50 protein-coding genes (2 of these 50 cut by a window edge) are annotated in these 57671 nt (G+C 29.0%); 32 read left to right on the top strand and 18 right to left on the bottom strand.

Features of this window, described 5'->3' with window-relative positions; genetic code table 11:
- The 13 genes from QZ306_RS02100 to QZ306_RS02040 form a co-directional block, all read left to right on the top strand.
- Positions 1–545: the end of a phage tail protein gene (locus tag QZ306_RS02100; protein WP_295160400.1), read on the top strand. It extends 859 nt beyond the left edge of the window; only the last 545 of its 1404 coding nucleotides appear in the window; its start codon lies beyond the left edge, outside the window; its stop codon occupies positions 543–545.
- 169 nt (positions 546–714) lie between these two features.
- Positions 715–1251 carry a hypothetical protein gene (locus tag QZ306_RS02095; protein ID WP_295160397.1) on the top strand — a complete coding sequence of 179 codons (537 nt, stop codon included), beginning with the start codon at positions 715–717 and terminating at the stop codon, positions 1249–1251.
- A gap of 24 nt (positions 1252–1275) precedes the next feature.
- Positions 1276–1539, top strand: coding sequence for a hypothetical protein (locus tag QZ306_RS02090; RefSeq protein ID WP_295160394.1), 264 nt, complete (start codon positions 1276–1278; stop codon positions 1537–1539).
- A gap of 74 nt (positions 1540–1613) precedes the next feature.
- Positions 1614–1973 (top strand): hypothetical protein, encoded by a 360-nt coding sequence (locus QZ306_RS02085; RefSeq protein ID WP_295160391.1) that lies wholly within the window; start codon positions 1614–1616, stop codon positions 1971–1973.
- 328 nt (positions 1974–2301) lie between these two features.
- On the top strand, positions 2302–3177 hold the full coding sequence (locus QZ306_RS02080; protein ID WP_295160388.1) for a phage tail protein: 876 nt from the start codon (positions 2302–2304) through the stop codon (positions 3175–3177).
- Between the two features lie 83 nt (positions 3178–3260).
- The gene (locus QZ306_RS02075; protein ID WP_295160386.1) at positions 3261–5774 is read left to right on the top strand and encodes a phage tail protein; all 2514 of its coding nucleotides are present in this window, start codon (positions 3261–3263) and stop codon (positions 5772–5774) included.
- Positions 5775–5793: 19 nt separating this feature from the next.
- Positions 5794–6342: a DUF5675 family protein gene (locus tag QZ306_RS02070; RefSeq protein ID WP_295160384.1), complete on the top strand. Its 549-nt coding sequence runs from the start codon at positions 5794–5796 to the stop codon at positions 6340–6342.
- A 221-nt stretch (positions 6343–6563) separates the two neighbouring features.
- Positions 6564–6968: a hypothetical protein gene (locus tag QZ306_RS02065; protein ID WP_295160382.1), complete on the top strand. Its 405-nt coding sequence runs from the start codon at positions 6564–6566 to the stop codon at positions 6966–6968.
- A gap of 5 nt (positions 6969–6973) precedes the next feature.
- On the top strand, positions 6974–7216 hold the full coding sequence (locus tag QZ306_RS02060; protein ID WP_295160380.1) for an endonuclease: 243 nt from the start codon (positions 6974–6976) through the stop codon (positions 7214–7216).
- 95 nt (positions 7217–7311) lie between these two features.
- Positions 7312–7548, top strand: coding sequence for a hypothetical protein (locus tag QZ306_RS02055; RefSeq protein ID WP_295160378.1), 237 nt, complete (start codon positions 7312–7314; stop codon positions 7546–7548).
- 62 nt (positions 7549–7610) lie between these two features.
- Positions 7611–7985, top strand: coding sequence for a hypothetical protein (locus tag QZ306_RS02050; RefSeq protein WP_295160376.1), 375 nt, complete (start codon positions 7611–7613; stop codon positions 7983–7985).
- 27 nt (positions 7986–8012) lie between these two features.
- Entirely contained in the window at positions 8013–8249 is a 237-nt protein-coding gene (locus QZ306_RS02045) for a hypothetical protein (protein WP_295160374.1), read from the top strand.
- Positions 8250–8624: 375 nt separating this feature from the next.
- Complete coding sequence (locus QZ306_RS02040; protein ID WP_295160372.1) at positions 8625–10472, top strand: methyl-accepting chemotaxis protein; 1848 nt, start codon at positions 8625–8627, stop codon at positions 10470–10472.
- A gap of 121 nt (positions 10473–10593) precedes the next feature.
- Here the strand turns inward: QZ306_RS02040 and QZ306_RS02035 are convergent, their stop codons facing one another.
- From QZ306_RS02035 to QZ306_RS02015, 5 genes are all read right to left on the bottom strand, one after another.
- Positions 10594–10950: a DUF4234 domain-containing protein gene (locus tag QZ306_RS02035; RefSeq protein ID WP_295160370.1), complete on the bottom strand. Its 357-nt coding sequence runs from the start codon at positions 10948–10950 to the stop codon at positions 10594–10596.
- 83 nt (positions 10951–11033) lie between these two features.
- Positions 11034–12482, bottom strand: a complete 1449-nt coding sequence (locus tag QZ306_RS02030) for a nucleoside-diphosphate sugar epimerase/dehydratase (RefSeq protein ID WP_295160367.1) — start codon at positions 12480–12482, stop codon at positions 11034–11036.
- A gap of 87 nt (positions 12483–12569) precedes the next feature.
- Positions 12570–13082, bottom strand: coding sequence for a hypothetical protein (locus QZ306_RS02025; protein WP_295160364.1), 513 nt, complete (start codon positions 13080–13082; stop codon positions 12570–12572).
- Positions 13083–13106: 24 nt separating this feature from the next.
- Positions 13107–13628: a hypothetical protein gene (locus QZ306_RS02020; RefSeq protein ID WP_295160361.1), complete on the bottom strand. Its 522-nt coding sequence runs from the start codon at positions 13626–13628 to the stop codon at positions 13107–13109.
- Positions 13629–13653: 25 nt separating this feature from the next.
- Positions 13654–13842, bottom strand: coding sequence for a hypothetical protein (locus QZ306_RS02015; RefSeq protein ID WP_295160359.1), 189 nt, complete (start codon positions 13840–13842; stop codon positions 13654–13656).
- 298 nt (positions 13843–14140) lie between these two features.
- Here QZ306_RS02015 and murA point away from each other — a divergent pair, with 298 nt between their 5' ends.
- The 7 genes from murA to tmk all read left to right on the top strand — a co-directional run bounded on the left by murA (position 14141) and on the right by tmk (position 25543).
- Positions 14141–15418 (top strand): UDP-N-acetylglucosamine 1-carboxyvinyltransferase, encoded by a 1278-nt coding sequence (gene murA, locus QZ306_RS02010; RefSeq protein WP_295160356.1) that lies wholly within the window; start codon positions 14141–14143, stop codon positions 15416–15418.
- 26 nt (positions 15419–15444) lie between these two features.
- Positions 15445–16293 (top strand): flagellar basal-body rod protein FlgF, encoded by an 849-nt coding sequence (gene flgF, locus QZ306_RS02005; RefSeq protein ID WP_295160353.1) that lies wholly within the window; start codon positions 15445–15447, stop codon positions 16291–16293.
- Between the two features lie 101 nt (positions 16294–16394).
- Positions 16395–19265: a methyl-accepting chemotaxis protein gene (locus QZ306_RS02000; RefSeq protein ID WP_295160351.1), complete on the top strand. Its 2871-nt coding sequence runs from the start codon at positions 16395–16397 to the stop codon at positions 19263–19265.
- A 76-nt stretch (positions 19266–19341) separates the two neighbouring features.
- On the top strand, positions 19342–20448 hold the full coding sequence (gene alr, locus QZ306_RS01995) for an alanine racemase (protein WP_295160348.1): 1107 nt from the start codon (positions 19342–19344) through the stop codon (positions 20446–20448).
- Positions 20449–20737: 289 nt separating this feature from the next.
- Positions 20738–23596: an AAA family ATPase gene (locus QZ306_RS01990; protein ID WP_295160345.1), complete on the top strand. Its 2859-nt coding sequence runs from the start codon at positions 20738–20740 to the stop codon at positions 23594–23596.
- 130 nt (positions 23597–23726) lie between these two features.
- A complete protein-coding gene (mraY, locus tag QZ306_RS01985; RefSeq protein WP_295160343.1) occupies positions 23727–24875 on the top strand; it encodes a phospho-N-acetylmuramoyl-pentapeptide-transferase in 1149 nt (382 codons plus the stop codon).
- 56 nt (positions 24876–24931) lie between these two features.
- Positions 24932–25543, top strand: coding sequence for a dTMP kinase (gene tmk / locus QZ306_RS01980; protein WP_295160340.1), 612 nt, complete (start codon positions 24932–24934; stop codon positions 25541–25543).
- Here tmk and QZ306_RS01975 read toward each other — a convergent pair.
- Together QZ306_RS01975 and QZ306_RS01970 are read right to left on the bottom strand one after the other, a co-directional pair.
- Positions 25512–25928 (bottom strand): single-stranded DNA-binding protein, encoded by a 417-nt coding sequence (locus tag QZ306_RS01975; RefSeq protein WP_295160337.1) that lies wholly within the window; start codon positions 25926–25928, stop codon positions 25512–25514. The genes tmk and QZ306_RS01975 overlap by 32 nt on opposite strands.
- 78 nt (positions 25929–26006) lie before the next feature.
- Positions 26007–27041, bottom strand: coding sequence for a DUF3298 domain-containing protein (locus QZ306_RS01970; RefSeq protein ID WP_295160333.1), 1035 nt, complete (start codon positions 27039–27041; stop codon positions 26007–26009).
- A 160-nt stretch (positions 27042–27201) separates the two neighbouring features.
- On the opposite strand from QZ306_RS01970, the gene QZ306_RS01965 reads away from it, so the two are divergent.
- Positions 27202–28062, top strand: a complete 861-nt coding sequence (locus tag QZ306_RS01965; protein WP_295160330.1) for an AAA family ATPase — start codon at positions 27202–27204, stop codon at positions 28060–28062.
- Between the two features lie 45 nt (positions 28063–28107).
- Here the strand turns inward: QZ306_RS01965 and QZ306_RS01960 are convergent, their stop codons facing one another.
- From QZ306_RS01960 to QZ306_RS01950, 3 genes are all read right to left on the bottom strand, one after another.
- Positions 28108–29112 carry an Ldh family oxidoreductase gene (locus QZ306_RS01960; protein ID WP_295160328.1) on the bottom strand — a complete coding sequence of 335 codons (1005 nt, stop codon included), beginning with the start codon at positions 29110–29112 and terminating at the stop codon, positions 28108–28110.
- 141 nt (positions 29113–29253) lie between these two features.
- Entirely contained in the window at positions 29254–29505 is a 252-nt protein-coding gene (locus tag QZ306_RS01955; RefSeq protein WP_295160325.1) for a PepSY-like domain-containing protein, read from the bottom strand.
- Between the two features lie 22 nt (positions 29506–29527).
- Positions 29528–30106 (bottom strand): PepSY-like domain-containing protein, encoded by a 579-nt coding sequence (locus QZ306_RS01950; RefSeq protein WP_295160323.1) that lies wholly within the window; start codon positions 30104–30106, stop codon positions 29528–29530.
- Between the two features lie 245 nt (positions 30107–30351).
- Between QZ306_RS01950 and QZ306_RS01945 the strand changes: the two genes are divergently transcribed.
- Positions 30352–31419 carry an aspartate-semialdehyde dehydrogenase gene (locus QZ306_RS01945; protein ID WP_295160321.1) on the top strand — a complete coding sequence of 356 codons (1068 nt, stop codon included), beginning with the start codon at positions 30352–30354 and terminating at the stop codon, positions 31417–31419.
- A 90-nt stretch (positions 31420–31509) separates the two neighbouring features.
- Here the strand turns inward: QZ306_RS01945 and QZ306_RS01940 are convergent, their stop codons facing one another.
- The 5 genes from QZ306_RS01940 to QZ306_RS01920 all read right to left on the bottom strand — a co-directional run bounded on the left by QZ306_RS01940 (position 31510) and on the right by QZ306_RS01920 (position 41252).
- Positions 31510–32820 (bottom strand): NCS2 family permease, encoded by a 1311-nt coding sequence (locus tag QZ306_RS01940; protein ID WP_295160318.1) that lies wholly within the window; start codon positions 32818–32820, stop codon positions 31510–31512.
- A 103-nt stretch (positions 32821–32923) separates the two neighbouring features.
- On the bottom strand, positions 32924–34267 hold the full coding sequence (creD, locus tag QZ306_RS01935) for a cell envelope integrity protein CreD (RefSeq protein ID WP_295160315.1): 1344 nt from the start codon (positions 34265–34267) through the stop codon (positions 32924–32926).
- A 69-nt stretch (positions 34268–34336) separates the two neighbouring features.
- On the bottom strand, positions 34337–37171 hold the full coding sequence (locus QZ306_RS01930) for a methyl-accepting chemotaxis protein (protein WP_295160312.1): 2835 nt from the start codon (positions 37169–37171) through the stop codon (positions 34337–34339).
- A gap of 177 nt (positions 37172–37348) precedes the next feature.
- Positions 37349–39262, bottom strand: coding sequence for a flagellar hook-associated protein FlgK (gene flgK / locus QZ306_RS01925; RefSeq protein WP_295160309.1), 1914 nt, complete (start codon positions 39260–39262; stop codon positions 37349–37351).
- Between the two features lie 145 nt (positions 39263–39407).
- Entirely contained in the window at positions 39408–41252 is a 1845-nt protein-coding gene (locus QZ306_RS01920) for a methyl-accepting chemotaxis protein (RefSeq protein ID WP_295160306.1), read from the bottom strand.
- Between the two features lie 190 nt (positions 41253–41442).
- Between QZ306_RS01920 and hisC the strand changes: the two genes are divergently transcribed.
- The 7 genes from hisC (at position 41443) to kdsB (ending at position 50553) form a co-directional block, all read left to right on the top strand.
- The gene (gene hisC / locus QZ306_RS01915; RefSeq protein WP_295160303.1) at positions 41443–42510 is read left to right on the top strand and encodes a histidinol-phosphate transaminase; all 1068 of its coding nucleotides are present in this window, start codon (positions 41443–41445) and stop codon (positions 42508–42510) included.
- Between the two features lie 65 nt (positions 42511–42575).
- A complete protein-coding gene (locus QZ306_RS01910) occupies positions 42576–44258 on the top strand; it encodes a restriction endonuclease (protein ID WP_295160301.1) in 1683 nt (560 codons plus the stop codon).
- A gap of 38 nt (positions 44259–44296) precedes the next feature.
- Positions 44297–45235 carry a UDP-glucuronic acid decarboxylase family protein gene (locus QZ306_RS01905; protein WP_295160298.1) on the top strand — a complete coding sequence of 313 codons (939 nt, stop codon included), beginning with the start codon at positions 44297–44299 and terminating at the stop codon, positions 45233–45235.
- 107 nt (positions 45236–45342) lie between these two features.
- On the top strand, positions 45343–48444 hold the full coding sequence (locus QZ306_RS01900; protein ID WP_295160295.1) for a PD-(D/E)XK nuclease family protein: 3102 nt from the start codon (positions 45343–45345) through the stop codon (positions 48442–48444).
- A 403-nt stretch (positions 48445–48847) separates the two neighbouring features.
- The gene (locus tag QZ306_RS01895; RefSeq protein WP_295160293.1) at positions 48848–49240 is read left to right on the top strand and encodes a hypothetical protein; all 393 of its coding nucleotides are present in this window, start codon (positions 48848–48850) and stop codon (positions 49238–49240) included.
- A 41-nt stretch (positions 49241–49281) separates the two neighbouring features.
- Entirely contained in the window at positions 49282–49767 is a 486-nt protein-coding gene (locus QZ306_RS01890; RefSeq protein ID WP_295160290.1) for a PTS sugar transporter subunit IIA, read from the top strand.
- A gap of 30 nt (positions 49768–49797) precedes the next feature.
- The gene (kdsB, locus tag QZ306_RS01885; protein WP_295160287.1) at positions 49798–50553 is read left to right on the top strand and encodes a 3-deoxy-manno-octulosonate cytidylyltransferase; all 756 of its coding nucleotides are present in this window, start codon (positions 49798–49800) and stop codon (positions 50551–50553) included.
- A gap of 100 nt (positions 50554–50653) precedes the next feature.
- Here kdsB and gpmA read toward each other — a convergent pair whose 3' ends face one another.
- Positions 50654–51400, bottom strand: a complete 747-nt coding sequence (gene gpmA / locus QZ306_RS01880; protein ID WP_295160284.1) for a 2,3-diphosphoglycerate-dependent phosphoglycerate mutase — start codon at positions 51398–51400, stop codon at positions 50654–50656.
- A 138-nt stretch (positions 51401–51538) separates the two neighbouring features.
- On the opposite strand from gpmA, the gene QZ306_RS01875 reads away from it, so the two are divergent.
- Positions 51539–53110, top strand: a complete 1572-nt coding sequence (locus QZ306_RS01875; RefSeq protein WP_295160282.1) for a DUF6348 family protein — start codon at positions 51539–51541, stop codon at positions 53108–53110.
- A gap of 15 nt (positions 53111–53125) precedes the next feature.
- Here the strand turns inward: QZ306_RS01875 and QZ306_RS01870 are convergent, their stop codons facing one another.
- Positions 53126–54511, bottom strand: coding sequence for an MATE family efflux transporter (locus QZ306_RS01870; RefSeq protein WP_295160280.1), 1386 nt, complete (start codon positions 54509–54511; stop codon positions 53126–53128).
- Between the two features lie 137 nt (positions 54512–54648).
- Here QZ306_RS01870 and QZ306_RS01865 point away from each other — a divergent pair, with 137 nt between their 5' ends.
- Positions 54649–55377: a hypothetical protein gene (locus QZ306_RS01865; RefSeq protein WP_295160277.1), complete on the top strand. Its 729-nt coding sequence runs from the start codon at positions 54649–54651 to the stop codon at positions 55375–55377.
- Here QZ306_RS01865 and QZ306_RS01860 read toward each other — a convergent pair.
- The gene (locus QZ306_RS01860; protein WP_295160274.1) at positions 55374–56378 is read right to left on the bottom strand and encodes a site-specific DNA-methyltransferase; all 1005 of its coding nucleotides are present in this window, start codon (positions 56376–56378) and stop codon (positions 55374–55376) included. The two genes, QZ306_RS01865 and QZ306_RS01860, sit on opposite strands and share 4 nt — an antisense overlap.
- A gap of 211 nt (positions 56379–56589) precedes the next feature.
- Here QZ306_RS01860 and QZ306_RS01855 point away from each other — a divergent pair, with 211 nt between their 5' ends.
- Positions 56590–57671, top strand: partial view of an ankyrin repeat domain-containing protein gene (locus QZ306_RS01855; RefSeq protein WP_295160271.1) — the 5' portion only. Its footprint extends 25 nt past the window's final position; only the first 1082 of its 1107 coding nucleotides appear in the window; the start codon lies at positions 56590–56592; its stop codon lies off the right edge, out of view.

Here is a 57671-nt window from a genome sequence, read left to right as displayed (position 1 = left end):
CTATGACCGAAATAACTTCCTCTATTTGGGCTTTAGACAGTATAAATATAGATAAAGATTTAGTATTAATTGAAGAGCGTGCGGAAGAGAGAGATGTTGTTATGGCTCAGACCTCAAAATATCCTACTAAGCTTTTTATTAACGGTACTGAAGCCTCTTCCGTAAACGATATTGCTTTGGCTTTTGAATGGACTAAAGAGGAGAAGTTTAATATATCTTCAAAGAGATACGGTTTTCCAAATTCAAAGTTTACATTAAATTTTACAGGCAATGCTGTTTTTAATATTCAATCAAAAGAAATTTTTTATGACAGAATTTTGAATGGAAACAGACAGTCTTTTATAATATCTTCAAAAACAAGATTCAAAAATAGGGATTATCCTTTTATATTCGTAAGCTGCGATGTGGGAGGAAGTCCTTCATTTCCTGCAATAGAGCCAAAAGAGCTTTCAATATCATTAAATAATTTTAAAGCTATTGAGCAGTCAAACGATATGAACGGAAATTATCTTATAGCCTTTACAGACAGAGAGGATTTATTTTAATAAAAAAGCTAATTTTTATTGACTAATATGATGGTGGGAAAAACTTCAAATAGGCTTTATATCTGCAGTATCCGAGTTCATAAAATCTAATTTCGTCATGTATTTAAATTGACATATTAAATATTTTCTGATATATTATATTTATAAGTTTTTATAAGGAGATTTAGGAATGTCTAAATATGAAAATATTAAAGTTCTTTCTGTTTCTCATTTGGATTTTAAAGCTATAGGTAAACTTGTTTTAAAAAACTCTGAGGATTGGAATATACCTCATTTGCATTTTATAGTGAATAAAGCTGATGACGGTATATTCGAAGCCGTTTGTTTAGAATTAATGTTTTTTAACAGCGGAGAAAATATAAAATCGTCAATAACAAATTTAGTTACAAATATTTTAGAATATTTTGATAATAATATAAATTCTGCTCAGGATTTAGATAAATATATAATTTCTGTAGATACTAATGCTATGGATAATTATTGGAAATATTATAGGAAAATAGACGGAGAATTAGCGAAATACGGCGAAGATATAAATAATGCTTTAGAACAGCAGATAATACATGAAGTTGAAGAAAAATATAAAAATACTTTTAATAATTTTTTAAAGCAATATGTAGATATAAAAGATAAGCTTAATAAAGTAAATGCTACAATAGAGCCTAAATATAAAATTGATGAAATAGATTTAAAAGAAGTTCAGTAAATATTTATCGGGAATTTTAATAATATGTCTTTATTTTATTATGCAGATAAAGTTATTAATTTTATGTCAGAATATGAATATATTGTTTATAAAGATTGGAAAGATAATAATAAACAAAAATATAATATTTCATTTGAAAGAGCAAACGGACTTAAAGGATTAACATCATTTGAGATTAATGTTGATAATAATTGTCATTTAATAAGAGAACAAAATTTATATTTAGCATTAATGCGTTTAAATGTTTCTGATGCAGATATTAAATTTATAGAACAATTTAGAAAATAATAAATTAAATTATATTTATAAGCCTTATACAAAAGTATAAGGCTTTTTTATTTTAAAATATCAGGAGTTAAAAAATGGAAAAGCTTAATTTTAAATGCATGGATTTTTTCAGCAGGTATATAATTGAAGAGATAGTTTATAAAGAAGACGGAGAAAGCATTATACCCGTTAAAATATTCAGCCGTTCTACGCTTGGAGATAGGTTTAAAAGCGGCGATACAATAAGCATAAACCGTCCAAGCTTTAATGAGAATATTAAATATGTGAGAGAAAAAGAAGAAAAAATTATTGACGATGATATTTTTAAATGGCTTGATGTTAGGATAAACGATAATTCAGCATCAAGTCTTCTTGATGAATGGAGCACCAAAGATATTAATGAGTTTGCACAGGTGATAAAAAGTTTTTTGCTCGAGAGAAGAATTATGCTTTAAATAATTTTTCTGTTATAGAGCAGACCGAAATTGATAATCTTGTAAATTATGCTTTTCAAAACAGACAAGTTAAATATGACGATTTTTGCTTTTTTAAATACGGACTTATAAGTTTATATACAGCTTCTTTATTTTGGAATAAAATAATACTTGAAGCTTGGTATCAGATAATAAGCGGAAGATTTGTATATTGTCATTATGATAAAGATGATTATTTAAGAACGGGACTTAATTACAGCGTTTTCAGATTTAAAGTTTTAATAGACAAATCAATATGCAGTAATTAATATTTTATTATTATAATTTTATAAACTTCGGAGAAAATATTATGATTTCATCTGCTAAAGGAACTATATTAAATTATTTCGGACTTTCAAATACCTATAACCCTTTTAAAGATGAAAATGCATTGCAGATAGCGGAGAATTTATATTTTGAAATACCGCTTGAGCCTTTTGAAAATTCCAATTATATTGCAGTATCTACAGGACTTTTAACTAATTCGCTTTCTTTTCTTAATGACTGCATATTTGAAATTTATGATAATAATATTAAAATAGCCGATTTGAAGAATATAATAGGCGAAATAGGAAATGATAAATATATGCCTAAAGAAGGAGAAATATTTTGGTTTAATAAAGACGGACTTAGAGGCACATATTTTTTAAATAGCATATATGCAGGTAAAAAATTAAAAATAGTAATAGGACGATTTCTTACTACTGCTATTACAAGCGGTGTATTAAATGATATGTTTGAAAGAACTTCAGGCGTTCCCTCATATATAGAGGAGATTAATAATATGATTAATGAATTGCAGAATAATTCTGCTTTTATACTAAAAGAAACTATTATAAAATCTGGTTCGGGTACTAATCAATGGGAATTAAACTGGCACGACAATTTAGAATATCTGCAGGTATCAGCCTATGTAAGCGGAAATACAAATGCTTTATTAAGTCTTTCTTCTTTCGGACTTTATCAGACAATAAATGATAAAGCTCCTTTTATAGGCTGGTTCGGAAGCAGAACTTCTTACCATTATTACGGAGGAGAATTTGAAATAATCTATACAAATGCTAATGCGGGTATTCCTAATATAAAATGGTTTCCTATACTTGGAAGCAAGCCTATTCTGGGCATGAAAAATAATTCTGAAAATACCATAACAGCAGTATTATATTTTTTAGTAAAATACAAATAATTTATTTCTAAATAAAAAATCTTTTAATTATTAAATATTTATTTATATCAGATTAATAAAAATTATATAAGGAATATTATATAATGAAACTTAATGAAAATAATATACAGTCTCCTTTTCAATATAATATAAGCGGCAATACTTTTGAACTTCTTGAAAGGATAGGCGAATTAGAGCTTAATACTGATAATGTGCAGGTAAAAGTTTTTGAAAATCAGAGATTATTCTGTGCCGATATAGGATATGCCGTTGACGGAGCTTTAGAATACATGGAGTTTTTAATTGATGATATTAAAGTATATCCTAATCTTTTGGAAGAGTTAAAAGATTTACAGACTAAAGAAATTAAAGACAATGAAATATATTTAATAAAAAATGATATTAATTTCAAAAGCATAATATTTTTTCCTCTGAGAGATTTAAATAAAAATTTTAAATATAAAATAACAACCTGCAGTTCTGTATTTTCTGCATTTATGTTTGACAGTATTGCAGAAAAATTAAATTCATTAGATACTAATTATCCTATTAAAAATTATTATGAAGATGCATATTATAAAATCAATGATATTATAAAATATAAAGGCTGTCTTTACAGAGTTTTTAAAGATTTCACAGGAGATAAAACTGATTATTATTTAAAAGCAAACTGCAGTTTAATAACTCCATTTAGAAAATTAGAATTGAATGCTCAATATAAAGCCTTTGATTTAATAGAATATAATAATAATTTTTTTATGGCTCAGAGGGATTTTACTTATGAAAATATAATTAATTTAAGCGGTTTATTAAAGCCTTTAGATAATATTATTTTTTGGTTTGATTCTATAGATAAAATATATAAAAATCAGATAATAATAAAAGATGATATATTATATATAGTTCTTGAAGATATTGAAAATCCAGTTTGGAATAATATTCAAAGCAAAATAGACAATCTTATAAAAGCGGATAATACTTTTTATGATGATAATAATTCAGGCTTCGGCTGCAATACAAATACGGTTCAAAAAGCAGTAGAAAAATTAAAGAATGATAAGCAGAATAATTTAATATCTGGAAATAATATTAATTTATCGGGCAATACTATTTCTGTTAATGGCGGTACTAATAAAGAATATATACAAAATGCCTATTACTATACTGATGATTTAATTATCTATAATAATAAATTATATAAAGTGAATGAAGATTTTACATCTTCAGATTGGAATACTGACAGAAATAAATGCACTTTATTAAGCACAGGTGATGGAGACTCTTCAAAAGCTTTTAATATAATTTTTGACAGCAGCAAAAGTAATTTAGAATATATTACAGGCTATGATTTTCCAAGATTTAAATCATGTATTCATTCGTACAGTCTTGTTTTATCTGATGGAACCTGTGATTATAATGCATCTATTTTTAAACAGGAAGACGGAAGCTATTTGTTAAGCGGAGTTTTAGAAAATTTTAATATTATAAAATCTTCGGAAGCTGATATTATCATAAAAAGCATAAATAATTTAAACTCCTCAAATTTTTTCGGTATGATTTCTCTGTTATCTCAGTTTTTTAATTTTACAGATGAATATTCATCTTATGAAAATGAAATAAATATACATAAAAACAATAATTTTGAGTTTTGCTTTATTTTTATAAACGGCTTTATACATCTTAAAATAAGAAGTTATAATGAACTTAATATTCAAGTCTCAGATATTAAATTGAATATCAGAAACAGAGTATTGCATACTTCAGATATTTATATAAATTATATAACAGAAAATGATCCTTTTTTAAAAAGTATAAAACTTGTTCAGTATAATAATACTGCTAAATATACGGGTGTTTACAGCGCTTATGATGGACTTATCAATCAATTAATATTTTATTCTGATTTGGATATGAATAATTATTTTGATTTAATTGATAATGAAAAAACAGATTTAAAAAATACTTTAGAAATTACTTCAAGCTGCAAAAAAGCAGTTAAATTCGCAGTAAAACTATTTACAGATAATATATATATTTTATATTTGGCATATCAGGACGGAAGCATCATACAAGCGGGCGATGTATTTACCTTCAATCTTACGCCTGATAAAAATGCATATTTAGAACCTATAAAAAAGCCTGCTGATAATGTTCAGGATGCAATAGACTCCATAATCTTAAATAAAATAATGCCTATAGGCTCTCAGTATATACAATTTGCTGAAGATGACGGCAGTTTTGAGAATTCTAAAAGTCCGGAGAATCTATACGGCGGCACTTGGAAATTAAAATATAATAATGAAAGCGTATATTTCAGAACAGAAGGCTCATTATCTGAAGAAGAAAGAGAAAACGGTATTCAAGATTATGCTATGAAAAGAGTACAAGGCAATGTATGGGGACTCGCAGGTCAGGGAAATGATTCATTTATCCCTACTGACGGAGTATTTGCTTACCCTTATAAAGATGTGAATGATATTTTTGCAGCACCGTCCAGCACAATTAGAATGTCAGACAGAGACGGATTTAATTTTGATAATAAAAGAAGCGGAAAAACTTCTGATAAAGAAACCAGAGTAAAAAACAGATTAATAAGAGTATGGGAAAGAATAGCATAAAAAGGAGCTTGATAATATTATGCTTAAAATAATACTAACCAGAGAAAAAGAATATAAAAATATAAGGAAACCTAATAAATCCAAGATAGAAGGCTCTACTATAGGCGGATTAAAGATATTTGATGAGAAGGGAGAGAATATTTTTAACTGCTATACATTAGAAAATGAAGGAGAGAGTACATCTGAAAGCGGAAAAGATAAAAGAATATCAGCAGGAGATTATTATTTAAGATGGACATCTTCAAGAACAAACGGGTCATTATCAGATATTTATCATTATTGGAATAAAAACAGGCATCCTGATAAAATTAAAGATGGAACTCAAGGAAAAAATATAGCCGTATGGGTTATGTCGGATAAAATCAAAAATCATAACAAAAGAAGAATATTAATGCATATAGGCAATTACCCTCAGGACACTGAAGGCTGCATATTATTAGGCTATTCTAATGGAGGTACAGGCACTATAGGGGACAGCATAAGATGTGTTAATGATTTGTTTTTACTTTTTGAAAAATACGGCATAGAAAACTTTATATTGACTATTAAAGAGATAGAGACTGCATAATAAAAAGCGGGTACGAGGCAAACAGTAAATTTATTTACTGTTTATTAAAAGCCGAGTACGGATATATCAATAAAGGAGGAGCGAGCCGAAGCATTTTACAAACTTGTTTGTAAAATAATTATAAGCGAAGGCGAGCATAGCAATAAAGGAGGAGCGAGTACGAGCTAAACAGTAAACAAGTTTACTGTTTACTATTAGGCGAGTACGAGCATAGCAATAGTATGAACTTTGAAGAAGAATTATTGCTTATTACAGCACAGAAAGTAGGACTTAATAAATCGGGCAGCCGTACAGGAAACGGATTATTAACGGAGGTAGAAAAGATAAGCTCTTATGTAGCTGATGATAAAGTACATCGGAAGGAAACAGACATGCGGCTTGACAGAATAGAAAATGATATAAAAGAAATGAAGGCGGATATAAAAGAAATTAAAGATATGGTAAATAAAGGACTGCCTCAAAACTTTTTATACACTGCCGCTAAAAAAGAAGAAGTAAAAAATAAGGATATTTCCTCTCGGACTGATATTCTGAAAAATAAGCCTATGATTATTGCCCTTGCAGTAGGACTTGCAGAAGGAGGATATATTGTATTTGAAAAAATTATTGAGTTTATAGGGAAGTAAAAATTATGAGCTTTATAGATAAACATCATGCCAATAAAAAATTATCTATTTATACAAGCATTGTAACTTTTATTATAGGCTGCGTATGGATTGTAATTAATTTGATTATAAAAGACAGAATTATAACTAAAGATGAGGCTGTAGCCGTTGTAATTGTTTTACTCGGACTTAATTCTGTAAGTATAGGAAGCGATTTAATGGCTTTCCTTAAAATAATAAAAGGCAGAAAAGAGGAAGAGCAAAAGTGACCGCTTCAATTATAATAAAAATATTAAAATCAAAATACTTTTATTTATGTTTAGTTTTAATTGCCTTAGCATTGTATATATTAAGCATAAACATAATGATTAAGAGTAAAAACAGAGAAATAAAAAAATTGAATAATGAAATAAAAATGCTGGAGGCAGCCAATACTTTACTCTATAAAGATTTGTCTTTTAAGTCTGATCAGATAATAATAAAAGAAATATATACAGGCAGCGGTAAGGCAATAGAAACATTGGAGGACAGAAAATTAAACTCTGATGAGATAAAAGTATTAAACAATATTATAAGAGATTATAATACGGCTTCACAATAGCCTTATCTGATTAATACAGGCTTTATATGAGGACTTTTTTAAATGTATAAGAAAAAAAAAGAATGAAAAAAATCAGCGTTAATAAAAAAGGTTTTCCAAGTAAAAAAACTTTAGAGAAATTAAAAAATATTTACTCAAGACTTGAGGAATTATTTTATGTTAAAGACTATTTAATAAAAGATTTTAGGGCTCTTAGCAGAAAAGGACTGCAGGAAAAATATCATAAAGATTTTAAATTTCTTAAGCATAGAAGTAAAAAGAAACTTAAAAAAATATCCTGTTTATTTAGAAGCTGCGGTAAAAAAGGCTCTGGAATACAGAGACTGTTAAAAAGCAAATGTGTTATATGCAAAGTAAACGATGCAGATTTTATCCTTGACTATGGAATGTGTGAGAAATGCGGTCTGCTTGATAATGTACCAAAAAGAATTAATTGATTTTATAAGCGGTTAGGATATTAAAGAATGAAAAAAATACTGCTCTTATTATTCCTTATTTTCTCTCTTATTTCCTGTGCTTCAGTTAAATATATAACTATTCCTTTAACCGCTCCGCCCGAACCTTATACTATTAAAGAAGGAAGTATTAATACTCAAAAGGAATTATTCAAAGAGTATCAGAAAACTTTAATAAAGCTTAATGAATGGCAGAAATGGTATAATATTCAGGCGGCAAGCAATTATTTTAAGTTTGATGATTAAGCTAAAATACTATGATGAATTTTATTCAAGATGCATAAATAAATATAATAGAGTAGTATATAAAATAGATGATATAAAAAAGTCCGTAATAATAATTTCTTTATATGGACATTATAATAATTAATTAAAAAAACTCTAATAAACCAATCAAAACATATAAAATTTTTCAAAAAAATAATAAAAATATAGTAAATAATCATTTAATTTTATTCTATAGTTCTAAAAAGCATAAATTAAATAAATATTTCAGCAAAAATATTTATTATTTATAAATAATTTATAGTTATTAGCAATAATTATCATTTAAGGGATTGATTTTTTTATATTTTAATTTTATATTATTTAATAATATTTTATATAATACAGGAGTTTTTTATGAAAAGGGTTAGCAGTATAGTTGTCAAAATTCCGCTGATAGTGAATATGGTTATTATTGTTATGTCATTTGCTATAATATCAGTTTTTATAAATATATCAAGTAAAGCCATAAATAATGCGGTTTATTCAGGTTTTGCAACATCGGTTAATGGATATTCAAGCCTGCTTGATACAATAATAAATGATCAATTAGTAATTATGGATGCTTATTCAAGAATACCTCGGATAATAGAGTATGTTCAGACTAGAAGCGATGCTGTAAAAGATGAGGCTGTAAAAGCTATGACTCATCTATTTGACAATAATGATTATATAGTTTCATTAGATTTAATTGATATAAACGGAATAATTATAGGATCATATAATGGCGATATAAAGAATGCAGGTACTGATATTAAAGCTGTATATCCTAAGTTATGGAAAAAATTTATAGATTCTGGATATGATCATGCGGCAGGCGACACAATATATAAATCAGAATTAAATAACGGATATGTTCTTCCTATCATTCACTCGATTTATAACTTGGATAGCGAATTAGTAGGCTGTTTTATAGCTTTTGTAAATTGGTCCCAAATAATAAATCAAACTCTGCAGGATTCTGATAATTCTTTATCAGAATTAAAATCAATATTTGCATTAAATGATGATTTGCAAGTGGTTTATCATAATGTTGATGAAATTGTTGGTATTACGGCAAATGAATCTTTAGCCAGACATTCGGGACAGGATTCGGGATTGTTCACATATGCGCATGAAGGAATAACAAGAACAGCATTTTTTAAAAGAATGAAAGATCATCCTTGGTATATGATGGCTGGAATTACTCATGATCTGCTGTATGCTGAAAGCAAAAAAATGATTATTATAGGTGTAATATTGGGAATAGCTGGAATTGTAATATCATTTATTGTTATCAGGTTCCTTATAGGAAGAACTATAAAGCCTATAAAATATATAGTGCAGGAAGCTTCTCAAATGGCTGACGGAAACTTTGTTTTTTCTTCACAGTTTAAAAATAGAAATGATGAAATAGGAAAGCTTTCGCATTCATTTGATATTATGAGATACAGATTTGTTGAAGTAATTTCAGATGTAATTAATGCTTCAAAGGAAATAGCAAATGCAGCTTCGGAGCTTAATAAAGGAAGTTTGGATTTGGCGCAGAGAACGGAATATCAGGCTTCAAGTTTGGAAGAGACTGCAAGCTCTATGGAAGAGATGGCATCTACTATAAAGTCTTCAGCTCAGAACTCTATTAACGGAAATAATGTAATGATAGAATCCAGAAATGCAGTAGTTGAAGGCGGAAGCGTTATAGCCGATACTGCTAAAATGATATCAGAGGTTTATGAGGCAAGCGCTAAAATAAGAGATATTACTAAAGTCATAGAAAATATAGCTTTTCAGACTAATATACTTGCTTTAAATGCTTCGGTGGAGGCGGCGCGTGCTGGAGAACAGGGCAGAGGTTTTGCTGTTGTTGCAAGCGAGGTAAGAAATCTTGCGCAGAACTCTCAGGCTTCGGCTAAGGATATTACTTTATTAATAGAAAATATTTATGAAAAAATTAATAAATCTGCAGAAATGGCAAGACATTCTCAGGAAATTTTTTCTGATATAGAAACAAAAATATTGGAAACTTCAAAAATAATGAGCGATATAAGTCATACCGCAGTAGAACAGGAATCTGGAGTTGATCAGGTTAATATTGCCGTTTCAAAAATGGATAGTATAACTCAGCAGAATGCTGCTTTAGTGGAGCAGGCAACTGCAGCTTCCAAATCTCTTTTGGATCAGGCTAATCATTTGGAAGAACTTATGACTTTTTTCAAAGTTAGTTAAACTTATAAAAATATATTTAAGTTTGTACCATAAAAATAAATAAATGTAATATAAAGAATTTTTATCATAAAAAAGTCTTAAGATATAATCTTAAGACTTTTTAAGTATTATAATAATTTATTTAAGCTTTTTCCCAAATTTCATTTAATTTAGTCTGCATAAGATAGCATGAAACTACCTGAATGAATATAGACAGTATGAATACAGTCTTTATTTTATCTTCTTCTACTTTAGCTCCTACTTTTTCAGGTAGTTCTTTAAAAACTACAGGCGACATTTTATAATACCAGTAAATACCGAATATACCGCAGGTTACTATTGTAAAAAGCACAGTTTTTAAAGGGTCCAAAGCTTCATTTTCAGTAAACTCTTTAATTTCTTTAGTGGTTAAATAAAGCCAATAATAATAGTATATGCCGCAGGTTACTATGCTGAGCAAAACTACTTGAATAGGATTTTTAATTGTTCCTTTTTTCATAAAAATTTTCCTTTTGCTATATATTTTGCCTAGAATAATAATATATAGTAAAAAAAAGTCAAGTATATTTATTATAATTTTATTTATCCTGAATATTCTTCTATGTATTTGCGCATAAGCATTTTAATTGCATCTTTATCTGCATCAAGAGAAGCTATATCAAAAGCTTCTATCATAATTTTTCTTTCCTTAGGGGTCAGAGATTTTACGGTATCTTTTGCTATAAATAATTTTTTATACTGCGAAGGTATCAGAGTTTCATCATCTGTCAAAATTTCTTCATATAGTTTTTCGCCTTCTCTTATTCCTGTAAAAACTATTGTAATATCTTTTTCGGTAAGTCCGTATATTTTAAGCATATTCCTTGCCAAGTCTAAAATTTTAACAGGCTTTCCCATATCCAAAGTAAATATTATTCCGTCATTTAAAGTGCATGCCTTTATAACAAGTCTTGCAGCTTCTCTTATGGACATAAAAAATCTTACCATTTCAGGATGCGTAACAGTTAATGCTTTTCCTTCTCTTATCTGTTTTTCAAATACCTGTATAACACTTCCGCTGCTTCCAAGTACATTTCCGAATCTTGTTATTTTGAATGAAGTATTATTTTGTTCATGCGATAAAGACATTATCATTCTTTCACATATTCTTTTGCTCGCTCCCATTAAAGATGTTGGACGCACAGCCTTATCAGTTGATATAAATACAAAGTTTTTTATATTATTTTTTACGGCAAGCGCAGTTATATTTTCTGTTGCAAGTATATTGTTTTTAATAGCCTCTTCAGGATATAATTCCATAAAAGGAAGATGCTTATGCGCTGCGGCATGAAATATAATATCTGGTTTTTCTTCTTTTAGAATTCTATCAATTTTTACATAATCTCTGACATTTGAAATTATATATGCGAATTTATGCTTATTTTTTTCATTATTTCTGTCATTTAAAGACATTATAAGATTATGAACTGCGCTTTCCGAATTATCTAAAGCCATAACTTTTTTTACAGGCAGTGTAATTAATTGTCTTACAAGCTCGCTTCCTATAGATCCGCCTCCGCCTGTAACAAGTATTGTTTTATCTTTATAGTATGAATAAATTTCTTTTTCATCAAAACCAATCTCCTCTCTTCCCAAGAGATCCGAAGGTTCTATATTTCTTATATCTTTTATGGAGGCATTACCTTTTATTATCTCAAAAAAACCCGGCAGTATTTTATATTTTATTCCTGTAGCATATATTATATTTAATATTTCAAGAAGTTCTTTCTGCTTAAGCGTAGGTATTGCAATAATAATTTCTTCTATATCGGTATTATTATTTTTATATTCTTCTATTATTTTTCCTATATCTTTAATTTTTCCCTTTACATCTATGGAATTTTCATTAATTTTTACTTGTTTTTTATTTTCATCGTCATCTAAAAAGCAGAGAATATTATATTCTTTATTATTATCGGAAGTTAATATTTCAAATGCAAGAGTTTCTCCTGCATTACCCGCTCCGATTATTAATATATTTTTTTTGTTCATCTGTACCTATCCGAAATATAAAATAAGTACCATATTATATATTTTTTTGCTTATTATACAAGAATTTTATTGCTTTTATTAAAGTCTTTATAATTTTTCTATAAGTTTTTTAGCAAACACTATGCAGAGTACTATTAAAACGGCTGCCGTAACTAATTTAAGAATATCCTCTGCAATATCATCTAAATTATAAAGTATATAATGCATTCCTGAAAATCTTAATAAAAATATAATTAAAGCAGTTATAGAAACCGCTGAAATTGCTGCAATTACAGGCATATTTATTTTTGATTTATTTAAAGAATGCTTTATTTCTTCTTTGCCGTTATTTTTATAATTATCAGAGTTTTCTGTATCCGATTTTAAATTTATTTTTTTAAAAATAATAAAAGCAGATAATATTATAAGAGAAGATACTGATATTTTTAATAATCCTTCAATTATATCGTCCATATCATCAATATTATGCATTATATAAAAAATATAATACTGAAGACCTAAAACTTTTACAGCAATTATAAATAAAGATATTAAAGCAATTACAGCTGAAATAATCATAAACTTTTTTGATTTAACTGATGATATTATATTATTTTTCATAATCCTCCCCCTTTATAAAAAATATTATCTTATTTTTCTTTTGCCGTCTTTTAATTTATATTCAGGCTTAAGTTCATAAACTTTTTCATATCTTGAGTCATTTTCTTTTTTTTCTATACTTTCTGGTATTCTTCTCTCTCTTCTTTCATAATCTCTCATGTCATATTCATATTGTTTTTTATTTATTTTATTATTTCTGTCATCTCTGTAATCATCTTCATAATAATATCCGTCTTCATCTGATATTCTGTTATGGTATTCGTCATCATCGTAACAGTCTTTTCTTCTTCTCTCTCTTCTTCTTTCTCTTATATAGTCTTCTTCATAATCTCTTCTGTAATCTTCATCATAATATTTTTTTATTTTTCCCGAATTAGATACATCTTTAAGCATTTTTTTTACAAAGTATATAATAGCCAGTATAACCACAGCCATAATGGCCAGCTTTACAGTATCCTCAATAAAATCATCAACATCATCTATTAAATCAAAGCAATGCAGTTTATTAAATATGATTAAAGCGGTTAATATTAATTTTTTTATCATTCGCTTTCTCCCATTGTTTTTATTATTACTTACTGTCTTTTTTCATATATTTTTTAACTGCAAATACTACAGCTGCTATTATTACAAAAATGCCTATAATTTTAGCAATATCTTCAAAAATAAACTCAAATGTGTCTTCTATTAAATCAAAAGCATGCAGATTTACAGCAGCAGTAAATACTGATATTAAAGTAATTAATCCTAATTTTTTCATATTATGCCTCCTTAAATTATGAAATTTTACTATTAACTATATTTAAAGTATAGCATATTAAAGGCTTTTTGTAAAGTTTATTTAAACAAATTTTACAAAAAAATATAATATTGTAAATTAAATGTAAAGTATATTATAAAACATATTATACATTTATTACTGTTTTATATAATTCATAAGTTTTATATCTGTATCTATTAATTATTTATATAATTGAGCTGTAAAATTCATTAAGCAATTTTTTATTATACCGAATATAATAAGAGTATAATTTTTATTGTTCAGAGGCGTAAACTATATGTATAAATATGTAATAGAAGGTTCTAATAATATAGGCGGAGTATTAAAAGTGTCAGGTTCAAAGAATGCATCATTGCCACTGCTTGTTGCCTCTATTCTTACAGACGAGCCTATTATAATTCATAATGTTCCTGATTTGGCTGATGTGCATGTTCTTATAGATATATTGGAGCCTTTAGGCAAGAAGGTAGATTTTAAAAATAATACTACAGTGATAATATCTCATAACGGCAAAAGCGAGGAAGCTCCCTACAAGCTTGTCAAAAAAATGAGGGGTTCTATTATAGTATTGGGTCCTCTTTTGGCTAAGCGTAAGCATTGCAGAGTATCTTATCCAGGAGGGTGCGCTTTCGGACCTAGACCTATAGACCTGCATTTAAAAGGAATGGAGGCATTGGGAGCCAAAATAGATATAACAGCAGGATATATTGACGCTAAAGTTGAAAAAAATCTTATCGGGGCTGATATGGATTTATCGGGTAAATTCGGACCTACCGTACTTGGAACGGATAATGTTATGATGGCTGCAGTCTTGGCAAAGGGAACTACTGTTATAAGAAATGCCGCAAAAGAGCCCGAATGCGTTAATTTGTCTGATTTGCTTAAAGCTATGGGTGCTAAGATAGAGGGAAGCGGTACGGATACGCTTACCATAGAAGGAGTTGATTATCTTCATGGTGCTGAGTTTACGGTGATACCAGACAGAATAGAAGCAGGTACTTTTCTTGCAATAGCCGCCGCAGGAAGAGGGAAATTAAAATTAGAAAATGCCGAGCCTAAACATTTAACTTATGTATTGGATTTGCTTTCCGATATAGGCTGCGGTATAAAAACTTCAGATACATCTATAGAGCTTGATGCTTTTGAAAGAGAGTTAAAGCCTTTTAAATCTGAGACTCTGCCATATCCTGGATTTCCTACTGATTTGCAGGCTATTTATACTGCTCTTGCATGTACTATTAAAGGCAAAAGTGAGTTTATAGAAAAGATTTATCCAGACAGATTCAGTCATGTGCCCGAACTTATTCGTATGGGGGCGGATATTGAGCTTAATTCGTCCTATATATCTGTTAATGGCGGAAAGAAACTTTCAGGGGCAGATGTGCAGGCAAGTGATTTGAGGGCGGGAGCTGCTTTGGTAGCCGCAGGTGCCGTTGCTGAAGGCGTTACAAATATTCATAGAATATATCATATAGAAAGAGGATATGAAAATTTAGAAAATAAATTAAAAGCTATCAATATATATACAAAAAAAGAGAAAGATGATATTTTATAATAGCATATAATAAGGGGGAATAATAAATGGTAAGGGGAATATATACAGGCGCAAGCGGTATGATGGCTGAACAGGCAAGACTTGATATTGTTGCAAATAATTTGGCGAATGCCGATAAGCCTGGATTTAAAAGAGATACTGTAAGTTTTAAATCCTTTCCTGAGATGACGGCTGCAAGAACTGAAGATGACGGAGTTGTGATATTTCCTCTCGGCTCTTCAGATATAAGACCTTATATAGGAAGACTAGGAACAGGTGTAGAAGTTAATGAAGTTTTTACCGAATGGGAGCAGGGTTCTTTAAGAGAAACGGGCAATCAGCTTGATATAGCTTTGAGCGATAAAGGTTTTTTTGCTGTAGAAACACCTCATGGTGAGAAATATACAAGAAACGGAAGTTTTTTGATAGATAAAGATCATTATCTTGTAACTAAGCATGGCTATAAGGTTATGGGAGAAAACGGATATATACAGATAAAAACCAATAATTTTAATATAGATGAGGAAGGAAGAATAAGCATAAACAGAAGATATCAGGACGGCAATGCATTTGTTCAATTTAATGATAATGAATGGGAAGATGAAGAGATACTTGATATATTAAAAATAGTAAGATTTGATAATGAGAGATATTTAAAAAAAGAGGGAGAATCTTTCTGGACTGATACTGATATAAGCGGACCTGCATATATTGCCCAGATAGGTATAGACAGACCTAAAGTATTATCAAGATTTTTAGAGACCAGCAATGTAAATCCTATAAATGAAATGGTAAGAATGATAGAGGTGCAAAGAGCTTATGAATTAAATTCAAAAACAATAGCCTCTCATGATGCATTGATTGGAAGGGTTATTAATGAAGTTGGAAGAGTTTAAATACTTAATTTTTAGTTTTTGAAAAATAAATTTTGATAAAAAATAAACGATAATATATAATTATATTGATTATTATATTTATATTAAACATAGAGGATAATATGACTTCAGAAAAGATAAAAAAACATAGTATTAGAAGGCTTATAATTGTTACAATTCCAATATACTTATTAATAGATATAATTATTTGGAATGTAGCTTTATTTTTTATATACGGCAGGAGTATTCCGCATGTTTACGGAGTAAAAATAATTTTTTCTGTGGTTGCTTTTATTTTCTTTTTTAAATATTTAAGAATGTGGAATTCTAATTTGGATATAAAATTATCTGGAAAAGTCATACTTTCATTTTTTCTATGTTCTTTAAGCGGAAGCTTTGTAGAAATACTTATATATTCTTTTTTAAATAAAGTATTTTTATATGTAACCGTATTAGCGCTTTTTAATGCTACTATAAATGCATCTTTAATTGCATGTTCTTTTATATTTATATTTAAGATTATATCTAAAAATTTTGAATTGGAGGAAAATATAACAGTATTTTATATACCTCTTATATATAAATTAGGGCTTATAGTATATTTATTTTTCTCTCTTATAATAGTAGCTTTTCTTATAAATTTTTCATCTCTTGATAAAGAACTTTATTTAAATACCTACAGCGATTTAGTTTTAAATGAAATACTCGGAGTATATGACAGCATTAAAAATATTGATAATAATATAATATCTGATATAGCAGTCTATGCTGAATCGGCAGTAAATATATATTCCAATAAAAATATTGTATCAAAAGATGAGATTCAATCGGCTTTTATCAACAGACTGCCTTATATTAATGATACTTTAAAAAATAATTATGATGCAGTTTCTCTTAATATATATTATGAATATATGAATACGGGACTTCCTTATTCTGCTACTATTTCAAAAAATTCTAATAATTCAAGATATACTTCAAAAATAATTGATTCTTTAGTGCCTCATAATTTTTCTGAAAATGAAGTAGAAAATAGTTTTGTGCCTTTTAATGTAAATATTTATGATAGAAATAATATTTATATATCCGCATATACTTCATTAAAATTATTCGGAAAAAATATAGGATATTTTATATCAGAATATAATATTTCAGATATAAACAGAATCATTAAAAATAATAATATTCTGTCAAAATGGTCTTATATATATTATAAATTTGATACAAAAGATATTATACTCGGATCTGACAGCAGATATATAGCGGAAAGCTCAGACGAAATACTTTCATCATCAGCCAAATTAAGCTCAAGTATAGGAGATTTGTTAAGTGCCAATAAAAAATTTGAGGTATTTAATAATGTTAATATATTGGGAAATAGATCTATTGCTTTAGTTTCTTATATAAAAGAATTAAATGTTGTGGCTTTATATTATAAAGATGTAGATTCCATAATAAAATACTCGGATATAGATTCTGATATATTTAATTATGTGTTTTTGTTTATATTGGTATTCATATTATTATTTGCTGTTTATTTAATTATTATTAAAATATTATTATCCTCTATAAACTATGCAAACAATTCTACAAAAATGCTTTTGGGAGGAAACGGAGATTTAAGAAAAAGAATTTCATCAAAAAATAATGATGAAATAGGACTTCTTATTTATAATTTTAATTTATTTCTCCAAAGCTTGGATAATCTTATAGGAGATTTAAAATTAGAAAGCTATAATGTATTTGAAGAAATAAAGATAATTGAAAAAGTTATAGGCGAGAATACTGATAGAATAAACGATCAAAGCTCAAGCATTACGGAAAGTGTTGCAAGCGTAAATAGTATTATCTCATCTATACAGAATGTTACAAACTCTACAGATCAGCAGAGACATGCTTTTTCATCTGCGTCTGTTGCTGTTGAGGAACTTCTTCAGACTATTTATAGAATTAATGATAACATGGAGCGCCAGTCCTCCGCAGTTGAGCAGACATCGGCCTCTATTGAAGAGATGATATCTAATATTACAAGCGTGGCGAAAAGCGTTAATAAAGCCGACAGTTTCTCTAAGAAGCTTCTTGTTGATGCCCATGACGGAGGTGATACCGTAGATGAGGTTATTGAGGCGGTCAGAGGTATTGAAGAGAGTTCGGATCAGATAAAAGAAATTGTTAATGTTATTCATAGTATTGCGGAGCAGACCAACCTTTTAGCTATGAATGCAGCCATTGAAGCGGCGCATGCAGGAGAGCAGGGAAGAGGCTTCTCAGTTGTTGCCGATGAGATTAGATCTTTAGCAGAGCATACGGCTGATAATACTAAATCTATAACAAATATTATTAAGGCAATTACTAAAAGAATAGAAGAAACCGTAGAGCTTGCAAGCAACAGCGGAAAATCTCTTGATAACATACTTGATATGTCTGAAAATACTGCAAGAGTAGTTTCTGAAATTAATACAGCCAACAGCGAATTGGAAATCGGAGGAAGAGATATACTTGAAACTGTAAGGCATTTAAATAATATTACTACAGGCGTTAAAGACAGTGTGAAAGAGCAGATGAGCAGCGGAGATGTGGTTGACAGTCAGATTACTTTATTAGATCAAATTACAAGAGAGGTTTCGGATATTATTGAAGCTAATAGTTCGGGAGCTAAGGAAGTTATACATGCTATGAGTTTTTTAAATGAGCTTTCTGCGAAAACTGTTGAAGGAAATAAAGAGTTTCAGAATGCAGCAGGCAAATTAAATGAAATATTTGTAAGATTTAATGAGCTTATGGGAAAATTTATTACAAATGCGGATAAAATAGAAGAATCTGAAGATAATGCAGAAGATATTAATAATTTGTCGGTTGATAAAAGAATGGATATGGAACTTAGGAGCTTAGAAGAAGAGTTTGAAAAAGAAAATGAAAATTTCCAAAAAGATAATAATATTTTGGAGATGTTAAAAGAAGATTTTAAAAATCCTGATATGTTTAGTATGTAAATATTATATAATATCTTATTTTTTATATTTTATTGTTAATAAAGTTTTTTTAATTTATTGTAAGCAGGTTTAAATTATGCCGAATTATACTATTGCCGAAATTGATTTGTCTGTTTTAAATAAAAATATTCGTATTATAAACTCTGTTACAAATGGAGTAAAGCTTTTAGGCATTGTTAAAGCAAATGCTTACGGGCATGGACTTGAAGAGATATCAAAGGCTTTAGAAAGATTCGGAGTTTATGCTTTAGGCGTTGCAAATGTTGATGAAGGAGTAAGAATAAGAGAAGCAGGTATAAAACTTCCTGTATTGGTATTATTTCAGCATTTCAAAGATGAGTGCGGTTTGGTATGCAGATATAATTTAAATCCGATTATAAGTAATGATGAATGTCTTCATTATTATGACAGATATTTAAAAAATAAAGGACAGACCTTAAATCTTTATATAAAGATAGATACCGGATTAAACAGAATGGGAGTAAGACCTGAAGATGCGCTTGATTTAGCTAAAAAGGTATTATCATACAATACTTTAAAAATAGAAGGCATAAGCACCCATTATGCAGCTGCAGATATGAACGATGATAACTCTCTGCATTTTACGGAAAGACAGATAAGAATTTTTAATGATGTTTTAAATAATTTAACTGAAAATGGTATTAAAATAAATAATGCTCACAGTGCTAATTCTGCAGCTATAATATCATATAAAGATGCATATTTTGATATGGTCAGAGCAGGTATTATATTATACGGATATTCTGAAAATTTTTATGATTTAGGAATAAAGCCGATATTAAGCTTAAAATCTAAAGTTGTTTTAATTAGGAATATAAAAAAGGGAGAGAGTATATCCTATGGAATGACTTGGACTGCAGAAAAAGACACAAGAGCCGCTGTTATACCTATAGGATATGCGGACGGACTATCAAGAAGATTATCAAATAATTGGGAAGTAAAAATTAATGGTAAATACTATCCTTTAAGAGGAAGAGTTTGCATGGATTTTATCATTGCAGAAATAGGGAGCAGCAATATAAATATTGAAGATGAAGTATTGATATTCGGAAATGATGAAAAACTTAATGCCGAAACTTTAGCCATTAGAATAGGCTCAATATCTCATGAGGTATTAGCAAATATAGGTGACAGAGTAAAAAGAGTTTATGAATATAGCTGACATGATAGATAAAACAGAGCCTATGTCTTGCGGGTTAGAAATATACTAATTCAGCAATAGTTAAATACTAATAATATTATTTATATCAATTTTTATTATAAATTAATTTTTGAAATTTAATTTGCAATATATACAGAAGTTTATCATTAAATAATATCATAATTAAAATTACTGCCTCAATAAAGAATCAAGTTTACAGTGTTTATATATACTAAATTTAATAATTGATTATTTTTAATAAGAATTGTATAATCATAAAATATATATTTAATATAAAACAGGAAATAAAATGTACATAAAGAATCTTAATTTACATGGATTCAAATCATTTGCTATAGAAACAAATATAGAGTTTAATGAAGGCGTTACTGTGGTGCTCGGACCTAACGGAATAGGCAAAAGCAATATAGTTGAGGCTTTTTTATGGGTTATGGGCGAACAGTCGGCAAGCAGACTTAGAATAGACAGCTCTAAAGGACTTGAAAGCGTTATATTTCATGGCACAGATACCAGAAAACCGTCTTCTATGGCTCAAATAGTTCTTACTTTGGATAATAAATCAAGATGGATAAAAAAGTATGATACAGACGATGTTATAGTGACACGCAAATATTACAGAAAGGGTTTATCAGAATACTATATAAATAATGAGCAGGTAAGATTAAAAGATATAGTTGATATGTTTTTGGATACTGGTATAGGAAAAAATGCATATTCTGTTATTAAGCAGGGCACAGTATCTGATATTGCAAAACAGAGACCTGAAGAGAGAAGAATTATTATTGAAAATGCCGCAGGAATAAGCAAATATCTTGAAAGAAGAAGAGAGGCAGCTAAAAAGCTGGAAGAATCCGAAAGGAATCTTGACAATGTAAAAATAGAAATAAAAAATGCTGATAAGCATTATAAATCTTTAAAAGATCAGGCAGTCAGAACAGAAAAATATTATAATCTTAAAGATGAGCATAAAAAAATAAATATAAGCCTGAATGTTAATCATATAAAAAAAATAAAAATTACTTTAGAAGAGCAGAGTAAGAATCTTGAGGAGAATATTAATAAAAAACTGGAATTGGAAAAAGAACTGCAGGATTTGGATAAACAGAAACAGGAGGAGCTTTTAAAATTTGAAGAGACCAGAACATTATCTATAGAGCTTGATAAACAGGTTTCTCTTATAGTTACGGAACTTATGCATACAGAAAAGATGTCAAATCAATTAAAAAATCAATTGGATAATTCAGGCAAAGAAAGAGAAGAAACCATAAATAGAAAAAATATATTATTAAAAAGAATGGAGGAGGATAAAAATAAAATAGAAGAGCTTGAAGAAGAGGCAAAAATCACAGCCGAAAATATAGAAAAATCTTTGAAAGAACAGGAAGCCGAAGAGAGCAATATTGCAAATGAGCAGAATAAAATAGCCAGCCTTAATAATCAAATATCAATGCTTACTCAGGAAAATCAAAATGCATCTTTGAAAATCAGCGATGCAAGAGAAAGACAATTAGAGGTTATAAATAAAATTATTACCGAGATAGATGAGAAGAAAAAAGATGTTATGGGAAACAGCTTTTATCAGAATATAGGCAAGCATGAAAATGATATAGATATAGGATTTAATAATCTGCTTAATTCAATTAATATGAAAATGAAAACTATAAAAGAATTTGAAGAAGACGAAGTATTTTCAAATTTTAATGAGCTTAGTTTTAATTCATTATCAGGTTTTATTAAAAGTTTAGGCGAAAGTTTGGATACCGAAAAAAAAGATGCTTTATTTCTGCAGGACATATTTAAAGAATATACAAGAATAAAAGATCCTTTTGTGGATTTGCTCTTTGATAAGGAAGGCGCTTATATGCAGAAGGAGTTTATAGATAAGGAAATTGCTGATTTGGAAAACTTTATAAAAATCAATTGCAGTAAAATAGAAGATTTTAATAATGAAATAAAAATATCAACGGAAAGTATTAATAAATCTAATTCTATGCTTACAACTCTCACAATAGAAAGGGCTAAATATGAAACTAATAAAAAAGCTTCAGAAGACAGAAAAGAGATGATAATAAAAAGCATAAAAATAATTGAAGATGAGTTTAATTCGCTTAATGATAAGATAAATAGACTTGAGGAAGATTATAAAAGACTTAATGATGAGTATAAAGAGAACTCTGTAAATTATAAGGAATTGGAAAAGAAGAAATCCAAAACTGAAAGCGAAGCAAGACATAAAGCCAATGAAATAAAAAAAGCCGAATCGGTATTATCAAATTTCGAAGTAAGCCATGCCAAAAGGATAAAAAAATTAAATGAAATAAATGAAAATATTACAAGGGTAAGCGAAAGAATAAATCAAAGCAGAGATAAAATAAATGATATATATACTCATTTCTATGAAAATCATGCCCTTAACTTAAAAGATTTTGAAGATAATACGAAAAATCTTATAGATGAGGAGGCTTATAAAAATAAACTTTCAGCCGTCAATGAAAAAATTAAAAATTTAGGTCATATTAATGAGATGGCATTAGATGAATATCAAGAGGCTAAAAACAGATTTGAATTTTTAACAAAGCAGAGGGAAGATTTAGAAAAATCAAAAGAGGAAATATTAAAAATAATAGCCGATGCCAATAAAAAAGCTGGAGAAGACTTTTTAAAAACATTTAATGAAATAAATAAAAAGTTCTCTGAAACTTTTAAGATATTATTCGGAGGAGGAAATGCGGGATTAAAAATACAAAATGAAGAGGATTTATTAAACAGTCCTATAGATATATTCGCTCAGCCTCCTGGTAAAAAAATGGAGAATATAGTATCTTATTCTGGGGGCGAGCTTACTATGACGGGACTTGCTTTGGTATTTGCAATATTTTTATACAGACCAAGTCCTTTCTGCATACTTGATGAGGTTGATGCGGCTCTTGACGGTGCAAATATCATCAGATATAAGAATATGGTTAAAAATCTTTCTGCAAAAACTCAATTTTTAATTATTACGCATGATGAAGTTGCGGCTACTATCGCCGATGCATATTACGGAATAACGGCTGAAGAGAAGGGAGTATCAAAAATATTTACCGTAAAAGTTGATAAAGACGGAAAGGTTAATAACAGCGAAGATAAACTTGTAAGTGCTGATTAGGTTTTATAAGTTTTTAATATGCTGAAATATAAAAAATATTAATTAACATAATATATTCAATTGACAAAACGGTTTATATATAATAGTATAGAGTAACTTTTTTTACTTTATATAAAGGCTTTTAATAATAATGTTGTATGAAATTTTTTATCCGTTAAGAGAATCATTCTTTGGCTTTAATATATTCAGATATATTACATTCAGAACCGCAGGAGCTGTCGGCACTGCCTTAATATTGGTGCTTTTATTTGCCCCTAATATTATAAAAAAATTAAAAAAATTAAATTTTGGTCAGATTGTAAGAGATGACGGTCCTGAAACGCATCTTATAAAAACAGGCACTCCTACTATGGGTGGGATATTTATTGTAGGAAGTATATTAATAAGCGTACTTCTATGGGGAAAGCTTGATAATTCAAAAATTATTCTTTTAACTGCATCTTTAATAATACTTTCCGTATCTGGATTTTTAGATGATTTTTTAAAAATTAAATATAAAAATTCAAAGGGTCTTCCCGGAAAATATAAAATCTTTTTTCAAACCTTAGCAGGCGCTGTAATAGGAATCTATTTATATTATTTTGATAAGTCTGCATTTTTAATGACATTTGAACTTAATCAGGGCATAGGAGTATTGGAAGCTGTAAAGGTTGCTCAGATTGCTTCTTCAAATATATTTCTTCCGTTTGCAAGCACAATATATATAGATTTAAAAATTCTTTATATACCTTTTGCCGCATTTGTAGTTGTAAGTATGAGCAATGCCGTAAATTTAACGGACGGATTAGACGGGCTTGCAATAGGGCTTTTAATAATAATGTCGATGGCTTTGGCTGTTCTTTCCTATGTATCAGGAAACTCTTTAATATCAACATATTTAAAGATACCTTTTATAGCGGATTCTGGAGAGGTTACCGTTTTTGTAGGTGCTTTAATCGGTGCAGGTTTAGGTTTTTTATGGTTTAATGCGCACCCTGCTCAGGTTTTTATGGGAGATGTAGGCAGCTTGTCTTTAGGCGGTGTATTAGGTATCATAGCCTTATTTATAAAACATGAACTTCTTCTTCTAATTATAGGCGCAGTTTATGTTGCCGAAGCATTCAGCGTAGTCTTGCAGGTATTTTCTTATAAGCTTTTTAAGAGGAGAGTATTTAAAATGGCTCCTTTGCATCATCATTTTGAAAAGTCTGGCTGGAAGGAAACTCAGGTTGTTTTCAGATTCTATATAATAGGAATAATAGCCGCTATTGTGGGAATAGCCACTCTAAAAATAAGATAAAATAAATATAACATTGTATTTAAATAATTGTTATATTTAAGTCAGAGGAAAAAATTATGAAAGGAAAATTAATAGTATTAGAGGGCATTGACGGGTCTGGTAAATCAAGCATAGGTATGATGCTTACTGACAGTCTGAATAAACTAGGTATAAAATCTATATATACTTTTGAACCTACGCATGCATATTACGGTTCTAAGCTTAGGGAAAGTATGCTCTCTAAAGATTTGAAACCTGAAGAGGAATTATCTTTATTTATAGCTGACAGAAAGGAACATATTAAGCATATGATAAAACCCGCTGTTAATGACGGATATGTAATAGTTCTTGACAGATATATATACTCTTCTATAGCATATCAGGGCGCTAAGGGAATAGATAAAGAATATATATATAATCTTCATAAAGATTTTATATTAGAACCTGATTTAGTTTTTATATTTCATCTTACTATAGAAACGGCATTAAAAAGAATTATGAAAAAAAGAGGATTTGTTGATAGATTTGAAAACAAAAATTATTTGGAGGATGTTGATAAAATATTTAATTCTTTTAATGCATCTTATATACATCATATAGACGCCTCTAAAGATGAAGAATATATTAACAATAATATTCTGAATATTATCAGAGATTCTAAAATACTTCCTCTAGATTATCCTCAATAAAATCGGATACTATCTGGCTGTTTGCCGTTTTTGAATATGAGGCATTTCCTACGGATTTTTTATCTAAATTCTTTATATCAAGAGCCAGTATATAAAAAGATGTTTTTCTGCTTCCGTCTTTAGCAGTATAAATATTTTGTCTTAATTCTCCGTTTACAAGTACATGCTTTCCTTTAAATAGGCTTACAGCTGCTTTATCTGCGCTGTATCCCCAAGTAATCAAATCAAAAAAATAAACTTCCTTTTGAAAAACTCCGTTTGTATAGTAATATCTGTTATTAGCTATAGAAAATCTGCATAAAGATTTGCCGTTTTTAGTTTTCATATATGAAGGATCCTTTGTTAATCTTCCCTCTATTATTACTATATTAGCATTTCCAGACATATTATAACTCCTTAAATTATTCTTAATGCTAATAGTTAAACAAATATTTTTATTAATTTAAGCCCGTTTTTATAAAAATTATAAAAATAAATAGTATAGAGGAGAATCTTCTCTTATATATGGCTTAAGTTCTTTAAAATCAAAGCTTATTTCTGTTATCCCTAAAGAGTAAGGCGCTATATCATCAGTCTGCCATATAAAATTAATAGAATTAGGCAGTATTCTGAAAGTGGAGCTTTCTAATGTTACTGTATTAAAATCATAATAATCTTCTTCGTTTCTTCCAGACATAAGAATTTTTTCTCTCATTAATGAAATAAGATTATTATTATTAAAATTGCCTATTAAATCTCTTATGGTAATAAGATTTGAGCTTTCCAAAGAAAATACTTCCTGAATATTTACAGAAGTTTTATCATATCCGCCCGTATACATTAAGGAATAATTATCAAGTGCTATTACTTTATCATCTATATATCCCACATTTACAGTATTATCTATTTCATAGGTTATATTGCCTGTATTATCCGAAATCAATGTTTTCCATTCATTATAGTAATTACTGCATTCCTCTTCTATATAATTTAATGATGTTTCAATATCTGAATCTTCTTTATTATTATTTTTTCTAAATGATAATAATGTTCTATGATATGAAAATATGGAATTACTTATGCTTTCATTTTTATAATAGTCTATTATATCTGCATAATATACAGGTAAGTTTCTATTTAAATGAAACTCCATATCCTTAACTTCATTTGTTTCATCGTATCTTATTTCGGCATTAAAGATTATATCATCGCTTAAATTGCCAGATATGGATGCATATATATTATTATTTTTATCTATCTCATTTAGAATTAATTTATTATTTTTGATGCTTCCTGAAATTAAAGCCTTTTTATCTTTAGTATAATAATATCCGCTTAGCTTTCCTTTCTTTTCATTTACATATAAATACATAGATGCATCTTCTCCGGATATATTGCCCTCAAGAAGATAAAATTCGGATATTTCTATTTCATCATTAAAAAAATCATCATTATTATATTTGTCTGAATTGCATGATATAATAATCAATATAAAAAAAATTAAAAAAATTCTTACCATATAATTAATACCCTTTAGTTTTTTTCTATAACAATTAATATATAAATTAAACTTAAATAATCAATATATATTTTTAAAATTATTATAAATAATTGACTTTTTATAAAATTAATAATATCATTAAAAGCATGCAAATTTCTTAAATCAAAGAGGCAGAAAAATGGAAAAAGTGCAAATAGAAAATATAGAACTTACATTATCGCACTCGGATAATTTGAATATAAAATGGACAGGTCAGAATGATTTAGTAAGGCAGATAATGGCTTCTTGGCATGTAATTTCAAATGAAGATATACCTTTAAATCCTAGAATAGTGGGAAAACCGGGAGCGGGAAAAACAACTCTTTCATATTATGCCGCTAAAGAACTTCTTAAAAGAGAGGTTTATATATTTCAATGTACTGTGGATACAAGACCTGAGGATTTAATAATAATTCCTGTAATATCCGAAAATAATAAAATAAGCTATCATGCTTCTAGTTTGGTTACTGCTATGATTAAGGGGGGAGTTGCCATATTAGACGAAGGAAACAGAATGAGCGAGAAAACTTGGGCTTCTCTTGCTCCGCTTCTAGACGACAGAAGATATGTTGAAAGCGTTATAGCAGGAATAAAAATAAAAGCGCATTCCGATTTCAGAATAATAGTAACTATGAATGATGATGCAAGCACTTTTGAACTTCCTGAATATATACATTCCAGACTGCAGCCTACTATAGAACTGCCTTTTCCCGATATTAAAGAAGAGTATGATATATTAAAAATGAATCTTCCTTTTGCAGACGATGAGATATTAAAAATAACTGTAGGTTTTTTACAGAAATCTCATATAAATAATGCCTCTTTTTCTGTTAGAGACGGTATTAATATGGCAAGATATGCTATGAAGCTTTATAAAAGCAATATTGCTTCAAGCACAGATACGGCTTTTTTAATAGCTTTAAAATCGGTACTAGGCGATGAGGGCCTTAGAATATTAAGCCTTAATATTGATGATGATAATAATGCAGGCAGAAGATAAAAATAATAAATACTGATTTTAATCGGTCATTTAATTATATGAAATTTATATATCAAAAATATAATTATAAACATGTTCAGGCAAAGGTATACCGTTTTTTAAATAATTTACAGAGCAAGCCTCTTTTTTTTCTCCTGGTACTGATATGTTTTCACCTTCTTTTAATGCGGGTTCTTTTCTTATATCATCTATGAATGACTGAACTATATTTAAATATGCTTCCAAATCATTATAAACGGCAGGATCAATAACCAGCATAAATACAGATAGATTTCTTTTTTTATCCATATCTCCGTACATTTTTACTAAATTACCGCAGTATGCATTTCCTATTAAAAGCCCTGTAAAAGCTTCAACCATAGTCATTATTAAGTAGCCTTTTACTCCCCCGAAAGGTACAACATATTTTATTTCATTAGGATTTGAACTGGGATTGCCGTTTTCATCAACACCCCAATTCATAGGAACTGTTTCATTATTTTTGCGGGCTGTAAATATGCGTCCTAAAGATACCTCGCTTGTCGCCATGTCTCCTAATATAAAATCTTTTTTAGCGGGAAATCCGTAGCTTATAGGATTGGTGCCGAAAAAAGATCTTTTTCCTCCGAATGGTATAACGCATGGATCCGTATTAAGCATTATGAGAGAAACTTTATTTTTATCTATTGCCATTTTATTATAATAACCTAAAGCTCCTGCATGACTGCTGTTTTTTATTCCTATTAAGGCGATTCCTTGTTTTTCAGCTGTTTCCAAAGCCCATTCCATAGCATAGCAAGCTGCCATATGCCCGAATCCTCCGTCGGCATCCATCAATGCAAAGGAAGGTCTTTTTATTTCTATATTGAATTTTGAGTTTAAATTTATTCCTCCTGCTTTTATTCTTTCTATATAATGCTCCGTTCTTAATACGCCATGAGAATGTATGCCTCTTATATCGGCGTAAATTAATAGGTCTGTTACAATTGAAGCCTGTTCGTTTGGCACTCCTGCATTTTTAAATTTATTATAAACAGCATCCATTAATTCTTTTGCTTTGACTTTAATCATTATATATACCTTTTTAATTGAGAATAATAAAGTTTACATAATTATATATATAATGTCAATAATTTTATTTAACTATTAGGTAAAAAAAGAACAAGGAATTTTTATATATCCCTTGTTCTTTTTTATATTTTCAGTTTTTTATTAATCGTCCCATTCCTGACCTAATAGCTGACCATTATTATCTATATAAAGCTCCATCATGTTATTCATTTTTACTTTATATATATTATAATGCTCCATTTCCACAGCCCAAATTTCAGCCTGAGGATAAGTTTTTTTTGCAGTTGCTATAACAGCCTGAGGGACTTGATTAAGAGGTATATACCAATCTGCAAATAATGCGGAAGCGCTTAATATTGTTAAAGCTGTAAGTAGGCAAAGTATTTTTTTCATATTTTCTCCTTAAATTATTGTATTAATCGTCCCATTTCTGACCTAATAGCTGACCGTTATTATCTATATAAAGCTCCATCATATTATTCATTTTTACTTCAAATATAGTGAATTGTTTTTCTATTTTTATTATAGCCGCATTAGGATAAGTTCTTTTTACGGTATTCATAACATTAGCAGGAAGCACTGATGCAGGCATATTTCCGTAGCATTTAATTTCTTTCCAATCACCGTTAGGGAAGAACTCTATTTGTGTTCCGTTTTCTAAATATACTTTAATTTCGTCCCAATCTCTTTCTATAAAAGTTACTTTTACATTGGCAAAATGCTGTTTTATAAAGCTCTGAGCATTTTGAGGTATTGAAGAAAGCTGCACTCCGTATCCGTATTGTCCGCCCTGCTGAGTATAAGGGTCCTGATATGATCCCTGACCTCCATGCTGAGCATAAGGATCCTGGTAGCCTCCCTGACTGCCCTGCTGCTGATATCCGCCTTGACCGCCTTGCTGATTATCATAATAGCCGTTATATTGAGCAAGTAATAAAGATGAAGATACTGCGGTAATAAAAATAATTGATAAAGCTTTTTTTATAGTAGTCATAAAATTTCTCCTATTTTGTATTTTTTATAATATGTAAAAATAATCACTTATCAAGTAAATTATATTTACATTAATTATTATAGTATAATTTAATAATAATGTCAAATAATTTTACTAGTTTTTTACTAAAAATTTACATTATTTATAAAAAAATTATAAAAATAGAGAGAAATTAAAGAAAAAATATTGATTTTTAATATATATCATTATTTAATATAATGAAAAATAATTAATGGGGAAAAGTTATGAAAAAAGTAAATGTATGCTTATTAGGAGCTTCAGGAGCTGTAGGCAGGGAGATGCTTAAAATACTTGAAGAAAGAAAGTTTCCGATTAATGAACTTAGACTTCTTGGAAACAGAGAAGCTGGCAAAAAGATAAAATTCAAGGGTAAAGAGTATATAATTGAAAAAACTTCTAAAGATTCCTTCAAAGATATGGATATAACATTATCTGCAGTAGGAGCCGATTTAAGCAGGAAATTAATTCCTCTTGCAGTTAAAGCAGGAAGCATAGTTATTGATAACAGCAGCGCTTTCAGAATGGATAAAAATGTTCCTTTGGTTGTTCCTGAAGTTAATCCTGAAGATGTTAAGCTTCATAATGGAATAATAGCAAATCCCAATTGCTCTACAATAATAGCCTTGGCGGTATTGGCTCCATTGCATAAATTCGGTAAAATAAAAAGAGTTACAGCATCTACATATCAGGCGGTTTCAGGTGCGGGAAAAGAAGGTATGGAAGAGCTTGAGATGCAGATTAAAGATTATACGGAAGGCAGAAAACTTATAAATAAAACTTTTAAATATCAGATAGCATTTAATTTAATTCCTCATATAGATTCGTTTGACAAAAACGGATATACTAAAGAAGAATTAAAAATGGCAAATGAAAGCAGAAAAATATTACATGCTCCTGATATAAAAATAAGCTGTACCTGCGTGAGAGTTCCTGTTATGAGAAGCCACAGCGAATCAATTACCGTTGAAACCGAGAAAAAAATAACAGTTAAAAGAGCGAAAGAATTATTATCTAAGGCTCAAGGCGTTAAAGTGACTGATGATCCTGACAAGTTCAAGTATCCTATGCCTTTATATACTTCAAATCAGGATGATATACATGTCGGCAGAATAAGAGAGGATATCAGTGCTGAAAACTCATTAACATTCTGGTGTGCAGGAGACCAAATAAGAAAAGGAGCTGCAACAAATGCTGTTCAAATAGCCGAACTGCTTTTATTAGAATTAGAAAAAAAAGATATAAAACCCAAGCCTAAAATTAAAAAATCTGTAAAAAAATCATCTGTAAAATAATATAATTTTATCCTAATTTTTTAATAAAAAAGAGAGGACTTTAAAGTCTTCTCTTTTTTATATTAGATTATGAAATATGTCATTAAATAATTATATTAAGAAGCCTTGTATAATAGGCATAAGTATTTTTATTAAAAGCAGAGCCGATAATATCCAAGTTAATAAAGATATATCCTTAGTTTTGCCTGAGATAAATTTTAATATGGTAAATGATAATACTCCGAATGTGATTCCTTCTGCTATGCTGTATGTAAAAGGCATAAAGATTATGCATATAAAAGCGGGTATAGCCTCCGTATAATCCGAAAAATTAATCTCCAATATAGGAGTCATCATAAATAAGCCTACTATTATTAAAGCGGGAGCTGTGGCTGAGCTTGGTATAGCTAAAAATAAATGAGATAAAAATAATGAAGCCGTAAATAATATTGCAACCACCAAGGAAGTTAATCCTGTTTTTCCTCCTTCGGCAACACCTGAAGCGCTTTCAACATAAGTGGTAACGGTAGAAGTACCTATGCATGCTCCGACAACTGTTCCTATTGCATCTGCAAATAAAGCCTGCTTGCATCTAGGTACATCTCCTTTTTTAGTGAGTATATTAGCTTTAGTGCATACTCCGACTAATGTGCCCACTGTGTCAAACATATCAACAAAAAGAAATGTAAATAAAACTATAAACATATTGGGAGTAAATATATTGCTGAAATCAAGCTTAAAAGCAATAGGTTTTAATGAAGGCGGTATAAAGCTTGCATACGGAGATAATTTAGTAATTCCCATAGGAATGCCTATTAAAGTGGTGATAAATATGCCTAAAAGAATGGCTCCTTTTACATTATATGAAAGTAAAATACCTGTTATTATAATGCCTATTATTGCAAGCAGACCGCTGCCTGAGGTAATATTCCCAAGCCCAAGCAAGGTAGCTTCATTATTTACTATAATTTTAGAATTCTGAAGCCCTATAAATGCTATAAATAAGCCTATACCCACAGAGATAGCCCTTTTCATATTTACAGGTATGCTATTGACTATTGCCTCTCTTACATTAAATATTGTAAGAATAACAAATATAATGCCTTCTATAAATACTGCAGTTAATGCCGTTTCCCAGCTGTAGCCCATACCAAGCACAACGGTAAAGGCAAAGAAAGCATTTAATCCCATACCGGGTGCTAATGCAAAAGGCAGATTTGCAAACAGCGACATTATTAATGTAGCTATTATAGAAGAGACTACGGTAGCTGTAAATACTGCACCTTTATCCATACCTGTGGCGCTTAGAATATCAGGATTTATTGCAAGTATATAAGCCATAGTCATAAAAGTAGTAAACCCTGCTATAATCTCCGTTTTTACATTAGTGCCGTTTTCTTTAAGCTTGAAAAAATTTTCCATAAATATATCCTTTGATATTTTTAATCATAATAAAACTTCTGTATATTATGAAAGCTATAATATATATGAGATTACAATTTTTGCAATATTTTTTATTTATAAGTTAACTATTATTTTTGTACCAATCTACATTGCGTGTAAAATACATAGCAAGGGCAATAACAGCAAATAACCCCAATGTTCCTATAAGAAGAGCATAATCGGTAAGCTGAAGTATTCCGAATAGAAATATATAAATCAAAGATTGTGCAAAAGCTATTGAAGCGGCATACTTATGCGATTTTATTATATAGCCTATATATACCGAAGTTAAAACCGTTACCATTAATGCGCTTATAAAATAGCTTAAATTAAATATAAGATGTTCGGATATGGCTAAAATAAGCAGATAAAACACTGCATTGGCTATGCCCATTAATATATACTGCACAGGGTGTATGCGTTTATTTGAAAGAACTTCGCATAAAAAAAGTATAAAAAACGGTATGAATATAAAAAGTATTGCATATTTAACGCTTCTTGAAATTTTCTGATAATTATCATTGAGAAGCAGAAATGATATCTCAACAATATTGCTTTTATCCGTATTTTTTGACAAATTTACGCTATAGTCTTCGCTTGTCCAATACTTTTTAAATGAAGTATTAAAACCTGCTATGTTCCACTCAGCATTAAATCCTTTTTTGCTTACCTCCCTTTTTACAGGCAAAAAACCTCCCGTAAAACTAGGATCCTTCCATTTTGAAGATATTTTAAAAGTATTTTCAGATGCTAAAGGTGTTATTATCAAAGAGTTTCCTCCCTGAATATCTATAGTAATATTGAGATCAAAGCCGTTTAATATTCTATCTCTTGAAATTGTATATAAAAATTTATAATTAAACATATTTAAATCTATATCAATATTTTTTTCATAGTATTTCAGATTTTCATTTCCATTAACTGAAATATTAGGTAATTTTATAAGATTCTTTTTATTTCCTACACCCAATATAAGAATAGCCTCATCATATAGTATGATATTATTATTTTTATCCAAATTATATATTTCTTCATTATATTTGCCGAATTTTCCTGTAATATTTAATTCAGACTTGAAAATAGGAGCTTTAAATATTCCCCTGCTCAGACTGTATACTTCAGCGTCTGAAGATATATTATACTTATCAGGCATATAAAAAATATATTCCTTTATATAGCTTATCTCCCCAGTTTTACTGTCAATAAGTTTCTTTATATAAGGCACAGCAATAACAATACCCTGAATATCGGCATTCCCTCCCACAGGTTCTATTATTGAAGATACGGCTTCATCTTTATATCTTATTCTGTCTTCTAGAACGGTATTTATAAATGCCATAGGAATCAAAAGCAAAAGCCCTAGTATTGCTATTATAAGTATTTTGAATCCTAATGTATTTGAGATTTGATGTATATTTTTTATCATTCTGTTTTCCTTTTATTAATAATTATTATTAAGATTAAAGAGCAGAGTCTTCTATATTAATAGACATTATTACCATTTAAGTACAAATTCTGTGTACATTTCTCCATCGCTTATGGATTTGGTAATTTCCATAGTTGATCTTATATGAGTAATAGATTCCAGCAAAAGGCTAGCCCAAGAGAGAACGGCAAGCTCAATAACTTCAGGGTCTTCATTAAAATTAGTAAGATGAACCACCAATAATTTTTTTCTTGCTTTAATAAGCTCTATTCTTGCAGGATCAAATAAATTTTTGAACATATTCTCGGCTGCATAACCTAAAGTTAAATGCTTAGGTATGAAAAACAGCAAGGGTCTTACATATTTAGGAACTAATTGTCTGTAATTATATTCTGAAATTTCCTTAATTCCTGTATTGGCTCCCGAATAGAATAAATCGCATACTAATTTATAAGGTTTATGAAATGAAGTAGTATATGGATACCATTCTTTGCTTGATATTTCATTTTTAAATATTAAAGAAGATGAAGGCTCCATAGCCGCTATCCATTTTTGATATCCTTCCTCTGCAAATTTTGTTTTTACAAATTCCTTCAATATAATTAAATTTATTCCCTTTACTCTTTGGGTGGTGCCGTCTTTTTTTCCTTTAATATCTTTAATTTTATACTTGGATATTTTATTTTCAAGTTCAGATAAAAGTCTGTTGTTTTCGTTTGCAAACTTATTCATAGTATTTACCGAAGAAGAAAGCTCGTTTGAACTTTCTGATATATTTTCAACACTTGTATGAATAGAATCGGATATGCCTTTCAATTTATTCATAGTTTTTGATGTTGAAACGGAAATATTAGTAAGAGATTCCAAACTGTTTTTTATACCTCCGAGTCTGTCCGCCATATTTATATATTGGGTTTTAATATGTTCGCTGGACTGAGAAATTTTTGTAATAGATTCTGCTATTTCGTTTATAGCTTTTAGCTGCTCCACTGAAGATATATGCACAGTATCCATTATTTCAGTAACTTCCTGTACATCTTTAGTAAGCATATCAAATTGTTCGCTTGATTCTGTAAGATCATTGCTGGTTATAATTATTTTCTCTTCTATGTTTTGAAGAACTTTATTTGCATTATCCGCCTGTTCATTTGAAACCTCAGAAAGCTTTCGTATCTCTTCGGCAACTACAGCAAAACCAGAACTGTATTTTCCTGCATGCGCAGCCTCAATAGCCGCATTCATAGCCAAAAGGTTAGTCTGATTTGCTATATTTCTTATAGAGCTTACAAAATTAGAAATAAAGCCTAAGGCATTTCTTAAATCTCCTGTTGCCATAGATGTAGCCTTCATTTTCTCTTTGCTTTTTACCGATGCTAATGACAGATCTTTAGCTTTATCAGCAGCTTTTGAAATAACAGATTCTATGCTTTCTATAGTTTTGCTTATTTCTTCCATGGCGGAAGCTATCCGCTCTATATTTTCACCTTCTTCAATTATTTTATTCTGAAGTTCCCTTGTATCTTTTTCCATTAAATCAATGTCGCTTGTATTTGAAGATATATATTCCTGCATATTCTGATTGCTGCTTTCTACTATCTCCACCTGACTTAATTCGTCATTAACATTATTTTTAATAGCTTCTATATTTCCTTTAATTGTATATATTATTTCCAAATTGTCGCTGATTTTTTTTGATAATGTATCGCTTTGCTTTTTAGAAGTCAGTATGGTTTTTTTTACGCTTGATAATATTGACTGAAGAGAATTATTAAGCAGTCCCACCCATTTAGTCATTTCCCCTATTTCATCATCGCCTGAAATTTCCGGTATTTTTACAGTTAAATCTTTATTATCAACAGAATTGCCTATGGCATCTGATATTTTAGTAATTGAACTGAATAATATTTTTATAAAAAATATAATTGCCACTATAGCCATTAAGAAAGCTATTATAATAGTATAGAATATTGAATTATTTATATCTTTAATCTGCAAAGTATAGTATGAATCAGGTATAAGCATAACAACATTAATAATGCCTGAAATGCTTGACACATAAGCCTGATAACCCTTTTCATTAATTTCTATATCGCTTACTTCTATTTCTCCTGAAGAAACATTAGATTTAAATATTTCATGACAGTTCGGATACAATATATCTGCTTTAGAGCTGATATTTCTTCTTTCCTTAGAATTAATAATTGAAAGATTCTTTTTATCTATTATTAATAGATCCGCACCTTCTATGTCAAGTATATCTTTAATATCATAAACGGAATAATTAAATAATACGCCTACATTTGCGATGCCTATTATTCTGTTATTATTAATATCCAATATTGTAGACGGCATATTTAATGCAGTACCCGTTCCGTCATTATCATTGACTATATACGGTTTTAATTTCTGTCTGTAAAGCATGCTTTTATCTGCAATACCGTAATTATTTAAAAGATCCGTATGCATATACTGATTTGTCAGAGTTGATTTTGAATATTTATTGTCGGCTGTGGAATATCTGTATACAGCAAAAGGAGTATTTTCATTTACAATAGCATCAGGGTGTAATAAAATACTTATAATTCTATTAAAATATAATTGAGATTCATTGACTGAAGCCGATAAAAAATCTTTGAAATAGCTGTTTATATATTCGGAACTTTCATTTTTTATATTATTATAACCTATTGACAGAGTTGCCGAAATCTTTGACGATTCTTCTTTTGCAGAAATTATATTGTATTCAAATTCTCTTACTATTAACTTAAATCTATTATCTAAACTTCTTTTTGTAATAGAGGAGAAGGTTTCTGTATTTAAAGTATTGCTTAAAAAATTGGTGCTTAATGCCACCAAAGCCATAACTCCGACTATTATTAAAATTATACGAATCTTTATTCCCATTTCAAAATGCTCCTGTATTGTTAATATCGGCATTAGAAGTATATTTTTTAAAGAATTATAACTATAATATATTTAAAACGGATAACTGTAAAGACACATAAATAAAAAAGTATAATATTTTTTATATAAAAATAGGCGGTATCTTTTACAGACTCCGCCTAAATGATATATATTAATTTACACACCCATTCTGTTTATTACAACATCAAGAAGCTGATCCATGACGCTTACAACTCTTGCAGACGCATTATAGCCATGCTGGTACATAGCCATTTGCGCCACCTCCTCATCTAGGTTAACGCCCGATACTGACTGTCTTAATTGTTCAAGATATTCCATAACAACTTTCTGCTTGCTTGTTTCAGTATTAGCAGTTTCGGTTCTTGAAGCAATTTTAGCTATGCTTCCCGTATAGAAATCGTTAAAAGTGGATTTGCTTTCAACCATTATTTCTTTATTTTTTAAATTTGCTATCGCCAAAGCATTTGAGCCGTCTCCTATTCCGTTTCGCTTATCATTAAATCCGTTTCCTGTGGTATCTATGCCTTTAGAAGCTGCTATATAATTTATATCATTTCTGATAATATTATTAACAGCAATAGATGATGCAGGGTGTCTGTCAGGTGTTACCGTAAAGTTTCTAAAGTCTCCTGCCAATTGATTTACCTGATTAGCTGCCTGCCAGTTATATGCTCCTCCCTCTCCCGATTGATTAAGCACTCCCGCTATTCCTACAAGAAAATCGCTTGAATCTTCTATATGCTTAATAAAATATGAAGGCTTCATATAATCATCAAAACCTCTTGCTTTAAGAACGAGCCTGCTGTTATCATCAAGATAAGCCGATACATTTGATGCACTGGAGTTTATTTTATCTATTAAATCTCCTATTTTCATCTGTGCGGTATAATCTATGGCAATATCTGCCCCCTCCCTTGATTTATTTCCGAATACTAAAGTTCCTGCACTTCCTATGCTTGCCGAAGGATCCAAAGAATTAATACCGCTTACCTTAAACATTATTGTAGAGTCTTCCAAACCGTCATTATTGATGTCATAGTTTCCTATAACTGAAGGCGTTGTTTTTGTGAATGTGAAAAAATCTATTCCCGTTTCATGATTAAGTCCGAAACCGATTCTATGAACTTCATTTATACTATCAGCCAAATTAACGGCAAAGGCGTCTATATCATTAATAGCATCAACAGTATCTGTATCTCTTAATTCTAATAAGGCTTTTAATTCTCCGCCTTCAAACTGAACCTGTACATGATCCTTTTTCCAATATATATCGTACATTCCTTCGTTATTGATATTATTTTCAGTACTTAATTCGCTTACAATATTACCCTGAATTAAAGCCCTTCCGCCTATATATATCATAGTTTCATCAGGATCTACGGATTTTATATCAACATTCGCAAGAGACGAAAGCTCATCTACAAGCAGATCTCTTCTATCAAGCAGATCATTAGGATTTTGACCTAAAGCCTGCTGCTTAACTATTTCCGTATTTAAATCTTTTACGGCATTAGATATATCATTAATTCTTTTAACTTTATTCTCTATTAAGCTATTCAGATTATTACGCATTCCGTTCATTTGATTAAACATCTGATTAATGGAATTATTTATTCTGTCGGCTCTTTCCACTAAAACCATTCTTGTGCCTCTTTCGGCTGGATTTGCCGCCATTTCCTGCCAAGAATCCCAAAAAGCATCAAGATCATTTCTTAAATTTTCATTATTCGGCTCATTATATATAGCTTCAAGCCTCTTTAAATAATCAGATTTGGTTTTCCAATAACCGTCAGTACCCAATTCATTAATTATCTTTGAGTCTATAAATTGATCTCTTATTCTTTCAATAACGGTTATTTCGGCTCCCTGTCCCAGCTGACCTGCACGCTCCGCTCTGTTCAGAGTAGGAGATTCTAAAGGCTTATCAAATGTGCGCATTACAACACGCTGTCTGCTGTATCCTTTAGTTGCAACATTATTTATGTTATGCCCCGTAACTTCCAAAGCTGTTTTAAAGTTTTGAAGGGATCTTTTACCTAATTCTATACCGAAAAATGAGCTTGTTGACATTATTATGCTCCTTAAATAAAAATAATTTACTTCCAATTAATTATTATACTTATCGTATTTATAAAGAAAATTATTACACTTTTTTTATTATTATTGCAGCATAAGGCAACATAATTATTTGCATTTATGGTATTTATATGTTTTTTTAATCAATCTTAAAAAAGCTTATTGCTTCAACTAACTCTACAGCCTGATTTAAGAGAGAAGAAGATGATGCCGAAGCCTGCTCCACCAAAGCGGCGTTCTGCTGAGTTACCGTATCCATATCCGTAACGGCTTTATTAACCTGATTTATGCCTTCCTGCTGCTCTATCGCAGTTGAGCTTATATCCTGCATTATTCTAGCCGTATTTTCTATTTTTTGCTGAAGTTCATTAAATATATCCTGTGAGACTCTTGCGGATTCTGTGGCTTTATTGATTTTTTCATAAGCATTATCTACCAAATCTGTAATATCTTTTACAGAAGACTGAGTAGTTTGCGCCAAATTTCTAACCTCGCTTGCTACAACAGCAAAACCTTTACCCATATCTCCCGCTCTTGCAGCCTCTACCGCCGCATTTAAAGCCAATATATTTGTCTGAAAAGCTATGCCCTCTATTATTTTTGTTATATCTCTGATTTTAGTGCTGGCTTCATAAACTTCTTCAATATTTTTAGTGGTATCCAATATTATTTCTCCTGCATTTTGAATTGAATCTTTGGAATCCATCATCATTTTATTGCCTTCTACAGACTGATCTGTTGAAGATTTTATTGTAGATGCCATCTCTTCCATTGATGAGGCTGTTTCCTCCAAACTTGCAGCCTGCGATTCCGTGCGTTTTGATAAATCTTTATTTCCTGAAGAAAGTTCTTCCGCTTCAGCCTTTATTCTGTCAGCCGAACTTCTTACCTTGATAATAATATCAGAAAGTATGCATCTCATATCAAAGAAGGAATTAGCTAATACTCCTAATTCATCTTTTCTGTTTATATCTATATTTTCTGATGTTAAATCTCCTTTTGAAATTTCTTTTGATATTGAAACTAAATTATTTAAAGGCTTCATAATACTTTTTATATAAATAGATATTAGTATAGTACATATAATTATAAAAATAGGTCCTATTATTATAGTACGGAGTATTGTATATTTTATTTCTCTATATATTTCGCTGTCAGGCTTTTCAAATATAACGGTCCAAGGCATCATATTTACATTCTTATAAGCAGCCGAATACTTGCCTTTATTTACCTCGCTATTGTAAAATTCAATAATTCCTTCTTTGCCTGTTTTTGCTATATCATAAACTTCAGGCAGACTGCCTCCTATTTTTTTGTTGTCTGAAGATAATAATATATTGCCTTCATTATTTGCTACAGTTATATTTCCGCTGATATTTAAACCGCTTATAAATTCGCTGTTTACTTTTACTAAATCTAAATTAATATAAACTAATCCTATAAAATTACCCTCCGCATTCTTTACTCCTCCGCATAGAAGCAATGCCTGTCCTCCTGTTGTGGAAGACATACTTGTGGAGTTATCAAATGTAAATTTATAATTATTTGCTTTCATTCTTGAAAACAGATTTTGATGAATATCAGCTATTGATATGCCTTCAAGATTCGGATTGCTGCTGTCGGCTAAAATAACTCCGTTTATATCTGCCAAGCCTATATTTATAGCATAAGTATTTACTAAAGAAAACTCTTTTAATCTTTTCAAAGATTCGCTTTTTACATCTCCGTCATTTATATTTATAATTCCGTTCGCCAGTGTTCCCGACTGAGAATAGGCGGCTATTGCAAGCAGCTGTTCATGCAGTACCATATCTATCATATGCGAATATCCTGATACCGTTGATGAAAAACCTTCCAATGCCGTTTTTCTGATTGCTCTTGAAGAAGACCAGATAGAAATCGATGCTAATATAGCTATTATAATAAAAATAATAAGACTTATTATAAAAGGAACTTTAAATGATAAGCTATGTATTTTTTTCATTGTGAAAACCTCTTAAAAAAATTATTTATTATCTAATACTGATATCAGAAATGGCTGAAAATAAATAAATTACACATTCAATATAACAATTTAATTTTTTATGTCAATAATTATATAATTATTTTATTATAGATTTTAATAAAATAATATATATAATATAATTATTATAATAGGTACAGAGGAATTATATATGAATAAATTTCTAAGCGATAAAGCAAAATCTATAGAGCCGTATACACCTGGAGAACAGCCTAAGGATAAAAAATATATAAAATTAAATACAAACGAGTCTCCGTATCCTCCTTCTCCTTTTGTAGAAAAAGCTTTAATGGAAAGCAGATTTGATGATTTGAGGCTTTATCCTGACCCGAATGCTTCGGATTTAAAAAAAGAAATTGCTGAGTTGTATAATATAAACACAGATAATATATTTATAGGAAACGGCTCCGATGAAATATTAGCTTTTTCTTTTAAGGCTTTCTTTAACAGCAGAAATAAAATTTATTATCCTAATATTACATACAGTTTTTATTCTGTGTATTCAAGTCTGTTTGATTTAAATGAGGCAGAAATACCTCTTAAAGACGATTTTACTATAGATATTAATGATTATAAGAATTTAGATTCGGGTATAATTATTGCAAACCCTAATGCCCCGACAGGGCTTTTATTAACTCCGTCTCAAATAGAAGAAATTACGGCTAGCAATAAAAATAATATAGTAATAATAGATGAAGCTTATATTGATTTTGCAGGTTCGGAAAGTGCATATAAACTTATAAATAAATATGATAATCTTCTTGTTATACAGACTTTTTCAAAATCAAGAGCATTAGCTGGTATACGCATAGGATTTGCCTTAGGAAATAAAAATTTAATTCAAGGTCTTGAAAATATTAAATACTCTTTTAACTCATATACGGTTAATAGGCTTTCAATGAATGCTGCAATAGAGGCTGTAAAAGACAAGGAATATTTTGAATATATTGTTAGTAAAATTATAAATACGAGAGAAAAAACAAAGATAAAATTGAAAGAACTCGGGTTTAATATGACTGACTCCAAATCCAATTTTTTATTTATATCGCATAAAAGTGCGTCCGCTGAGCATATTTATTTAAAATTAAGAGATAAAGGAATATTAGTAAGACATTTTAACACCGATATTATAAATAATTATATAAGAGTATCAATAGGCACAGATGATGAAATGAATATTTTTATAAAAAAGATAAAAGAAATAACAGAAAAATTATAAAAATATATTTAAACTTTTTATTTTTTATATATAATCATATATAAAAAAATTACGGGATAAAAAATATGAGTGATACAGGTATATATGCAGTAATAGCTTTAATATTCACAGCTATATTAATATCAACTATAATAATGATAAAAAATATATTTTCAAAAAAGAAAAATAAGCCTGCAAAAAATAAAGTAAAGCTTATGGAAGAACTTAAAAAAAATATAGCTGAAAATGAAAATGATTTTAATTCATTATATAAGCTTGCAGTGCTTGAAGAAGAATATGATGAATCATTAAATGAAGCGCTTGAAAAATATGAAAAACTTATAGAAAACAGATACTTTAAAGAGAATGGAATAAATGAAATAGAAATATATAAAAAATTAGAGATGGGATATTCCAAATTAGAAAATAAAGAAAAAAGTTTTAAATATACGCTTTTGATTACTAAAGCTGAGCCTAATAATATTTATTATGCAACTAAATTGGGTACTATACTTGGAAAAGAAGGAAAATATAAACTTGCCTGCGAGAATTTTAATAAAGTAGCGGTATCAAAAAAAAATATAGATATAGAAGAAGCCAAAACAGCCGCTTTATCTTTTTTTATGATTAAAGACTATAAAAAATCTATAATATTTTTAGAGGAGCTGTATAAAAAAATATCGGGCAATAAAGATACTGATATATCGGAAAAATGCAATCTTGAAATACTTCTTATATCTATGTATATATCTGCCGATGAACTTAATATAGCGCTTAATTTCCAGCAGAAAATATTAGCCAATAATACAATAAGCGACGGACAGAGACTTCATATTAATAAAATGTATATGTATACTTTATATAAGCTTTCCGATAATAAAAGCTTCAGAGAGGCCTATGATAGTATAATAAAGCAGTATGACTTAGAAAATGCAGATAAGAAATATGCCGGCCTTATATTTGATTTCGCCTTTTATTCTTATTTTTTGAAAGATATAGACGCATCTATAAGGTTTTTTTCAAAATTAAATTCTTTTCATATGCTTGAGTTCAGCGTTTATTATTTAGATCATATACTGCAGTACCTTAATGAAATTAAAAAAGCATTTAATCAATTAACAAAATTAAGAAACACTATGAGTTTGAGCGAAGAAAAATATTCTAATGAAAGATATGGTAAATATATTAATACCGAATTAATAAAAATATGGGAAAATGTTCTTAAATTATGGGAGGAAAATTTTTATAATTTTGATTATATTAATTCCTTAGTAAAAATAGATAATACTATGGATATTGATAAAATTTTAAATGAATATAATATGGAGAAAAAATTATCTGATGATAACAGACAAAATATAATTACTGATATAGATAGAATATATGCATTAAGCACAAGTAATTTCAAAAAGCTTTGTAAAAATATAGTACAGAATAAATTATCATATTCCGTACTTCAGGAATACTCGGATAATGTCATTAATTATGAATACGGAGATGAGGTTAATTATTTAGCATTTCCTATTGGAAAAAGCAGAAAAGAGCTTACATTAATTTCAATAAAAAGATGGAAAAATACTGAAGTGGGTGAACTTATAATAAGAGATTTTCTTCTTATGGTAAATGAATCAGGAGCAAAAAATGGAATACTTATTTTGCCTGTAAGATTGTCGAATGGTGCTAAAAGCTATGCAAAACATAACGATAAAATTACAGTTTACAGCAGAAGTCAGTTTAACTCATTTTTAAAAAATAATTTTATTAAATAATAATAGATGCTTTTAATGATAATTAAAGGATTAAGATTATGAAAAGAATAGCTGTAACAGGGGGGGCTGGTTTTTTAGGCTCTCATTTATGCGAAAGATTATTAAAAGAAGGAAATTATGTAATATCCATAGACAATTTTTTTACAGGCTTAAAAGAAAATATTTATCATTTAAAGGATAATGCAAACTTTGAAATCATAAGACATGATATAACAGAGCCTATGCATATAGAATGCGATGAAATTTATAATTTTGCATGTCCTGCATCGCCCATACATTATCAGAGAAATCCAGTTCATACATTCAAAACAAGCGTTTTAGGAATACTTAATATGCTTGATTTAGCCAGAAACTGCGGGGCTAAAATACTTCAGGCTTCCACAAGCGAAGTTTACGGAGATCCTTTGGAGCATCCTCAAAATGAGAGCTACTGGGGGCATGTTAATCCTAATGGCATAAGAAGCTGCTATGATGAAGGAAAAAGAGGCGCTGAAACTTTAATGATGGATTATCATAGAAAATATAATACCGATATAAAAATAATAAGAATATTCAATACTTACGGACCTAGAATGAATGAAAATGACGGAAGAGTTGTTTCTAATTTTGTAATACAAGCCCTTAAGAATATTCCTATAACGGTGTACGGAGACGGAAGCCAGACAAGAAGTTTCTGCTACTGCGAGGATTTAATAGACGGAGCCGTAAAAATGATGAACAGCGAAAACTTTATAGGACCCGTTAATTTAGGAAATCCTTTTGAGATTACAGTTTTAGAATTTGCCGAAACTATTATAAAAATGACTAATTCAAAATCGGAAATAGTATTTAAAGATCTTCCTAAAGATGATCCCGTAAAAAGACAGCCTGATATAAGATTAGCTCAAGAAAAACTTAATTGGAGCCCTAAGTATAAATTAGAAGACGGGCTTAAAAAAACTATAGAATATTTTGATAATTATTTAAAAAGAAAGTAAATACGGTTATTGCTTTTAATATATACGATTATAAATTATGCCTGTTTAGGCTTCTTTGACAATTATTTTTTTTTTAGTATAATTGAATAAAAAAGAGATGCCCGTATATGCAGGAATTATTTTTATTTCCAAACTATAAAGCAAAAAATAATTATTTAAAAGATAAGTTTAAAAACTATACACTTGATATAAGCAATTATCAGATTCTGCATCAATATTATAAAATTAATAAAGATAAATTTTTTGAAATATATAAAATAGAACATGAAAAACAAGAAATAAGTGAATCAATAGCGATTATAAATATTCATAATGTTTTGCATAAGTATAAAGAAAAAAATAAAAATACTTTGATTGCAAAGCAAAATATTACTTACGAGCTTGCATATACTCTGTATAAACTGATAGAAGAAATAACATTGGCAAAATTTTATAATTTTAAATTAAAAGATTATAAAAACTTAGAAGATATTAATTCGGTAATAGATTTATATAAAGAGTATAATAATAAAAATAATCTTTTAGATGAATTTGATATTTTCGAGCTTTTCATTGAATATATAAAAAATAATAAATTAAATTTTTTTAACGGATGCAAATCTATAACCGTTTTTAATTTTGAAAAGATACCGCCTTTGCATTTGATATTTTTAGAGAGTATTAAAAATCATTTGGGTATAAATATAAAAATTGTTATGCCTTATAATATGAAAAGTCATTTTAATAATTATAAAGCATTTTATCAGGGTATCAATAATTTTGAAATAAATGAAAACTCGGGTTTTGCAAAAGCTCTTTTAAAAGAAACAGACAGTATAAATCTATATAAAAATAAAATAAAATTTATATCAGGTTTCGGCGTAAAGCAGGAAGTTGATACAGCTGTAGATGAGATAATAAGATTAATAAATAAAGGCGCAGCTTTATATGATATAGGAATAATATTTTCTGATATCCGTATATACGGTGATATAGTTGCAGAAAGATTAAAAGAATGCGGCATAAAGTTTAATGAAAGGAGAAGCAGTTTTTTATGGAAAGTTCCTGTAATACCTGTGCTTACTTCCGTATTTTTAATATTGGATAAATACAACGGCGAATTGAATACCGATATATTGATAAAAATACTCTCTTCGCCTTATATAAAAAATCTTAAAGGAGTTAATCCTTACAATATAAGAGATTTAATTTACAGCTATGATAAATACGGAGATTCTGATTCTGCTGAGATATTTTCAAAAATGTCTTTGAAGGATTTTAAATACAGACTTTCTAAAAAAATTAAAGAAAATGAGGCATACGAATCGATATCAGATTTTTTGAATATGCTAAATGAATTGGTGTCTAAAAAAACTTATAGGGAAATAGGGCTTGCATACATTAATATATTAAAATTCCTGAAAATAGGAAATATATTTGAAGATGATACATATAAAAATAAAGATGAATATTTTTACAGAGATAATGAGGCTTTGGCTTTATTTATAGATTTAATATTGGAAATAGCTTATACTGAAAAATTGGACAATGCACAGAAGCAGGAAATCAGTCATTTTGATTTTCATGCCGCTTTGAATATTCTTTTAAGAGATAAGGCAATTGGCAGAAATGATAATAAGCATATATCTCTTACTGTAAGCAATTTGTATGATGCCAGAGGATTAAGATTTAAATATATATTTATACTTGGAATGAATAATGATTTTATTAATAAAAAGCCTGATAATTTTTTTATAAGTTCTAAATTAAGAGAAGAAATAAATAGAAAAAATAAAAAAATTCTTTTTAATACCCAGAGTTATTTATCGGATATTCATTATGCTTTATTTTTAAATATATTGTCTTCCTGCTATGAGGAAAGCATTGTTTATTTCTCTTTCAGATTTAAAGATGAAAATGGAAATTTAGAAATACCTTTTTATTATTTGGAGGATTTATATAACAGGCTTTATAATGAAGATTTTAAATTTGAAAGTTTGGATAAAAACGGTCTTATATACAGAAAGGAATATATTCAGAGAGAAGATAATATTCATACAGAAAAAGAAAATCTTATGAGTTTATTTTTATATAATAAAGCCGTAGAAAAAATAGAAAATGCGGAGGAAATTATAGACGCCGTTTATCATAAATCAAGCAAAAATGCTGATAATACTTTTGATAAAAAAAATAATGATGAGATAAGAAAATTCTTTTTAAATATATTAAGCGAAAAGGTATCTGTTACAACTTTGCAGGCAATAATGGAATGCCCTGCTAAATTCTTTTATTCTTCTCTTTATTTAAGACAGTCAGCCGAGTCAAAGTTACAGGGAATAAATTATATGGATAAAGGCAGAACATATCATAAATTTCTTCAGAATTTTTATAAGGAAATCCAAAATAAATACGGCATATATGAAAGCTATTTAAAAGAAAGCGAGTTTAATAATTACTGCAGTATAGCAAATGAAGTAATAGAAGAGCATATAAATAATCTGATTAATATATATTCTAAAAAAGATTTGGAAGAGAAATATATATCCGAGTATAAATTTGATTATAATGTTATAAAGGAAGAAGCTTTAAATGTGCTTTATTATTTTATAAAGAAGGAAATCAAAACAAATGCAATAAAAGAAGAAGAGGGATTTAAATATATACCTGTTTATTTTGAAAAATATATAGGCGCAAGCGAAGATTTTATAGTATATGAAAATAAAAATTTATCTGTAAAAATTAAAGGGATATCGGATAGAATTGATTTCAGCTACTCTGATAAAGAGTTTAAAAATATAAACGGCATAAGAATTGTAGATTATAAATCAGGATATAAAAAAGAAGAGGCTCATGGAATAAATAAAAAAGATATTATAAAAGAAACCATCAGAATATATTTTCAGCCTATTTTATATTTAAAATATGTATTAAGCAGATACATAAAAAAAGATGCCGCAGATAAAATAAAAAACTGCGAGGTTGTATTTACAGTATATAAAGAAAAAGATGTGATAGACGATTCAAAGGAAATAAATCAGGTTTATAATGACAGAGATATGCTTTTATCTATATGCGGTTATACGGCAGGAGAGTATAGCTTAGATGATTATTTTGAAGAAATGTTCTCTAGAATTTTAGACGGAGAATTGGTATATATTACTGACGGAGAGAGCTGTGCAAATTGCTATAATGCTTCCTATTGTGAAAAAGCATATAAAAAAGATGAATAATAATGAGTATTAATAGAAATAATTAATAATAAAATATAAAAAAGCTCTGATGCAGAAACTCTTTCCAAATATAAGGGAGTAAAATTTTTCTGTATTATTTTTTATTATTCTATATTTCTATTAATGTTTTTACTCTCTGATTTCTTTCTCCTTTTCTTTTTTTGGAAAAAAAGAAGCTGGCTTTTTTGTTTTTTTATCTGCATAAAAAAGAACATGATAAATATATTAAATAATAAAAGACAATACCAGCAATACAGAATAATAAAAAATAATATTGGAAATAGGAAATAATAAAAGTCCAGCAATAATAAGAATTAAAGAACATTTAAACGGATAATTTTTATATTAATAATAAGTTGATATATTATAAAAAAATGTTATATTAAAATAAGGATTTATTTTTATGTCTAGATATATTTTACCTGAAGAGGATCTTTCAAGAGCTTCCGATTGGATAAGCAATTTCTTTATACGAGAAGGTTATCATGCAGATTATACTATAGAAAGTTTATTTGAAGTTGATAAATTTTTTAAAGAAAAACTGTATATGGTTTTAGAAAATGATAATAACCGCAATTTCATATTTTCCATAAGCGCTTATATAGGCGAAGTTATAAAAAATCATTTCAATGGTCATTGGGAAGTTTCGCATGATATAGATTTAGACGATGAAACTATAGGTATATGTTTTTTTAATCATGAAACTGTATATCCTCTTAATATTACATTAGAGCTTATACAAAAAAAATACACATTAAAGGAATATTTGAATAATAATTTTGAATTAAAAGATTGATTTTATATATTAATTATTTTTTAAGTTAAGGTTTATTTATTATGATCTCATTAAATGAAGTTGAAAAGTATATCAGGGAATCTTATGTTATTTTAGATTTGAAAGCTGATAATAAGGACGAGGCTATCAGCGAAATGCTTATATATTCCGAAGCTAGCGGTCTTAGGATTAATATATCTCAGATTATAGAATCTATGTATAAAAAAGAGGATATTATAAGCAGCGGTTTGGGATACGGTGTCGCATTTCCTCATGTTAGAACAAGTCAGGTGGAGGATAATAATATAATATTTGCGATTTCAAAAAAAGGATTAAATTATTCGGCTATTGATAAAAAGCCTGTTCATTTGCTTACCATGTTTCTTACTAATAAAAACAGCAATGATAAATATCTGAAGCTTCTTTCTTTATTTACAAAAATATCAAGAATGAGTATGTATCTTGTTGTGCTTTTAGAATCAAAAACTATAGAGGAGTTTAAAAATAAGCTTATAAATATATCTAAAGACATGATTGCTTCAAAATAAATGTCTTAAATTAAATAGGAGAATTATAAAATGCCCGATATTGCAGCAATAATACCCGCCCGCTACGAATCTTCAAGATTTCCTAAAAAATTAACCTATAAATTGCTTGGAAAACCCATTATAATAGCAGTTTATGATAATATAAAAGCCTGCAGGAGAGTAAATGATTGCATTGTGGCTGCGGATTCAAATGAAATAATGGATATATGTAAAAAAAATAATGCTAAATCTGTAATGACTTCGAAAGATCATACTTCCGGAACTTCAAGAATTATTGAAGTGGCTAAAAAAATTGACAGCGAAATTATTATAAATGTTCAGGGAGATGAGCCATTAATAGATGAATCAGTTATTAATCCTATAATAGACGCTTTTGATGATGAGAATACGCATATTGTTACTTTGAAAACAAAAATTGAAGGTAACAGTTCTTTGATAAAAGATGAAAATGCAGTTAAAGTTGTTACAGATATAAATGGTTATGCAATGTATTTTTCAAGGGCAGCAATACCTTATAAAAGATTCGATCAGAATATAAATGTAGAGTATTATAAGCATATAGGAGTTTATGCTTTCAGAAGAGATATATTATTAAAAATAGATAAACTTGAAGAATGCAGTTATGAAAATATAGAAAAGCTTGAACAGCTTAGATGGCTTTATAACGGCATAAGGATAAAAGTTTTGGAAACTAATAAATTTCTTCATGGCATAGACACAAAAGAAGATTTGGATATTGTTCAGAATTATTTAAGAAACTTTGCAGAAAGCGAATTGAATAAATAGGATTATTAATTGTTAAAAATAAACACATATCAGTAATAAAGCGGATATAAGTCAGGCGGAATACTAAAATATTCCGCTGATAATAAGCCTAAGTAAAAAATTACTTTTTCTTTCCCTGATTTGCAACCGCTTCCATAGCTTTTTTAACTGCTTCAGGGTCGCCTAAATACTGTTTATTAACCGCTTTGAAATTATCATCAAGTTCATAAACTAAAGGCATTCCCGTAGGTATATTAAGCTCGGTAATATCGGCATCGGATATATTATCTAAATACTTAACTAATGCCCTTAAACTGTTTCCATGAGCTGCTATAATAATTTTTTTTCCGGCTTTGATATCGGGAAGTATAACATTTTCCCAGAAAGGCACAACTCTTTCAACCGTGTCTTTTAAGCATTCTGTAAGAGGAAGTTCTTTTTCTGATAAGTTTTTATAACGGCAGTCATGACCAGGATATCTTTCATCATCTTTTGTCAATTCAGGCGGAGGCGTATCATAGCTTCTTCTCCAAATTTTTACTTGGTCTTCTCCGTATTTTTCAGCCGTCTGCGATTTATTTAATCCCTGCAAAGCTCCGTAATGTCTTTCATTTAACTGCCAGCATTTTTCTACGGGTATCCATAAAAGCCCCATTTCTTCCAATACCAAATTTAAAGTTTTAATGGCACGGGTAAGAGTAGAAGTATATGCTTTGTCAAAAGTAAACCCTGCTTTTTTTAATTCAATACCTCCCGATTTAGCTTCTTCTATGCCTTTTTCGGATAATGTTACATCTGCCCAGCCTGTAAACAGATTCTCTTTATTCCAAACACTCTCGCCATGTCTTATTAAAACAACTTTTATCATTTTCTAACTCCTTAATAATTAAGATTAATTTACATTATATACTAGAATAATAAAAAATTAAACTAAAATATATTGTTTTATTACAATAATTATATTATTATATATAAAGTTATTTTAGATGATATAAGGAATTATATTATGAATGATGAGGAATTATATTATGAATTAGAAAAACTGCATGATGAAGGAAAACATAAAGAAATCATATCTCTGATACTTTCTCTTTCAGAAGAGCAGCTGAACGATGATATAAAAGGCTTACTTGCTGTAGCCTATAATAATGCAAAAGAATTTGATTTGGCTATAGAAACATTAAATTCTTTATCTGAAGATATTAAAAATCATCATACTTGGTTTTATAAAATTGCTTATGCATATTCTGGAAAAGAAGATGCAGGCAATGCCAATATAAATATAGACAGAGCTTTATATATGCTGGAAATGAATAAATCATTAGCTTCCGATGAAGAGTATAATTACTTCAATAATTTGTATAATAATTTGAAAGAATATATAAAAGAAGGAAGCGTGCACATGCATTATGAGGCTAATGCGGTTAATATTGATGATCCTGATTCTATTATAAAGGATATATCTTCTATTTTATCAAATGATATAGATAATGAAATAATAGAAGGAAGTATTGTAATAAAAAAATGGAATATATTTATAAATGCCTATGCTGAAAGCGTAAGTGATAAAAGCACTGTTATAAATTATTATATATCAAGTCCTGATTGGGACAGAGATATATTTGAATGCTGCGCAAGTGCAGGCAAAGATTCCAGTACTTCAATAGGTCTTTCAAACGGAAGTTTTATATTCGGAATAATGACGGGCATAAAAGCTATGAATGAGAACAGAATACTTGATGAAGCAGAAACTGAATTTGCTTCAAAAAAACATAAATGGAAAGTTTATACAAGCAATCTGGTTAATATGGGAGGAGATAACGGAAAGCCTAAAAATGTAAATATCTATTGGGATATGTTTAAAGATGATATATTAAAGCGTATAGGAAATCAGAAGATTTGCTATGTGAAAATATACGGAGCTAAAGCTTCAAATGATTATACGGTAGGCGAGCTTAGAATAAATGATGTCAATATAGCCGAGCTTTCAAATAAGATGAATGAATATGTAAAAACTTGGAATGAAACGGATTTTTCATCGGATAAGCAGTTTTTCTTTTTAGTGCAAGACGATGAAACTTATACTCCTTATCCTTATGAAAATGATGAGATTTATAATTTTATTATGCATTACTCCAATATAGTTTTAAACTCGGAGGAGACCGAAGAAGCTTATAATAATCTTGAAGAATTAGCGGAAAAATTAACAAAAGACTATACGCTTGCATCCGATTTATTTTTATTTCTGCCTGAAATATGCGCAGATAATCAATTTTTTGATGAAGTTCATTCCAATGAAGTAATTAATTTTAATTTTGAAACGGAGGAAAAAAACATCTCTGTATATAAGACTCAGCTTTATACATATCATCTGATAAATAATTATATATTTGAACTTTTCAGAGAAGGGGCATTCGGCGGAAAAGAAAATGAAGTATATATAAAATTTATAAATATGAGCGCATTACATAATATATATCTGCATATAAAAGAGGATTATGAAAAGAAAAATAAAAAGCTTGAAAATGCGGAAGTGAATTTAACTTATAATGTAAGCGATTATTATGAAATAAGATAAAATATATATATTTTTTTAATTTATATTTTCTTTTAGTTTTTTTATATTTTTTATTTCTATGCTTACAAGTATAATAGTTACAATTAAGGCAGCTCCGTCCGCTATAGGACCTGCATACATTACTCCGTCTATACCGAAAAATTTCGGAAGTATTATAATTAAGGGAAGAAGAAATAATGTCTGTCTGGTTACAGCAAGAAAAGCCCCTTTGAATGCTTTTCCAAGCGAGCTGAAAAATGTTCCTGTAACAGGCTGAGCGGCGTTTATTATCATAAGCATCATAAATATTCTCATATATTTTTCAGAAAATTGAAAATAAAGCTTGCTTCCGTTTCCGAATACGGAAACTATTTGTCTTGGAAATAACTGAAAGAGTAAAAAAGCTATAAATGTAATAATTGCAGTTATTGTCATAGTAAGTTTATAAGTGTCTATAACTCTGTCATAATTTTTAGCGCCGTAATTAAAGCCTATTATAGGCTGACTTCCCTGAGATGTGCCTATTACAAAAGACATTACAATCATATTAATTTTAGCTGCAATGCCCGAAACCGCTAAAGGTATATTTCCTCCGTATATTGAACTGCTTCCGTAACTGCTTAAAACATTATTCATAACTATCTGCAGTATCATCATAGATAAATTACTGAAGCCTGCCGAAGCTCCTAATGCAAATATTTTAAGTACCTGTTTATATTTTAAAATAAAGCTTGATTTTTCAAGTTTTATATTTTTGAATTTAAATAAATAAATAAAAGCTACAAAAAAAGAAACATACTGCCCTATTACTGTTGCAAGTGCAGCTCCTGGCATACCCATTTTAAACACAAATATAAATATAGGATCTAAAATAGTATTTATGACTGCACCGCTTAATACAAATGCCATAGAATATTTAGGATTTCCGTCCGCTCTTACAGTATAGCTCATTACCATAGTAAATATATAAGCTGTAAATCCGTATGATGTTATATCCGCATATGAATAGGCATATTCCAATATTTCATTTGTGGAGCCGAATATTATCATCAGCTTTTTATTTAAAAGTTTTACTATTAATGATAAAGCAATTCCGAATAGAAAAGATAATGTAACCGTATTTCCGATAATGACGGAAGCATTTTTATTTTCTCCACTTCCAAGCATTATGCTGTATAATGAAGCTCCTCCCACTCCTATAAATAATGATATGAATATGCATATTATTGTTAATGGAAAAGCAACATTTGTAGCTGCATTTCCGTTAATGCCTATGCCTTGTCCTATGAATATTTGATCCACTATATTATATAAAGAACCGACAAGCATTGATATAACGCTTGGAGTTCCGTATTTAAAAAGAAGTTTATGTATTTTTTCGAAATAGAGCGGATTTGAAGAAACAGATTTGTTTAAGGTCATATATAAGTCCGTAAATAAGGCTATATATAAAGTATATGGATTTTTTTATATGTTTCAACTTTAACAGATTTTTTTAATTTTTTATCTATTTTTTTATTTATTAAAACCGAATTATATATTTTAAAAGGGATTTAATTATGGAAGATGAAGAAATAATAAATATATGGAAAATTATAACTGATAATTATAAAAAATATCTATGCAGTAAAGGTGTAAAATTACCTGCATTAAAAGATAAGCATGGGTATACAAAAAATGCTTTGACTTTAATAAGATTAGCAAAAAATTATCCAAATACTCAAATAGTGTCAAAATCTGAATTGACAGATTTTATAAAATTGTATTATCCTAATGTTACCGATGTCCAGCAGGCAAGACATTTATCTATGCAAAGCGGATGGAATATTGTATCAGGAACAAGAGGAGACAGCAAAGATAATATACCTAAAGGTTCGTATAAGCTTATTGACTTAAAAAATGCATATTCAGGATTTTTTTCAGAAAGGCGGGAAGGTTTTTCAGGTGATTGGGAGAAAATAAAAAAACTTTATAATTTCCGATGTGCTAATTGCGGCTCAAAAGAGGGCGAAGAACATTTACTTAGAAAAGGCATAATTGTAAGTTTACAAAAAGGACATATGAATCCTGCTTTGAAGCTTGAAGAAGGAAATATAATTCCTCAATGCCAAATTTGTAATAGGGCGGATAAAAACCGATGGATTTATGATAAAACTGGCAGAGTAATTGAAATAGCGTATACTGAAGACGGATTTAGAATAGTATCAAAATTTATAGAAAAATCATCATATAAAACTAAATTAAAATTATTAGAATTGTTAAAAAATTGCTATAAAAATGATTGTTAAGTATATAAATTATCTAATCTCTTTTTGGCAATATCAAAATATTTTTTTTCTATTTCATATCCTATAAAATTTCTATTATTTATAATAGAAGCGACGGCATGGGATCCACTCCCTAAAAACGGATCTAAAACTATTTGACCCTCTTTTGTAAATAATCTAATTAAGTGTGAAATTAAATGAACAGGCTTTATAGTCATATGTTCTATTTTTTCATTAGTTTCATTAATTCTTATTCTTTTTGAAACTTCCATAACATTACCCGGAAATTTTCCGTCTAAAGATTCATTAGTATTCATCAGTCCAACTTTGTATTTTTCCCAATTTGAAACAAATGTTCCTTCTTTTGGTTTTTGTGCTAAAGTCATAGGCTCCATTTGGGGTTTTAGTTGCGGTGTTTTTAATCCTTTGAGTTCAGAAATTAATTTTTCTTTTTCAGATTCCGTTTTATTTTTATCTTTTCTTATAAAATGATCTTGTGAAAAGGCTTTAGGCTGTCCTTCATATTTCCAAGCCATTAAATCTCTAATTTCAAATCCTGCTAAATCTAATGACATAGCCATTCTATGATATAACCTTCCCTGTGAAAACATTATGCAAAATCCGCCCGGTTTTAATATTCTAAATAATTCTTTACATATAGGTTCTAAAAAATTCTGAAGATTTTTTCCTTGTTTTCGGTCAAATTTCATGCCTGCAGGTATTGTTCCTATAACATTTGAATATTTAGTTCTGCTTTTCAATTTAGTATCATTCCAAGCATCATCCATACCATCAGTAAAATAAGGAGGATCTGTTATTATTATATCTATAAAATTATTTGAAATTTTTTTTAATCCTTCCCTGCAGTCTTCATTAAAAATATAATAGTTTGCTTCTAAATTAGAAGAAAAATAGTATGTATCATATTTGGAAGTATTTTTAATGATTTCTTTAATTTCTCCAATAATTTGATTATTTTTTACAGCTTCAATATGTTCAGATATGCTGATTTTTCTGTTCATTTTAATAATACCTTTTACTAATACTTTATGTATTAATTATATAGCCATAATTTAACTTTGTCAAAAAATTATATTACAGTTTTAGTTTTTTATATTTAATGATAAATGCTGCAAATAAAAAATATCATTCCTAAAAATAAGCTAATATTAATATATCTTATTTCCGAAATTTTATATTGAGTTGAAATACCATATTTAAGGAAAATATTATATGCGCTATTTAAGTTGTCTTTTTATATTTTTGAATACATTTTTTGTATTATTTTCTCAAATGCCGAATACGGGCAGATTGGATCAGCTTTTAGAGTATGCTGATGCGGGAGACAGCGCCGCTTTAAAAAGATTAATATCTCAGGGCTCTATTTCAAGCTTTATTGATTTCGGAGATAATCAGGGTCATAATGCCTTAATTACTGCCTCGTCTAAAGGCTATAAAACAATAGTTCTTTTATTATTATCCCAAAACGCTAATGTTAATCTCAGCTGCATACATGGCAAGACAGCTTTAATTTATGCCGCCGATGCAGGATATGTGGATATAGTATCATATCTGCTTGCCAAGAATGCTAATCCGAATATAAAAATAAACGGAGGAACAACAGCTCTTTTGCAGGCATCAGGCAAAGGCTATTACAGTGTAGCTGAAATGATTATTAATGCAGGTGCGGATCTTAAGATTATGGGTACTTACAGAAGCGGCAATAATGACGGAATAAATTATAATATGACTCCTTTAATGATAGCTTCTTATAATAATCATGATTTGATAGTAAGACTTCTTCTTGATAGGGGAAGCGATGTTAATTATATAAATGAATACGGGGCTAATGCTTTATTTTATGCCATAGCAAGAGGTAATAATGAAATTTCTAGGCTTTTACTTGAGAGAGGAGCCGATGCAAATATAGCCGCTTCTTGGGGACCTTACGGCAATATCACTCCTCTTGCCTTGGCTTCATCATTAGGCTTAACAGATATAGTCTCTTCGCTCCTTATAGGAAAAGCCGATATAAATTTTAAGATGAAAGACGGCAGAACGGCTTTAATATGGGCTTGTGTTTTTGGTAAAAGCGGAGCTGTTAATACTTTGATTATGAATAAAGCCGATTTAAATATGTCGGATAATGACGGTAAAACAGCTTTGATGTTTGCAGCCGAAAACGGAGATTATATTTCCGCAAGCTATTTAATTAATGCAGGGGCTCATTTGAATATTTTAGATAAATTTCAAAAAACAGCTTTAATGTATGCTATGGAAAATGGGAACAGCGATATAGTGGATTTGCTTACAGC

It is taken from the genome of uncultured Brachyspira sp. (assembly GCF_910588665.1).
Lineage (GTDB): Bacteria > Spirochaetota > Brachyspiria > Brachyspirales > Brachyspiraceae > Brachyspira.
This window is presented reverse-complemented; position numbering and strand designations above follow the sequence as displayed.

What these genes read in the sequence shown, in the direction of transcription:
- QZ306_RS02095 (WP_295160397.1), top strand. Translation starts at nt 715, where the DNA reads ATGTCTAAATATGAAAATATTAAAGTTCTTTCTGTTTCTCATTTGGAT.
- QZ306_RS02090 (WP_295160394.1), top strand. Translation starts at nt 1,276, where the DNA reads ATGTCTTTATTTTATTATGCAGATAAAGTTATTAATTTTATGTCAGAA.
- QZ306_RS02085 (WP_295160391.1), top strand. Translation starts at nt 1,614, where the DNA reads ATGGAAAAGCTTAATTTTAAATGCATGGATTTTTTCAGCAGGTATATA.
- QZ306_RS02080 (WP_295160388.1), top strand. Translation starts at nt 2,302, where the DNA reads ATGATTTCATCTGCTAAAGGAACTATATTAAATTATTTCGGACTTTCA.
- QZ306_RS02075 (WP_295160386.1), top strand. Translation starts at nt 3,261, where the DNA reads ATGAAACTTAATGAAAATAATATACAGTCTCCTTTTCAATATAATATA.
- QZ306_RS02070 (WP_295160384.1), top strand. Translation starts at nt 5,794, where the DNA reads ATGCTTAAAATAATACTAACCAGAGAAAAAGAATATAAAAATATAAGG.
- QZ306_RS02065 (WP_295160382.1), top strand. Translation starts at nt 6,564, where the DNA reads ATGAACTTTGAAGAAGAATTATTGCTTATTACAGCACAGAAAGTAGGA.
- QZ306_RS02060 (WP_295160380.1), top strand. Translation starts at nt 6,974, where the DNA reads ATGAGCTTTATAGATAAACATCATGCCAATAAAAAATTATCTATTTAT.
- QZ306_RS02055 (WP_295160378.1), top strand. Translation starts at nt 7,312, where the DNA reads ATGATTAAGAGTAAAAACAGAGAAATAAAAAAATTGAATAATGAAATA.
- QZ306_RS02050 (WP_295160376.1), top strand. Translation starts at nt 7,611, where the DNA reads ATGAAAAAAATCAGCGTTAATAAAAAAGGTTTTCCAAGTAAAAAAACT.
- QZ306_RS02045 (WP_295160374.1), top strand. Translation starts at nt 8,013, where the DNA reads ATGAAAAAAATACTGCTCTTATTATTCCTTATTTTCTCTCTTATTTCC.
- QZ306_RS02040 (WP_295160372.1), top strand. Translation starts at nt 8,625, where the DNA reads ATGAAAAGGGTTAGCAGTATAGTTGTCAAAATTCCGCTGATAGTGAAT.
- QZ306_RS02035 (WP_295160370.1), bottom strand. Translation starts at nt 10,950, where the DNA reads ATGAAAAAAGGAACAATTAAAAATCCTATTCAAGTAGTTTTGCTCAGC.
- QZ306_RS02030 (WP_295160367.1), bottom strand. Translation starts at nt 12,482, where the DNA reads ATGAACAAAAAAAATATATTAATAATCGGAGCGGGTAATGCAGGAGAA.
- QZ306_RS02025 (WP_295160364.1), bottom strand. Translation starts at nt 13,082, where the DNA reads ATGAAAAATAATATAATATCATCAGTTAAATCAAAAAAGTTTATGATT.
- QZ306_RS02020 (WP_295160361.1), bottom strand. Translation starts at nt 13,628, where the DNA reads ATGATAAAAAAATTAATATTAACCGCTTTAATCATATTTAATAAACTG.
- QZ306_RS02015 (WP_295160359.1), bottom strand. Translation starts at nt 13,842, where the DNA reads ATGAAAAAATTAGGATTAATTACTTTAATATCAGTATTTACTGCTGCT.
- murA (WP_295160356.1), top strand. Translation starts at nt 14,141, where the DNA reads ATGTATAAATATGTAATAGAAGGTTCTAATAATATAGGCGGAGTATTA.
- flgF (WP_295160353.1), top strand. Translation starts at nt 15,445, where the DNA reads ATGGTAAGGGGAATATATACAGGCGCAAGCGGTATGATGGCTGAACAG.
- QZ306_RS02000 (WP_295160351.1), top strand. Translation starts at nt 16,395, where the DNA reads ATGACTTCAGAAAAGATAAAAAAACATAGTATTAGAAGGCTTATAATT.
- alr (WP_295160348.1), top strand. Translation starts at nt 19,342, where the DNA reads ATGCCGAATTATACTATTGCCGAAATTGATTTGTCTGTTTTAAATAAA.
- QZ306_RS01990 (WP_295160345.1), top strand. Translation starts at nt 20,738, where the DNA reads ATGTACATAAAGAATCTTAATTTACATGGATTCAAATCATTTGCTATA.
- mraY (WP_295160343.1), top strand. Translation starts at nt 23,727, where the DNA reads ATGTTGTATGAAATTTTTTATCCGTTAAGAGAATCATTCTTTGGCTTT.
- tmk (WP_295160340.1), top strand. Translation starts at nt 24,932, where the DNA reads ATGAAAGGAAAATTAATAGTATTAGAGGGCATTGACGGGTCTGGTAAA.
- QZ306_RS01975 (WP_295160337.1), bottom strand. Translation starts at nt 25,928, where the DNA reads ATGTCTGGAAATGCTAATATAGTAATAATAGAGGGAAGATTAACAAAG.
- QZ306_RS01970 (WP_295160333.1), bottom strand. Translation starts at nt 27,041, where the DNA reads ATGGTAAGAATTTTTTTAATTTTTTTTATATTGATTATTATATCATGC.
- QZ306_RS01965 (WP_295160330.1), top strand. Translation starts at nt 27,202, where the DNA reads ATGGAAAAAGTGCAAATAGAAAATATAGAACTTACATTATCGCACTCG.
- QZ306_RS01960 (WP_295160328.1), bottom strand. Translation starts at nt 29,112, where the DNA reads ATGATTAAAGTCAAAGCAAAAGAATTAATGGATGCTGTTTATAATAAA.
- QZ306_RS01955 (WP_295160325.1), bottom strand. Translation starts at nt 29,505, where the DNA reads ATGAAAAAAATACTTTGCCTACTTACAGCTTTAACAATATTAAGCGCT.
- QZ306_RS01950 (WP_295160323.1), bottom strand. Translation starts at nt 30,106, where the DNA reads ATGACTACTATAAAAAAAGCTTTATCAATTATTTTTATTACCGCAGTA.
- QZ306_RS01945 (WP_295160321.1), top strand. Translation starts at nt 30,352, where the DNA reads ATGAAAAAAGTAAATGTATGCTTATTAGGAGCTTCAGGAGCTGTAGGC.
- QZ306_RS01940 (WP_295160318.1), bottom strand. Translation starts at nt 32,820, where the DNA reads ATGGAAAATTTTTTCAAGCTTAAAGAAAACGGCACTAATGTAAAAACG.
- creD (WP_295160315.1), bottom strand. Translation starts at nt 34,267, where the DNA reads ATGATAAAAAATATACATCAAATCTCAAATACATTAGGATTCAAAATA.
- QZ306_RS01930 (WP_295160312.1), bottom strand. Translation starts at nt 37,171, where the DNA reads ATGGGAATAAAGATTCGTATAATTTTAATAATAGTCGGAGTTATGGCT.
- flgK (WP_295160309.1), bottom strand. Translation starts at nt 39,262, where the DNA reads ATGTCAACAAGCTCATTTTTCGGTATAGAATTAGGTAAAAGATCCCTT.
- QZ306_RS01920 (WP_295160306.1), bottom strand. Translation starts at nt 41,252, where the DNA reads ATGAAAAAAATACATAGCTTATCATTTAAAGTTCCTTTTATAATAAGT.
- hisC (WP_295160303.1), top strand. Translation starts at nt 41,443, where the DNA reads ATGAATAAATTTCTAAGCGATAAAGCAAAATCTATAGAGCCGTATACA.
- QZ306_RS01910 (WP_295160301.1), top strand. Translation starts at nt 42,576, where the DNA reads ATGAGTGATACAGGTATATATGCAGTAATAGCTTTAATATTCACAGCT.
- QZ306_RS01905 (WP_295160298.1), top strand. Translation starts at nt 44,297, where the DNA reads ATGAAAAGAATAGCTGTAACAGGGGGGGCTGGTTTTTTAGGCTCTCAT.
- QZ306_RS01900 (WP_295160295.1), top strand. Translation starts at nt 45,343, where the DNA reads ATGCAGGAATTATTTTTATTTCCAAACTATAAAGCAAAAAATAATTAT.
- QZ306_RS01895 (WP_295160293.1), top strand. Translation starts at nt 48,848, where the DNA reads ATGTCTAGATATATTTTACCTGAAGAGGATCTTTCAAGAGCTTCCGAT.
- QZ306_RS01890 (WP_295160290.1), top strand. Translation starts at nt 49,282, where the DNA reads ATGATCTCATTAAATGAAGTTGAAAAGTATATCAGGGAATCTTATGTT.
- kdsB (WP_295160287.1), top strand. Translation starts at nt 49,798, where the DNA reads ATGCCCGATATTGCAGCAATAATACCCGCCCGCTACGAATCTTCAAGA.
- gpmA (WP_295160284.1), bottom strand. Translation starts at nt 51,400, where the DNA reads ATGATAAAAGTTGTTTTAATAAGACATGGCGAGAGTGTTTGGAATAAA.
- QZ306_RS01875 (WP_295160282.1), top strand. Translation starts at nt 51,539, where the DNA reads ATGAATGATGAGGAATTATATTATGAATTAGAAAAACTGCATGATGAA.
- QZ306_RS01870 (WP_295160280.1), bottom strand. Translation starts at nt 54,511, where the DNA reads ATGACCTTAAACAAATCTGTTTCTTCAAATCCGCTCTATTTCGAAAAA.
- QZ306_RS01865 (WP_295160277.1), top strand. Translation starts at nt 54,649, where the DNA reads ATGGAAGATGAAGAAATAATAAATATATGGAAAATTATAACTGATAAT.
- QZ306_RS01860 (WP_295160274.1), bottom strand. Translation starts at nt 56,378, where the DNA reads ATGAACAGAAAAATCAGCATATCTGAACATATTGAAGCTGTAAAAAAT.